The sequence below is a fragment of the Colwellia sp. MB3u-4 genome, assembly GCF_014077065.1.
Taxonomy (GTDB): Bacteria; Pseudomonadota; Gammaproteobacteria; order Enterobacterales; family Alteromonadaceae; genus Cognaticolwellia.
Genome location: NZ_JACGVE010000075.1, coordinates 288,358 through 346,028, shown reverse-complemented (window position 1 = coordinate 346,028; position 57,671 = coordinate 288,358). Strand labels below are relative to the sequence as shown.

Here is a 57,671-nt window from a genome sequence, read left to right as displayed (position 1 = left end):
TTTCTAATCCATTCAAGCATTTCTTCATGATCAGGACCTACAGTGTTATCTTGATTTCGTTTTTGATAACTGTAGTAATTACTGCTGGTTACCTCCAATAACGGGTACATTATCGCTACTGGCCAGGTCTTATTATATTGGGTGATAAACGAATATCTTACTTCGTTTCGTTTGCAAAGAACAACCGTCGCTTTTTTTAATATATCGCGCTCCATTTTAAGGCGCTTATTTTCTTCTCGTAATTGTCGAAGCTCTAACTGTTCAGGGGTTAACTTACCATGACCACGGAAAGCCTGACCGTCATCACTTTCTGATTCTGTGATCCAGCGACCAAGCATATTAGGATTAAGCCCTAAATTTTTTGCTGCTTCTGCTTGGTTGTAACCTTACTCTTTGATCAAAGCAACGGCATCTAATTAAAATTCTTTTGAATATTTTTTACGTTTGTCATTTTCAATCCTCAGTTACGTTCATTATCTCGTAACTGGGGTAGTCGAATCTATTAAAATACGTCATAACGTGTATTGAAAATGTGTTCTTTTGTCTTTCCATATTTATGTATTAAAAGAGAAAAACTATGGCTATTATGAAAAAATCTCTAAAAACCCCCTCTAAGTTAAATGAAGTTCATCGATATGATCAATGTAACTTTTTAGTATTGTGTTTCTTGCAAAAACTACTGGAAGAATGCGCCGTTATTAATACATCGATAAATGATTTAATTGACGATTCTGTGTTAAAGAAAACGCTATTACAGCTAGGAATGCCAAAACATTTACTAACATCTAAGGAATTATTAGGTAAACAACATTGTTTGTGGATAGAAAAACAAGTTTCACAGGTAAATGCAAAGCAATTGACCTGTCAAAATTACTATCAAAATTTGAATACTCTTGCTAAACAAACCAATAACCCAAAATTATATTTTAGGTTGTATTTATTTTCATATCTTAAATTAATGAGTGAACCATTTAACGATATTGCTGATGAATTAGCATCTGAGTATCAAGATGACGCAACGGCCACATTTATTTTACTTAGAGCAATTGGCGTAACCGATGCTGATATTCAAAGTATTGCTACAGGTAAACATAGAGATGATAATAGTATCAGTAGCTTGTTAACTAACAATGATGAAAGTATTCACTCTGCTCAATATAGCCATATTAATGTAAATATATTTCTATCAAGAATTGAGCTTCCTAACAAATATCTTGAAGCGATTAAAACGATAAAAGAATTAAGTTCCGTTGAGGCACTAATTAGACATTGCTATCAACTTAACTATGAAACAAAGCTGCAACCGAAAGATTTTTCTGTTGAACAATTTATGCCGCTGTATCAATACTTAGATGATGCGATATCATTTAAAAAGCAGGGGGTGAATATTTTATTACATGGTGAACCGGGAGTCGGTAAAACAGAACTTGTTAAAACGTTAGCTAAGGCATTAAATTGTGATTTATTTGATATAAGCCACAGCCATGATGAATATTCTCAAGACAATATATCGAAAACGATGGTAAATGAAATTGAAAGAACCCAAGCAATATGTGGGCAGCTAAAAAACATTATTATGTTTGTTGATGAGTGTGATGACTTTTTTCATGAAAATCCACTATCAGGACGTAACTTACGTAAGTATCAAGTTAATCAATTGCTTGAAAATACGCCAATACCTACTATTTGGGTAACCAATCGACCTTATTCTCTGGAAGATGCGTACATACGTCGTTTTGATATGGTGCTTGAAGTTACATCACCAGACGCTGAGAGTTATGAACGTAAAGTAAGGCAACTAAGTAGAGGATTACGCTTGTCTAGCGAATTTATTGCCCATATATGTCAACACAAAAGCCTGTCTATTGCTCATATTGAGAAAGCGATAAAGGTCACTAAAACATTTTACTTAACCGCTAGTGATGCCCAAGAACAAATTACCGTATTATTAAACGGTTATTTAAATGTGGGAGGCTATAAAAAACTACAAATTCAGCCTGTAAATAGGCTATTAGAATATGACCTCACGTTAACTAATAGTATAGGGCATGACTTAAAAACGGTGCAAAAGGGAATTCATCGCTTAGGTGAGTCTCGTATATTATTATATGGACCTCCAGGTACGGGTAAGTCAGCTTATGCGAAATATCTCTCTAAAGATTTAGGTTTGCCTTTAATAATGAAACGCGGTTCTGATTTACTAGGCGCATATGTTGGTGAAACAGAGAAAAATATTGCCGCAGCCTTTGAAGAGGCCAAAGACAAAAATGCTATTTTATTACTCGATGAAGTTGATAGCTTTTTAAATTCACGAGAAGGGCATAGCAAAAGCTGGGAGTCGACAATGGTTAATGAAATGCTCACCCAAATGGAAACCTTTGACGGTGTTTTTATCGCAACCACCAACTTTAATCAAAAATTAGACCACGCGGTAGCAAGACGCTTTGACTTCAAGATCAAGCTCGATTATTTATTACCAGCTCAATCATTAAAAATGTTTAAGCAGTTTGTTTATTCCAGTAGTAAAGGTACTAGAGAGCAGTTATTGAAACTCAACAACTTAACACCCGGAGATTTTGCTGTAGTCGCCAGAAAGTGCTCGCTGTTAGGAAAAATTGATGAAGATTCTGTTTTAGTATTATTACAACAAGAGTCTGTTTATAAACAACCTTTGGCGAAACCTATTGGTTTTGTTATCGCTTGAAATATACGAGCCATGTCAATAAAAACATCACTCTACCATTTTCAAACTTCTATCATGATGACCGAACATTACCACTAAAATTAGTTTAAGCATAAAGCATAAATGACAAATAAAAGGACCTATAAATGTTTTACTTTGATTAAGAACAATATGGTTGAAATTGTTTTTAATAAACTGGAATTGTGGCGTATTAATGGGTGAATTCACCTTATGGAAAGGGCATTAATAAGACGTATCTCCATAAAAAGATAATTTTACTACCTTCATGCAAATATAAAATTACCAAGAAATTCAAATAGAAAATAGATGCACTACGAAAAAAACATCTCGCTGAACTAGGATAATTATTTGCTATTAAAGCATTAGTTGATAATGAATTAGAAAAAATAAAAAATCTTAACAATGTAGTAAAATTAAACAATAGGATGAGAACATGATTGAGAATAAAGAGCTTTACCGGAAACTTGAGGATTTAATTACAGCTGACTGGTATCCTGGAACTAAACTTGATAAAAAACACTTTAAGCTACGAAGTACAGTATTAAGCAAGATTTACAGAAAGCAGCTTAACGATGATAAAGTCGAAGCTAAATTTTGGATTAACAGTGCAGATAAGCCTGATAGATTAGATTTTGAGCTAAGCGGTGGAGATGTCAAATATGCCACTGCTAAAAAGGATATTGTAGAATTTCTTTGCGGACATTTTGTGGATGGAGATAAACCTGATGCTTTAGAAGGTTTATTTCGCAATAAAAATTGTAAAACAAAAGTCGTTCATATTGATTTGCCCACTGATATAGAGCGTAGAGTGGAAATAATTAGAGCTTGTATCAAATATTTTGATCGAAAAATCAAAGAAATCAACAAAGACTATCATGGAGTAATTAATTATGCAGGAGATGATGATTTGTTGGAGAGAGCAAAAAAAACGGTAGAGATAAATCATACACCAAAAGCTATAGATTTGAATTCAGGGGAAGAGAAGCCTGGCACTTCTAAACAGGAAATATATCGTGTTTTGAGAGATTCAACCTTAGCAAGACAGATTAAACTCCTACATGGTAATTGTTGCCAGATTTGCTCAACAACTATGAAGTTGCAAGGTAATAAACTGTATTCTGAAGCGCATCATATTATCCCATTAGGCGAACCTCACAACGGTCCAGATAAAGCAGATAATTTAATTGTTCTTTGTCCTAATTGTCATGTCCTTTGCGACTATGGCGCAAATTCTTTAGATTTATCTAATATCAAGCAGGTTGATAATCATCAAATATCTCAAAAAAGTATTGATTATCATAATACTAAAATAGTCGGAAGTAACTTATAAGCTAATCAAGCGGGATTTACAGCTGGTTACGTTTAGCTACACAATTTTAGTTAACTATTACTTAGCATGTCATATAGGGTTATCGATACAAAACTTAATCCGAAGTATTGATTGTCTTTAAAAGCTAATGTCTTCTATGTGGCCAGCCTGTGTGAAAACTATTTCGAACTTGCGTAATTGGATAATATCAACGTAAAAAGGCTCCGTAGATTAAATTCTGTAGTACGTTTGAGGTAACAACACCTGTTAATTCAAGTAGCGTCGCATAAAAAATTTATTCACAGCCTGTGGCATAAGTGACGATTGAACCCAATCCCCAAGTGACTTCATTTTTGGGCACTAATCTTTGTTAGTGCTAATGTTACCTTAGTACGCATTCCTGACATTCCAGCTAAAAATCTTGCCATATATTTTCTAATGAATAACTATTATCGTAAAGGATGTAATACCCTTTTATATGGAAGTCAGTAGATTTTTTGAGGTGTATTACTAAAGCGTCTTAGTAACACACCCTAATATACATGTGAGTTAGCATTACTAGTTTTTAATGCTTTGAAAGTATGGGATATTAATGTAAATTAAATGTTTTTTATGGTGCGTGTGATACTGAGACGTATACATAATAAGCTATTATCTTTACACCATAAATAAAGCGTTTTGGCTATGAAATAAGAGGTATTATGAAAACTCCCCCGCTGAATATTGAACAAAAATTAGCTTTAGATAACAACTTACAGCAAATAGATATGACTCGAGGCAGTGTTTCTACAATAGTAAGAAGAGACTATATGCCAAACTATGCAAGTGACGCATCCGCACGTTCAATCATAAACAAGTGGGCAGATGGTAAAGGTAATTTACCAGCCAACTATGCCTCAAGTGTAGAGTCTATTACGGATAAAAGTATCGAAATGCTTATTGGTAAAACTAAGCTGAAAACAGCCGAGAAATATCTTGATAAAGTCACCTATTCGTTGATCCAAAGTCGACAAGGGCAGCCAAAATTCCGTGATACTTTACTGAATATTTATGAAGGGAAATGTGTTATAACCCAATGCGCAACTCCAAGTGCATTAGAAGCTGCCCATGTAGTTCCCTATGCAGAGACTAAGAGTATCTCCCCTGACCAAGGCCTATTACTAAGAGCCGACATTCACACTTTATTCGACCTATACCTCATTTCAATAAACCCATCCTCTAAACTTGTTGAAGTAGACGGAAGTTGTTGTGATTACTACCAGTCATACTCTGGTCGGAAAGTTAATCTAAATGTTTGTCACTCTTCGTTAAGTAAACATTATCAAAGGTTTCTCGACAAATAAAGCTAACAAGGCGTTTAAACGGAACTAAAACAGTTGGTTAGTTTTCGCTACACATTATAACCAACAGTTTTAGTTCGCTTAACGTGGCGTTAGGCATCCATTGTAGTGGCCAAATTAACTATGCCACTACAGTATTAAGTGTATTAATTATTTGCCTGTCTATGACTACTTTTCGAGGAAGGCTTGTTCGATGACATAATCACCTTGTTCTCGGGAGGTGGCCTTTTTAAAACCTTGTTTATTTAACATTGCCATCGTGTCATCAAGCATGGCCTGATTACCACAAAGCATGAATCTATCCGCACTTGGATCAATAGCCGGCAAGCCAATTTCTTGTGTTAAGGTATTATTCGCTAGCAAGTGAGTAATTCTTTGTTGATGAGCTTGAGAACGAAATTCCTCTCGAGTTACTGTGGGGTAATAAATCAGTTTTTCTTTGACCCAATCACCAAAAAATTCATTGTTCGGTAGTTCATCACAGATGGTGTGTTGATAAGCGAGCTCAGAAATATTACGCACACCATGAACCACTATAATTTTTTCATACTGTTCGTATAGGTGTGGATCTTTAATAATGCTCATAAAAGGCGCTAACCCGGTTCCGGTCGCCAGTAAGTATAGGTGCTTTCCTGGCTTAAGCCTGCCGGCTACCAAGGTTCCGGTAGGGCGGGTTGATAGAGTAAGTGGTTCACCAACTTGAATGTGTTGCAAACGAGAGGTGAGTGCCCCATTGGGAACTTTTATACTAAAAAATTCAAGTTCATCTTCATAATTGGCACTGGCAATGCTGTAAGCCCGTAGTAATGGTTTGCCATCGACCTCAAGGCCTATCATAACGAATTGGCCGTTTTCAAAGGTGAATGTGGGCTGACGAGTGGTTTTAAAGCTAAACAGCGTATCATTCCAGTGATGAACACTCGTGACTGTTTCTGTAATGGTCTGTCTCATTTAATACTCTTGTAAACTAGGGTGGGGAAGTTATCCGTAGCTATATGATGTTAATGTTAATTCCTGAACAGGGTTTGAACCAAGGTAGCTTGCAAATACAGCTAAGTTCTATCTGTTCACATCTTCGTTTTAGCAATGGCCTGAATTTTAGCGACGATAGCCTGCAGGCCGTTGCCACGAGTGGGGGTGATATGGCGCTCAAGGTCCAGTGCTTTGAAATAGCCATTAATGTCAAAATCCAGGATTTGTGTCATGGTTTTGTCATTAAAAACGGCTATCACTAAGGCCAATAGGCCATTAACAATTACCGCGTCACTGTCTGCTTGAAACTGTAATTTACCGTCTCGTTCAGTGCTCACTAGCCAGACATTGCTTTGGCAACCTCTGACCAGATTCTTGTTAGTTTTCAGACTTTCATCAATAGGTGGAATACTTTTGCCCAAATCGATGATGTACTGATAGCGCTGCTCCCAGTCATCAAAAAAGGCCATATCCTCAATAATTTCTTGGCTGCTTGGTAGGTTCATCAGGGACTCTCAGATTATATAGCTAGAAAAAAATGCCGGCTTCGAGCTGAGCTTCTTCGCTCATCATCTCGCGGGACCAGGGGGGATCAAATATCAGCTCTACCGCAACCTTTTTAACATTGGGTACCATGCTCACTCGGTATTCTACATCGCCTACCAACACAGGTCCCATACCACAGGCGGGGGCCGTCAGGGTCATATCGATATGCACGGTTTGTGTATCTTGATTGACAACAACTTTGTAGATCAGCCCCAGAGACAACAGGTCAATGGGAATTTCAGGATCATAGACAGTGGCCAGGGCTTGTAAAACATGATCCTTATGGATAAGACCATCGTTGAGAATAGGAAAATCCAGTTTTTGTGATTTGCGGCCTATGGCATCGGCATCAGTGCCATCAATACGCAGCATATTGCCGCGCCAGGTGACGGTGTAGTTGCCGCCAAGATCCTGGGTGATATTGACAAATTCGCCTTTTGGGATAACTTGTAAATCGCCATTAGGCACACCCCTTGCTTTGCATTCGCGCTCAGTAACGACTATTTTTTGTTGCATTTATTGAACCTCTTTATGACAAAGCACAGGTTTGTCATGACATCTAGCTGACACTAAAGCTTTCACCACAACCACATTCATTGACGGCATTGGGGTTATTAAACCTGACTACGCCGTTAACGCCTTCTTTTACATAGTCAATTTCAGTGTTTCTGACTAAATCCATCGTTTTGGCGGCGATGGTCAGGGTGAGCTTATCACTCGCCTCGATCCGCGTATCCCCGTCTTCTGGTTCCTTGGCAACGTCCAGCACATAGGAGTAACCAGTGCAGCCGCTGACTTTACTAGACAGGCGTAATAGATGGCCGGGGTGCTCTGCTAATTTGCCTTCAAAATACTTTATCGCCGCTTTTGTCAGGGTGATGGCTTTGCCTTGGCTTTTTTCCGGGGTAAACTTTTCTACATTCATCAAATAATCCTCAGGCCAGCATGTTCTGGACTTTTTTAAGGGCAATAAACAACGCGTCCACTTCTTCTAAAGTGTTATATACCGAGAATGAAGCTCTGGCTGTCCCCGGTAAATTCAAGCGGCGCATCAGTGGTTGGGCACAATGATCACCCGTACGGATGGCAATGCCCTGACGATCCAAAAGAAAGCCTATATCGGCGGGGTGGCAGCCTTGTAATATAAAACTCAACACGCCCATCTTATTGGCAGCATTGCCGATAATGGTTAAGCCCTCAAAAGCTTGGGCCTGTTCCAGGGCGCTGGCCATCAGTGCCTGCTCATGCGCTTGTACCGCGCTTAAGTTCAGACTAGTAAACCAGTCTATGGCGGCGGCTAAAGCTATGGCACCGGCAATATTGGGGGTGCCAGCCTCAAGACGGTTAGGTAATTCGCCCCAGGTGGCACTTTCGTAAGTGACGGTGGCAATCATTTCACCGCCGGTCTGCCATACAGGCCAGTCCTGAAGCACCGCTTCTTTACCCCAAAGCACACCTATGCCGGTAGGGCCAAACAGCTTGTGGCCGGAGAATACGTAAAAATCACAGCCGATATCGCTTACATTCACATTGCCATGGGCAATACTCTGTGCCCCGTCAATGAGCACTAACGCGCCTTGTTCTTTACTTAGGGCGGTGAGCTCTTTTACCGGATTCACTGTACCCAGGGCATTAGAGACATGGGGCAGGGCAACCATTTTCGTTTTCTGTGTCAACAAGGCAGCAAAGGCTTCGGTATCCAGTGTGCCATTATCATGGATGGGCGCAATTTTCAGTGTTGCACCGCTACGCAAACAGGCCTGCTGCCAGGTGACAAGGTTAGCGTGATGTTCCATTTCAGTTACCAGCACTTCATCGCCATTTTGCAGGCGCTGGGCCATGCCATTGGTAACAATATTGATACCTTCGGTGGTGCCACTGGTCCAAATCACTTCCTTGCGATCATGGGCATGAATAAAGTTGGCGACTGTATCCCGGGCTTTTTCGTAGCGTCGGGTGGCCTCATCGGAAAGATGATGAGCGCCGCGATGCACATTGGCATTACACTGAGTGTAAAAGTCGGTTATCGCCTGGATCACCGCCTGAGGTTTCTGGGTGGTGGCGGCATTATCCAAATATACCAAGGGGTGACCCTCAATTTTCTGATGCAAAATAGGGAACTGGCCTCGGATTTCATCCATATTCAGTGTACTGTTGCTGGTATTCATTTGACTTCCATTTCCACGAAGCGTGAATGCAATTGGGGCTTGAGCCACTGCGCCAGGTGCTGATTAGGCATCTGTTCCACCAATTCCTGAATAAAGCCGAAGTTGAGCATAACCAGCGCTTGGGATCGTGATATGCCGCGTGAAAGCAAGTAATACAAGGTTTCTTCCTCGGTCTCGGCAACGGTGGCACCGTGAGCACACAGCACGTCGTCGGCATAGATTTCCAACTCAGGCTTAGTATTTATCTGACCGCGACGGGACAATAACAGGTTGCGGTTATGCAGCTCTGCTAGCGTCTTCTGGGCATTGCGGTGAATATGAATACGGCCATTGAAAACGGCCTTGGCCTTGTCACCCACAATGCCTCGGGCATTTTCTTTTGTGGTGCCATTGGGCATCACATGTTCGATCGTGCTGTGCAGATCAAAATTCTCTGCTTCGCCGAGCAAGTAAATGGCGTTAAATTTGGCCTTGGCATGCTCACCGTTATGAATGATATCCACATCCATACGTGACAATTCACTGCCATAAGCGATAAGCGTGCTGTTAAGCTGTGCTTTTTGCTGCAGGCTGAAATGATCGCCGCCGATATGTATGGCTTGATGGGTATGCATGGCCAGTCGGTAATGCTCAAGATAAGCCTGTTCACCGATGTCATATTCGGCAAAACCTGTGCTAAGGCTGGCTTGTTCTCCTTGCCCGTGCTCAATGACTGTGGCACTGGCATGGCTGCCTAAGCGCACCAGCACACGATGATGAGATTCTTGTCCATCGCTACTGATATTAACAATCCGAATGGGCTGTTCAATTTTGCTGTTGGCATCAATATCGATAATCAGCCCATCTTCTGCTAAAGCATCGTTGACCAGCCCAAAAAGATGACGCTGAGGTTTGATCTTGGCAAACAAGGCGTTAGCCGTGTTTTGTTGCTTATCTGATGCATCTAGCAAGCTACTGATATGCAGCCCTTGTGGTAAAGACAGTAAGCTTATATCGCTTTGTAATTTGCCATTTACAAAAACCAAGTCTAGGCTGTTCAGACCCTCAATATCTTCAATGATGGCTTCGCTTGCTGTGCTACCAGGGCTTAATTCAAGCTGTTCCAGTGGTGCCAATGAGGTATATTTCCAGCTTTCTACCCGGCGATTGGGCCATTTAGCCTTGCCCAGCGCTTCCAGAGACTGAGCCCGAAGCGGGCTAAGCCAGTCATCAATGGCCTGACCACGGTCTATTACCTGCTTTAACCACTGGCTCATGCATTTGTCTCCTCGGCGTTATCCTGTCCTAGGAAAGCATAACCTTCTTTTTCCACGTCTGTGGCCAGTGAAGCATCGCCACTTTTGACGACTTTACCATTGGCCAAAATATGCACATAGTCAGGTTTAATATAATCGAGCAGGCGCTGATAATGGGTGATAATAATAAAGCTGCGTTTACCATCGCGTTGGCTGTTCACACCGTTCGCCACTACTTGTAGGGCATCGATATCCAAACCAGAGTCGGATTCATCCAGAATACATAGACTGGGTTCAAGCAGGATCATCTGCATAATTTCGTTGCGTTTCTTTTCGCCGCCGGAAAATCCTTCGTTAACACCGCGTTTAAGAAAATCCAACGATAGTTGTACTTGTTTGCAGGCTTCCTTGGCTTTTTTCAGAAACTCTGTGGCAGTTAATGGCGTTTCACCACGTTGTTCACGTATGGCGTTCACCGATTCTTTCATAAAGGCCATATTGCTGACACCGGGGATCTCTACCGGATACTGAAAAGCCAGAAACAGTCCTTTGCGGGCTCGTTCTTCTATCGCCATCTCGAGCAGGTCTTCGCCGTTAAATTCTACTTGGCCTTCACTTACCTCGTAGCCTTCGCGACCGGATAGAATGAAACCTAAGGTGCTTTTACCCGCGCCGTTAGGGCCCATAATGGCATGAACTTCACCAGGTTTAATGTCTAGGTTAAGACCTTTAAGTATTTCTTTTTGTTCTACACTGGCGTGTAGGTTGTTAATTTTAAGCATGTATTTTTATCCTATTGAGCCTTCAAGACTGATCTCGAGTAATTTGCCCGCCTCTACGGCGAACTCCATTGGCAGTTCTTTGAATACTTCCTTACAGAAGCCATTAACGATCATAGATACGGCCTTTTCAGGATCAAGACCACGTTGCTGGCATAAAAACATCTGATCATCGCTAACCTTGGAGGTGGTAGCCTCATGCTCCACTATGGCAGAGGGGTTGCGACTCTCGATATAAGGGAAAGTGTGAGCACCACAGCGATCACCAATGAGTAATGAATCACACTGGGTAAAATTACGGGCACCTTCCGCCTTAGCACCCATACTGACCAGGCCACGGTAGGTATTGTTGCTGTTACCGGCGCTGATACCTTTGGAAATAATAGTGGATTTGGTATTTTTGCCCAAATGGATCATCTTGGTGCCTGTATCGGCCTGCTGTCTGCCCCTTGTCAGGGCAACAGAATAGAATTCACCTACACTGTTATCGCCTTTGAGTATACAACTAGGGTATTTCCAGGTGATGGCAGAGCCGGTTTCTACCTGAGTCCAAGAAACCTTGGCATTGGTGTGACATATAGCGCGTTTGGTGACAAAGTTATAGATCCCCCCTTTACCGTTCTCATCACCGGGATACCAGTTTTGTACGGTAGAGTACTTGATTTGAGCATCATCCATAACAACCAGTTCAACCACGGCAGCATGCAGCTGGTTTTCATCCCGTTGAGGCGCAGTGCAGCCTTCCAGGTAGCTTACATGGCTACCCTCTTCGGCAACAATCAGCGTTCGTTCGAACTGGCCAGTATTTTCCTCATTGATACGAAAGTAGGTGGACAGCTCCATAGGGCAACGCACACCCTTGGGTATGTAGACAAATGAACCATCGGTGAATACTGCACTGTTAAGGGCGGCGAAGTAATTATCTGAACGGGGAACCACAGATCCAAGATATTTTTTTACCAGTTCAGGATACTTATGCACGGCTTCGGAAATAGGACAGAAAATAACGCCCGCTTCTTCCAGCTTTGCACGGTAGGTAGTCACCACAGACACAGAATCAAAAACGGCGTCTACAGCAACCCCAGCTAGCATTTCTTGCTCATAAAGCGGAATGCCCAGCTTTTCATAGGTGCGCAACAGTTCAGGGTCTACTTCATCCAGGGACTGGGGTTTGTCCGCCATACTCTTAGGTGCAGAGTAATATGAGATGGCATTAAAATCTATTTTCGGGTAATGCACATGAGCCCAATCCGGCTCTTCCATGTCAAGCCAGTTGTTGTAGGCGCGAAGACGCCACTCTAACATCCATTCTGGTTCTTCTTTCATGGCGGAGATGCGGCGTATAACATCTTCGTCCAAGCCAGGTGGAAAGGTTTCAGATTCGATGTCAGAAACAAAACCTGCATCGTATTTGCGGGATAACGCCTGATCGAGTTGCTCACTCATACTTTAGTTTCTCCATAGCTTTGTTGCCCTGATTTAAAAACTTAGATACCAGAGTGGCTGTCTAAGTTTTTGTAAACCACGAATGTTGACGGCAACAGCATAATACTTGACTAATTTACTCAAGTATTAATCATATAGTACTTGACTAAATCACTCAAGTATTATGAGCAAAAAAATAATCGCTTTCAATTGACTTATTAAGTCTAAAGTCATGCTGAACAGCACGATACTGAGCTGTTCACTGCTATTTTTTCTCTAAAATATTTCATCGGTGAAAAAGTTAACTCGGCTATGCTGCCAAATAAAATGTTTGAGAGGACAGCTAGCACAGGCATTAGCAAAGTTTTTTTGCTAATATTATCGTCGACCCTTGCTGTAAATTCCAGCGAGGCTGTATTAAACAACACAAAGGTAGAAGCGTTACCATGCCCAGCGAATCAACTTTACTATGACAGAAAAACGTAACGAGCGGAAAGTACCTTCCGGAAGAATTGCTCGCTTAGCTAAGCTGGGTGGTTTGGCCTCAGCGGTTGCTGGCAATATTGTTAAAGGCGCGACAAAACAAATGCTCAGTGGTCAGCGGCCATCATTAACTCAGTCTTTAATGAATATCGACAACGCGATATCGATCACCAAGCGTCTAGCACATATGCGTGGCGCGGCCATGAAATTGGGTCAACTACTCTCCATGGATGCAGGTGAATTACTGCCTGCTGAATGGGAGCCTATTCTTTCGCGACTGCGCCAAGAAGCTGACCCAATGCCTAAGGCGCAACTAATTAAAACCCTAGAAGCGTCTTGGTCAAAAGACTGGTATCAACAATTTAGTTATTTTTCATTTGCCCCCATCGCGTCGGCAAGCATTGGTCAGGTTCATAGAGCAACACTCAAAGATGGTCGTCAGCTGGCGATTAAAGTCCAATACCCGGGGGTAAGAGATAGCATTGACAGTGACATTGATAACGTCATGAGTGTACTAAAACTGAGCGGTGTATTACCTCAACATATCGATTTAACCAGCTTGCTCGCTGAAGCAAAAGCACAACTTAAAAACGAAGCTAATTATTTGCAGGAAGCCAAATTTCTTAAGGCTTATCGCGCCAATCTGCGCAACGATCCTCGCTTCATTGTACCCTTTGTCGTTGACGAGCTAACTGACCAAAACATACTGGCGATGGAATACATTGAAGGTTCTGCCATCACAGATATTAGTACCATGAGTGCTGACATTGTCGATCTAGTCTGTAGCCAGTTAATGCACTTAACCTACCAAGAACTGTTCAGCCATAAACTCATGCAAAGTGACCCCAACTTTGCCAATTTTTTGTATCAGAGTGATACGCAAAAAATAGTGTTACTCGATTTTGGAGCCTGCCGGCAGATTGCTCAGCATACCTCAACGCATTATCTCGCTATGGCTGATGCTATGCAGCGCCAAGATACTAACGACATGCGTTCAGCCCTGTATTCGCTTGGTTTAATTGACCATAACATGAGTGCTGCGGCCATAGATACTGTGCTAAAAGCGTGTTTTGAAGCGAGTGATTGTTTGCAAAGTGATACTGGCTACAACTTAAAAAAACAACAGCTAATTAAACGAATTCAAGAAGTTAGCATGCCACTGATTACTGATAAAACAGCCGCAGCATCTCCTATATTTGAGGTTGCATTAGTCAATCGTAAAATTACTGGCATGATATTGCTAGCCAATAAGTTAGGCGCAACACTGGATTTTAAAAGCGCACTTGCTCCTTACTTAATGAAAAGCGCAAAGCAACTGAACGATGAAACATGACACCATTGATAAATGACTTTTACAGGTTTTAAATGATGATGTGAGCCATTGGTATTAGTAACACCATGACGTCAGAAGAGCTATTTAACAATAAAAAATCGACCTGTTAAGGTCTATAGCACATTAACTATTCCGCCCTAAATATGTCGCCATATTTAGGGCTTAAAAGTGTCATGGCGCCATACTTAGTTTGGCAATCACAGTTTGGTAATAAACACACTTAATCGAGTGTATAAAAAAGGCCAGAAGCTTAAGCCACGCATTCATTAAAAACAGTCAATATATGCTCGTGCAGGGCACTTACTTGCCATGAAATCTATACCCGATATTTCGCAATATTACTCATGACGATAATGCTATCATCAGCTATTTAAATCTAAATCTATGCATTCAGATTTAAATAGCTGATTTGAATAAGCAGATTTCGATAAACATGACAATCCAATCTTTATAACTGGGCTAATGCTAGTTTTATGGCAGGGGATAATTGTGCACCATCACTATCGGCGTACTTTGTTATGTTTGCTTTCATTGAACGTGCCCAAAATTTCTTTACGTGATTAGCAACGATCATAGCCGTTTCTTCGTCAGTTTTTTTGTAATTATTATTAGTTTCAATTTGGTTGAGCATACTAATTAGATTATCAATTTGAGAACTACTCATCACTATTTTCCTATTTATTTATCGAATTTGGTATAGAAAGTATGTCTACCAGGACGAGCAAAGCCAATTAAATTAAGCTTAGCTTGATTTGCCAAGCTTATTGCTAAGCCCGTTGGCGCCGAAACCGCGACTAATGTGGCGATATTAACGCTGGTTACCTTTTGTACCATCTCATAACTTGCTCTGCTTGAAATGACAACAAAGCCGCTTTGTGTATTGATTTTACGCAGCGCTAAGCTGCCAATTAACTTGTCTAAAGCATTGTGTCGACCAACATCTTCACACAAGAGGATAATCTTGCCAGTATCGTCACACCAGGCTGCGCCATGAACAGCACCTGTTAATGCTTGTAATTTTTGATGCTCACTTAACTGTGACAGTGCATGTTGTATTACTGGCGAAGCGGGCAGCGCTTGTGGCGTAACACTCTTAATGGGCCGAATGGCGGTCTCCAGTGATTCACTACCACATAAACCACAGCCTGTACGGCCAGTAAGGTTACGTCGGTGTGATTTTAAAGACATCATACGCTCAGAGCTAATCTCAAGACGTACTTCTATGCCTTTTTCACTGGCGACCAGCTCAATATCATACATTTCAGCCGCGTGATCAATAATGCCTTCAGACAAACTAAAGCCTAAGGAAAACTCGTGTAAATTGGCCGGCGAGGCCATCATAACCGCGTGAGAAATGCCATTGTAAACCATGGCAATAGGCACTTCCTCTGCGATACAGTCAAGTTTTTCTTGCTCACTACCTTGCTGCCAATAGTGAACAGGTAGTGTTAAATGGCTTGGTTGCAATTTTGCTTCATCTTCCAGCGTCAAACTTAACTTCCTATAGTGGCTTTTTGTTTTTTAGGTGAACGTTTAAAATGCTCTTTTTGTTGTGCACTGAATTTTTTATAACGTGTCTGCCAAGCGGATGGTGAGGTGACTTTTTCCACCTGTACCGCGGTGACTTTATATTCAGGACAATTAGTTGCCCAATCCGAACTGTTAGTGGTAATAACGTTGGCGCCACTGATGGGGTGATGGAAGGTAGTGAATACCACGCCACTTTGCATACGTTCACTGACTTTTGCTTTCAGTACAGTATCACCCGCACGGCTGCTAATGCCTAACCAGTCACCATCATTAATACCTCTTTCTTCGGCATCGTTAGGATGTATTTCAAGTAAATCTTCTTGGTGCCAAGTATTGTTCGCGGTGCGTCGTGTTTGCGCCCCAACATTATATTGACTGAGTATTCGCCCAGTGGTTAATAATAACGGAAAGCGTTTGTTAGCGCGATCTTCACTAGCAAGGTAGGGCGTAATTGCAAAACGACCTTTACCAATGGGAAAGCTTTCCACGTGCATAATAGGTGAACCATCAGGAAACTCTTCGTTACAAGGCCACTGAATACTACCCTGTTCGTCCAATTTCTTATAACTGACCATACTAAAAGTAGGCACTAATGAGGCTATCTCATCCATTATTTCAGAAGGATGTTGATAATTCATCGGGTAACCTAAAGCATTAGACAGCTTTTGGGTGACTTCCCAGTCTGCGAATTCAGCTAATGGCTTCATCACTTTACGCACCCGATTTATGCGTCTTTCTGCATTGGTAAAGGTACCATCTTTTTCTAGAAATGAAGAGCCGGGTAGAAATACGTGTGCATATAGCGCGGTTTCATTGAGAAAAATGTCTTGCACAATCAAGCACTCTAATGATGACAATGCCGCCTGTACATGTTGGGTGTTAGGATCCGATTGTAAAATGTCTTCTCCTTGCACATACATGGCTTTGAACGTGCCTTCAATGGCGGCATCAAACATGTTTGGAATACGAAAGCCCGGTTCGTTATCTAAAGTTACGCCCCAACTTTTTTCAAATTTAGCGCGCAAGACATCATCACTGACATGCTGATAACCTGGCAGTTCTTGTGGGAATGAACCCATGTCACAAGAGCCTTGAACATTATTTTGTCCACGCAATGGATTAATACCTACGCCTTCACGGCCTATGTTACCTGTGGCTAATGCTAAGTTTGCTATGCCCATGACCATGGTTGAACCTTGGCTATGCTCGGTAACGCCTAAGCCATAATAAATAGCGCCATTTTTTGCCTTGGCAAAAGCACGAGCGGCAATGCGAACTTGTTCGGCATTAACCGTGGTAATACTTTCCATCGCTTCGGGTGAGTTGATCTCATCAAGAATAAATTCACGCCATGCGTTGTATTCATCAGTACGCTGCTCAATGAAATTTTTGTCCTCTAAGCCTTCACTCATAACGACGTGTGCTATGGCATTGATCATAGCAACGTTAGTACCAGGTTTTAGCGGCAGATGATGATTAGCACTTATGTGAGCGGTATTAAGTAAATCAATGGTTCGGGGATCAACGACAATTAACTCTGCGCCTTGGCGCAAGCGTTTACGCAACTGCGAGGCAAACACTGGGTGAGCGTCAGTAGGGTTTGCACCAATAACCATAACCACATCAGATTTCATCACTGAGTCGAAAGTTTGTGTACCCGCAGACTCACCAATGGTTGCTTTGAGTCCATAACCTGTGGGTGAATGACAAACACGAGCGCAGGTGTCGGTATTGTTATTACCAAAAGCAGCGCGGATCAATTTTTGTACTAAATAGGTTTCTTCATTGGTACAGCGAGATGAAGTAATACCGCCAACACTTTCACGGCCATATTTAGCCTGAATGTTTTTAATTTTATTGGCGGCAAATTCTAAGGCTTCATCCCAACCGACGACTCGCCATTCTTCATCAATGCTGTCGCGCACCATAGGCTCAGTAACGCGGTCTTTATGAGTTGCATAACCAAAGGCAAAGCGGCCTTTGACACAAGAATGACCTTGGTTGGCTTTACCGCCCTTGTAGGGCACCATGCGTATGACTTCTTCACCTTTCATTTCAGCTTTAAAAGAACAACCAACGCCACAATAGGCACAGGTTGTGATAATACTGTGTTCTGGTTGTCCTTTGTCAATTACTGATTTTTCCATCAGTGTTGCCGTTGGGCAAGCCTGTACGCAGGCGCCACAAGAGACACAATCAGAGGAGGCAAAATCGTTTTCACTGGTACCAGCGCTGACCTTTGAGGCAAAACCTCGACCTTCAATGGTTAAGGCAAAAGTACCTTGAACTTCTTCACAGGCTCTAACACAACGAGAGCAGGTGATACATTTACTAGGTTCGAAGGTAAAATAAGGGTTAGAGTCATCAATCTTGGCGTCAAGATGATTATCGCCATCAAAACCATAACGCACTTCACGTAAGCCAACGGCTCCGGCCATATCTTGTAATTCACAGTCGCCATTACTTGAACAGGTTAAACAGTCAAGTGGGTGATCAGATATATAGAGTTCCATGATATTGCGGCGTAATTTTGCAATGTCATTATTCTCAGTAGACACCACCATGCCTTCTTTAACCGATGTCGTACATGAGGTTGGATAGCCTCTCATACCTTCAATTTGTACCGCACATAAACGACATGAACCAAAGGCTTCGATGTTATCAGTTGCACAAAGTTTAGGAATATTAATATCAGCTATTGCGGCAGCGCGCATTACTGAAGTACCGGCAGCAACCGTTATTTTTACCCCGTCAATTTCAAGACACACTGTTTGTGTTGAGGTGCTGGCAGGAGTGCCATAATCTTTATTAAAATCGATTGGTTTATTCGACGTGGTATTAGTGGCTGGATCATAATAATTAATCATGATTGCTCTCCTGTGTGGTTAAAAAAAAGTCTTGAGGAAAATCAGTAAAAGCACTGCGCACGGGTATAGGTGTCATACTGCCCATTGCGCATAAAGAACCGTCAATCATGGTGTCGCAAAGGTCATTAAGTAAAATCATATTATCAGCACGGCTCTCATCATTTTTTATACGATCAATGACTTCTACACCACGTGTTGAACCAATTCTACAAGGCGTACATTTCCCGCAAGATTCAACCACACAAAATTCCATTGAAAAACGTGCTTGTTCTAGCATATCAACACTGTCATCAAACACGACAATGCCGCCATGACCTAGCACGGCAGAGGCTTTAGAAAATGCTTCATAATCAAGTGGAATATCGAGTTTATGGCTAGGTAAATAAGCGCCTAATGGGCCACCGACTTGAATGGCTTTTATTGGGCGGTTGCTGGCGGTGCCACCAGAAAAGTTATCAATAAGATCTTTTAAACTTGAGCCAAAAGGTAGTTCAATTAATCCACCTTGTTTAATATTACCGGCGAGTTGAAAAGGTAAGGTGCCTCGTGAACGATTTGTGCCATATTGTTGGTAGGCCTGACTGCCTTCACTCATAATAAACGGAATAGCCGCTAGAGACAGTACATTGTTAACAATGGTGGGTTTGCCAAATAATCCTTCTAAAGCCGGAAGTGGTGGCTTAAAGCGCACCATGCCTCTTTTACCTTCTAGTGATTCTAAAAGGGCAGTTTCTTCACCACAAATATAAGCTTCTGCGCCTAATCTCACTTCTAAATTAAAGGTTTTACCACTACCACAAATGTTATTACCTAAATAACCGGCGGCACTAGCAATCTCAATAGCTTGTTGTAATATTTCATCGGCAATAGGATATTCTGAACGTAAATAAATATAGCCTTGGTCGGCACCAACCGCTAATCCGGCAATAATCATGCCTTCAATCAGCATAAAGGGATCACATTCCATGACTAATTTATCGGCAAAGGTGCCAGAATCGCCTTCGTCAGCATTACAGACAATATATTTTTTATCCGCAGTGGCATCTCTTACCGTTTGCCACTTTATACCGGTAGGAAAAGCAGCGCCACCTCGGCCACGAAGACCAGAGTCTACAACAGCGGTGACAATTTCCTGAGTCGATAAAGCGAGTGACTTTTGTAGGCCTTTAAAGCCATCTAAGGCAAGGTATTCATCAAGAGAAACTGGGTCAGTAATACCTGCACGGGCAAAGGTAAGGCGAGTTTGTTTTTTTAGATAGGGAATGTTTTCAGTTAGGCCTAAGGCTAGCGCATGAGCTTGTGGTTTTTCATGGAGAATATTCTGGCTGATATCTTCCATAATGCTTGCAACATCAGCGGATGCTACAGGGCCATATGCCATACGGCCCTGTGCTGTTTCTATTTCAACCATAGGTTCTAACCAAAATAAACCACGTGAGCCATTTCTGATTATTTTTATATCAATATCATGATCGGATAAATAGTGCGTAAATGCTTGAGCAACTTCATGTGCCCCTAAAGAAATAGCGGTACTTTCTCGTGGAATAAAAATTTTTGTTGTCATGGTCACTCTCACTTTAATTCGCGGTCTACATTAGAAAGAATTTCTTCAAACCTCTGATTAGAAATACGGCCATAAAGATCATCATTAATTCTAATGTTAGGGCCAGTTGCACAATTACCGAGACAATAAACACTATCCAAGCTGAATTTTTTATCACTGGTCATTTGATGATAATCAATAGCTAAAAAATCTTTAGCGTGTGCTTCAAGTTCTCGACTTCCTCGAGATTGACATGCTTCTGCACGGCAAATTTGAATTTGATATTTACCAGGAGGAGAAGTGCGAAATTGATGATAAAAACTAATAACACCATGAATTTCTGCTGGTGTTTGTTTTAGTTTTGTCGCTATTCGCTCAATCGCTTGAGAAGATATATAGCCCATTTCTCTTTGAATGGCATGTAATATTGGTAACAGAGAGCCTTCTTTATTTTTCAAAGAATCAATGATGTTTTCCACATTTGATAAGGGGGAAGAAAATTCTATTTTCATACTAACTCCGAAGGCCTGTTATAAAATATACATATGAAGTGAATTGCATATTTGTTATTGTCTTATAGTTCTTTTTATAGCCTGACTATAGCACCATTGTTTTATTATAAGAATATGAATTTTTATTCATAAATGAGTGTTGTTTTAGGTGGCATTAACGCTGCGATTTGACCGCTAACTATAAAGTTTATTAGCTAATGGCATAAAGTATTATTGATAATTAGAACAGCCAAAAATAAAAATAAAACTCAAAAATAATATACAGGTGAAGAAAATGACCAATAAAACACTATTGTCAAAGAGAATTCAAATTAAGCCCGCATGGTCATTTTACGATGAGCAGGGTGAGTATGTAGACCCTCGACTTTTTGTTTTGCTTAATGCGGTACACACATATGGCAAGTTGACGGTAGCGGCAACAAAACTAGGTATGTCGTATCGTCATGTTTGGAATGTACTAAAAAAATGGACTGACTTTTTTGGCTCTGATTTAGTCGAACTTAAAAAAGGTAAAGGCGCACTTTTAACGCCGTTAGGTGAAAAATTACTGTGGGCTGAACAAAGGGCACAGGCTAGATTTGAACCTCAGTTAGTCAGCATTGCATCAGAATTAAATTTAGAAATACAAAAACACTTAATGGTTAAAGAGCCTTTGCTAAAAATTGCGGCAAGCTATGGTTATGCAGTGGCTTTACTGCCTAATTTTACTAATAAATTTAAGCTAGACTTACAATATAAAAGCTATGAAGAGTCATTTGATGCTTTAAGCAAAGGTGAGTGTAATATTGCCGCATTTCACTTACCCACCGACATTGTTAGCCAGCGATTAATTGATATTTATAATAAATATTTTAAAGCTAATACTTATAAAGTCATTCGGTTTGTGACCCGTAAACAAGGCTTAATTGTTAAAAAAGACAACCCTAAAAATATTACAAAAATTTCAGACTTAATGCAGGATGAGGTTAAATTTATTAATCGGCAAAAACATTCAGGTACACGCTTATTAATAGATGAATTACTGGCAAGATCATCAGTAGACTCTAAAAAGGTGATTGGTTTTGATAAATTTGAATTTACACATTCTGCTATCGCTGCTTATGTAGCTTCAGGCATGGCCGATGTTGGCATTGGTATTGAAACCGCCGCTCGTCAATTTGGTCTGGATTTTATCCCATTAACCACTGAACACTACGTGTTGGTTTGTCATCACAAGACCCTCAAAGAACTCTCTGTACAGCGCTTAATTACCGAGATAAAAAGTGATAGATTTCATGAGGAAGTATCAAAATTAGCGGGCTATGAGTCTATTGCTTGTGGTGATATTGCGGATTTAGAAGATATGTTACCTTGGCAAGTTTAAGGATAAAAGCACCAGTTATCTTGATTGCCATAATAAATATAAAACCGCTTTAAACGAATTTAAAGCGGTTTGAATTGTAGCTTTACAAGTTGAAAATATTAACCCTTAGGGTGTGTATTTTCAACGTGATGTTTAGCCTCTACAGGGCGAATAGTTAAGTTGGCAAAGAAAGCAACAACTAACAACGCAGCCATAGCATACATAGTAGTGTTATATAAGCTTGGTGTTGGGTCAATAGTACCGGCTGGCACTAATTCCATTAACTTACTTACCGTCACTGTTTTTGCTGCAACAAGTTCATTTAACTGACTAACGGCAGAGCCAAATTTAGCCTGGAATACCGCAGGATCTATTTTTGCTACTAAGTCAGTTATGGCGTCATTGACCGACATATTTCTAAGATACGTGATAGCAAATGGACCTAAAACACCAGCGGTTGCCCATGCGGTTAACAAGCGACCATGTATACCACCGACATGTAATGTACCAAATATATCGGCTAAATAAGCTGGAATAGTTGCAAAACCACCACCATACATAGTGAAGATAACCATGGTGGCACCGTAGAACATAACTAACCAAACCGTAGATGGATCTGCACTGACTTGAGATGCAGCATAAGGTATTGATAAGTATAGTAGCGTTCCTAACACAAAGAAAAAGTGGTAAGTGTTTTTTCTGCCAATGAAATCAGAAATTGATGCCCAGAAAAATCGACCACACATATTAAAGACCGAAATCATTAATACGTAAGTACCGGCAAAGGCCGCGGTAGCTACATCAGGTAAGGTCGAACCAAAAATATCAACCATCATAGTTTTAGCCACACCAATAACACCAATACCGGCTGTTACGTTAAAACAAAGTACAACCCATAACTTCCAGAATTGTGGTGTTTTTAGTGCTTGATCAATATGTACATCGTTATGTGAGATCATACTTTTTGCAGATTCATCTTTCTCTGGAGGAGTCCAACCTTCAGGTGTCCACCCTTCAGCCGGCACACGATACGAGAACGAGGCAATAATCATCACAATAAAATAAACAATACCTAGTGTCAGGAATGTTCCTGCAGCACCAGTATCACCCGTACCTACAATATAAACACCTGCATCACCAGGAAAAGCCATATTTGCCGCTTCACCAGCCGTTGCAACAATAACTTCCACTGTACCCGAAGCTGTTTCTGCAAAACGCTTGCCCGCTTCAGTTATTAGTTTTACAGCACCTTCTGTGCCTAAATAAGTAGGAGCAACAGCATGGAATTTTAACAAAGCAGCAATAAGTGGAGCACCGATCATTGCACCGCCACCAAATCCCATAATAGCCATACCCGTAGCCATACCGCGTTTATCAGGGAACCAACGCAGCAAAGTAGACACAGGTGAAACATAGCCTAAACCTAGACCACAGCCCCCAAGCGCACCATAACCCAGGTAAACAAGCCACAATTGATGGGTTGATATACCAACACTACCTATGATAAAACCGCCACCCCAAAGAAATGCAGCAGTAACACCAACACAGCGAGGACCGACTTTTTCTAGCCATTTTCCAGCGACTGCGGCAGATAAACCAAGAAAAACAATAGCAACAGAAAATATCCAAACCACGTTACTTAAAGACCAATCTCCAGATGAACTAGTCACTACGCCTAATTCTTTAATAAGCGCAGGGTTAAAAATACTCCATGCGTAAACAGAACCAATACATAAATGAATTGCAATAGATGCTGGTGGGACTAGCCAGCGATTAAACCCCGATTTAGCAATTATTTTATCTTTCATTAAGAAAGAAAAAAAGCCCCCACTTTTATTTGACATTATTTAATACCTTATAGCTACAGCTTGATATAAATATTTATACTCGTACAACTAGCAAACTGATGAAGGGTAATTACAGAAGCTATTTATTTTCAAAAAATAATATTTGAGCATAAAATATATAATGTTTTACCGTTATTCTTTGTTCTAAATTATTCACAGTTAAGCTGAATCAAGTATAAAAAAAGAGAATAATTAAGGTGAATGTATGTTTTTATAAAAGCCTGATAGTTAAAACTAACCACAGTTTTTATATCTTTTTTTGACAATCAATTTAACTACCTTGTTTTTATTAACACAAGTATATGAATTAAATTACATATATTGGTTTTTTATTACCCAAAAACTATACCATTGGAGTATTAGCATTAAAATATGAATGAATATTCATATTAAGTGATTATTTGTTACTGCCTAAGGTAGACACTTTTAGTGGTTCACTTGGTGTTATCAATAGTGAGTTAACCCCAAGTGCTGTAACGGTTACCTTCATCTGTAAAGGCTAATTAGAGTGTTGTTTATCGTTAAATCATTGTTTTATTTTTTGTGCGCTGCACTTCTTAGGGTAGCAATTTTTAGCATCAGGTTTTTAGAACTAGATTGTCGACTAATGAATGGTGTGTTGTTGCTTGTCCCACAGACTTCCTTGCCAATGAGAGATGGTTCCAGCCGCTTGGCAGCTATCGCAATGCCACTCAATTAGGCTAAGGTTAATACAGCTTGCTTCAATGTCTCCCTCGCAATGCAGTTGCTCAGCGCGAGTGTTGCATTTCAAATTTACAGCAACTAAGTCAATATCAACTATTGGCGGCTCTGTATGCGTAGAAACCGATGATGCAATACGCTGAGAAACCGATGATACAATTTTACTGAGAAATTTGAACACTGTTTTTGCTTGTTCAGTCAGTGCGAGTAATTTACCTTCTTCGTCCAGAAAATGTCTTAAATCTGTTTTTAATACCATAGGTTTTTTCAATCAAAGTCTGCTAATGCGCCTAAGATATAGTACTTAACGCTTTTGGTACATTATTTCTCAGTTAATACTGCTCAGTTAATCCAGCTGAGTTAATATTATTAGGCTGACAGTTGGGTTAGATAAATACAACCGTTCGACTAATTAATACGATTAACCTTGAACATAAATTCGTCAAGCTAAGCGCATAGATTTTAAGCACTGAATCACTGTTTTATTGACCAACAAATAGTCAATGCTCATTCGGTTAATTAGACGCTATGCTACATTATTTCACCGATTACTTTCACAGGTTATTGTGGTCTTAGGACTGAAATTATTGTCCGCCTCTATTCAACACATATATTGATCACATTACAGCCTATTATCAGCAAAAGTTAACTTTCTTGTTGCACGCCGAGGGAATTTACCTAGGTAGCCTTGCCTTAATCATAAGTTATATCGGCTCAGGTGATAAGATATAAAACACACCAAGTAGTAACGATAAATTAACAAACAAATAACCTTTGTCGAGCTGCTTATGTGCTAATCTGCTGACTTCTGTGAAAGTGAAGTTAAAAGGAAGTTAAAATCATTTACATTGCAATGACTTTAAAGCTCTTTTTTTCTCTTCCTAAATCTATTTAATCAATGACTTACAACTTATGTCTAGGGCTCTGTCTCTTCTCATTTAGGTAGGTTTGAGCATTTAGACTCGGCTTTTATTTATAGTTAAAAGTGAGTGATTAATGATGCTGAAATTTTTATTATGTTTCAGCGCAATTTTCTGAGTTAGAGACCAAGGTGGTCTAGCATTCACTTTTGTATTTAAAAATGAAAATCCTCCATTGAAAAATAGCGGGTTACATAAAAAATATGAAATATTCTCGGCTAATGATGGAAAACCACTCTTTCATAATGAGACAGCAAAATAGACTAACTCTGTGATCAAATTTCTGAAAAAATTCAGTAAATTAATTGTTGTGATGACATCAGCCATTGTCGGTGTCGGCTCTTATTTTTCTGGTTTTTATGCCTTTTCAAAGACAGAAGCGGTAATTAACAGCATGGTTATTAACTTTACCTATATTAGTCAAACTAAGGTGTTTGAGTCAGTGTTATATAAAATGGAACTTGCCAAATGAATTCGCCTGTAAAATCAGTCAAGCTGTTGGCTAAAGAGTTACGCCATCGTGCAGAAGTGAAGCTAACAAAACAAACGGTTCCTAGTGACTCTGCAGCGCAAAAAATGCTACACGAATTGCAAGTGCATCAAATTGAACTGGAAATGCAGAACGAAGAGTTACATCAAGCGCAGAGAACACAAAAATTACATTACCGTTACACTGAGTTATTTGAATTTGCCCCTATTGGCTACTTTTCTTTTGATGTAAATGCCATCATTAATCAGGTCAATTTTCGAGGGGCTAGTTTACTGGGTATTGAGCGAGCTAACTTGGTCAATAAACAGTTTTTAAACTACGTAAACGCTCAATATCGAGATAGCTTGAAATCTTGCCTATTCAAAGCATTTGCCGGCAGTGGTATCCAATCCTGTGAGATTTTAGCCGAAGTTGGTACAAAAACATTGTGGCTGAATATTGAGGCAAATCTTGGTATTACAGGTACTGACTGTCTTGTTGCGGTAACGGACATTAGTGAAAGAAAAAAAATTGAACATGAGCAAAAGCTCGCTAATGAAGAGAAAGAAAAACTAGTCGACGAATTAGCCCTTGCCGCCAAGGTTTTCACTCACGCCCGCGAAGGCATTTTAATTACTGATACTAAAGGTATTATTATTGAAGTTAACGACGCCTTCACTGAGATCACCGGCTATAGTCGCGAAGACTCTCTTGGTCAAAATCCAAGCCTTTTACAATCAGGACGCCAATCAGCAGAATTTTATATCGCCATGTGGAAAACAATTTTTACCACAGGAGAGTGGTACGGAGAAATCTGGAATAAACGCAAAAATGGTGAAGTATATCCAGAAATTATGACCATTTGTGCCGTGCATAACGATGCTGGCGAGTTACAAAATTATTTAGCTATGTTTGGTGACATCAGTGTGATGAAAAGCAAGATAAAAAAACTTGAGCATATCACTCACTACGACTTACTGACCAACCTGCCCAATCGTGTTTTACTTGCCGACCGATTAACTCAAGCTATGTTGCAGTGCAAGCGCCGTCAGCAGTCACTTGCGGTGGTATTTCTAGATTTAGATGGTTTTAAACAGATCAATGACAGCTATGGACATGATTTAGGTGATGAACTGCTCATTGCTCTCTCAATTCGCATGAAAGGTGCATTACGTGAAGGTGATACTTTAGCTCGCTTTGGCGGCGATGAATTTGTCGCGGTATTAACCGATTTAAGTAAAGTTGAAGACTGTAAGGCGACATTAGAGCGCTTATTACGGGCAGTGTCAGAGCCTGTTGCCTTAGGTGATGTGGTGTTAAATGTATCAGCCAGTATTGGCGCCACCCTTTATCCGCAAGACAATGCGGAGGCAGACTTGCTTATGCGTCATGCTGATCAAGCTATGCATGTGGCTAAAGAGTCGGGTAAAAATTGCTATCATTTATTTGATACTGCTGAAAATGTCGCCATTAAATTACAACTAGACAACCTAAAGACTATTCGTAGCGCATTAGACAACGAACAATTTGTCCTCCATTATCAGCCTAAAGTTAATATGAGGACAGGCTTGGTGACGGGTGTTGAGGCGCTGATTCGTTGGCAACATCCCGAGCGAGGCTTATTAAACCCCTTTGAGTTCTTGCCCTTGATTGAAAATCACCCTATGAGTATCGAAATGGGTGAATGGGTTATTGATACGGCATTGAGACAAATTAGCCAATGGCAAACCATAGGACTTATCTTACCCACAGGTATAAGTGTAAATATTGCTGCCATGCAATTACAGCAGCCTGATTTTACCAATAAACTCACTAGGCTACTAGCCGCCCATGCAGATGTTGAAGCACGCCATTTAGAACTAGAAGTGTTAGAAACAAGTGCCTTAGATGATGTGATTCGGGTCTCAACCACCATGAATGACTGTATGGCGTTAGGCGTAAATTTTTCTTTAGATGATTTTGGTACTGGCTATTCGTCTCTGACTTATCTTAGACGTTTACCTGCCAACCTGATTAAAATAGATCAAAGCTTTGTGCGAGATATGCTAGTGAATGTTGACGATTTGGCCATTGTTGAAGGCGTCATTGCTTTAGCTAAATCATTCAAGCGTGAAGTGATTGCAGAAGGCGTTGAAACGATTGAACACGGCACAGCGCTATTGCAACTGGGCTGTGAATTAGCACAAGGTTACGGCATTGCCAGACCTATGCCTGCGAGTGATATTCCCGCGTGGATTAGTTGTTGGAAGCCTGATATTAGTTGGCAAAGCTAAATAAAACGCCGTATGGCTTGAAACCCATCTAGGTTAGAATGAGGCCAGATTGACTCTGGCCTCATTCTAACCTAGTTCAGGCCTAGTTCAGGCCTAGTTCAGGCTTAGTTCAGATCTAACTCAGATCTAACTCAGATCTAACTATCGCCTGATGTTGGTATAACGCCTGATCAAACATAGTTTTTTGTCACACAACTGAGACATTTTAAAGCGCGAGTATGGGGTAATAAGGTATTATTATTCCCGATACGAGCTACCCTTTTTATCGAGCATAGCTTTTTGCTGCTCAAAATGAGCGTAAGACTGCCCTCGAAACTCATCCCAACTTTCTGCTGTTTGTCGCGCTAACTCATGAGAGAGAATATTCAGAGGCTGGCCGGTGGAATAAGCCAACACCATAGTCTTACAAGCTTTTTCCAGATAATACAGATCCTCAAAAGCTTCGGCGATCGTCGCGCCAGTAACCGTAATGCCGTGATTACCCATCATTAAAGCATTTTTACCGGCCAGGCTATCCACGATGCGTTTGCCTTCTGTATCACTGGTGGCAATACCGCCAAAACTTTCATCATAGGCGATGCGCTCAAAGAAGCGCGCGGTATTGTTATCAATGGGCAATATACGTGGATCTTTTAACGTTGAGAGTACAGTGGCATAGGTAGAATGTAGGTGCAGAATAACTCGGGCTGTTGGCAATAACGCATGCATATTGCCATGAATACTCCAAGCCGAAGCATCAGGCGCTTGGTCAGTCTGCATAATACTATCGTCTTCACTATCCAGTAACTGTAGATTACTTGCCGTAACATTTGAAAAATGCATCCAGCGACGGTTCATCAGGAATTTTTTACCATCTGCAGAGACCGCAGCGCTTAAATGATTGGCCACTGACTCATGCATATCCATTTCATAAATAAGCCTGAAAGCAGCGGCCAAATCGACGCGTAATTCTTGTTCTGTTTGCATTTTGCTTATCCTCAATTTTCTTATCCTCAATAGATTTCGACTGATTAGGTCTCTAGTGATGGCTAAAGTGGCGCCGTTACTTCTGCTTCTGCTTTTGGATAGCTAGCACGTAAAACACGGTAAACACTGCGCAGATCGCCTCGGTCAACATAACAACCCCGTAAGTGCCTTGCGCCACTGCCCTTGATAAAGGAAGCTCGGCCGTGAGCGATGCGGTGGTTGTCGAACACCATACATTCGCCAGCATTTAGGCGAAAGGTCATCAAATATTGAGCGTCTTGTAGCATCTGTCCAAACTTACGAAAAGCGGGATAAAAAGTATCCATTTCACGCTGAGAAAAATCAAATACATCAGCTAAGTGCTGACTAAAATTAATACCGCTAACCTCACCATTATTAGGGTCGAGTTCGATTATTCGCTGCTTAGTGCGAACATCTTGATAGTGGGTGGTATAGCGATAAGGTACTTGGTATTCTGTCAGTATTTTGAAATATTGTGGATAGCTTTGTTTTAAGGCGTTGGCCACGGTAGTTGCATCGACAAACAAGCTGTTGCCGCCTTCTGCATCATTAACCCTACAGTGCAAGAACTGGATACCTGGAGCCAGTTCTTCTGCAGGTAAATCAGTATGTAACTCAAGTGCTTTGCTGGTGTAAGCAAGGTTTTCAGGATTAGCTTTAGACTGGACATCAAAGGTGTAACCAGAAAAAGAGGGTCGCACAGTGCCAAACAGTTCGCATAGGGTTTTCAGCCCTTCGTTTGAATTTGGCATATCTTGAATCAGGGCAACACCTTCATCTAACATGGCCTCCGCCCAATCGGCTACACTGGCGGGGTTAGCCATCACATCGTCATAGCTAAAACGCGCCATGTTTGGGTAGTGATCGCCGTACCAAGTTTTACGGGCACGAACGGCCAAATCACCATGGTTTTCTCCCTTGTGCCAACGTTCAAGCCAGTCTAGGTTGTAACGACTTTGATAGCCATCGCTCCAAATAACTTCCAGTGAGGCTGCATTTATCCAGGCGCTTGTTGCGTGTAAATCATCAGCTTCATCAAGAATATCAAAGGTGCGTTCCTGAGTGCTGCTATCCCATGAGGTGGCGCAATTATCGCGTAACCAGAAGTAATTGAAATAAACCATTTCTGCGTTCATCGGGAGTTCTATACCGGTTTTCAGTAATACAATATCAGACATTCAGCAGCGCTTATTTTTGTTTATTTTAAAATTGAAATTGTAGCATTTGGGCCATCTAATGTCGAAAATACCAGGGGGGAATTGCCGTACTAAGTGCTTAATAAAGTATCATTGTTTTTTAAAAAAATGATTAAAGCTGCGCGCTATTCATTATCGTTAGCCATGCCAGTAGCGGGTGAAATAATAAAGTCAGCATAGGCCAAAATTAACCCGTAATGTTCACTGAAAATTTTTGATAAAACAGCATTATGATGATGAGTGTAAGCTTGCGTTGAGTGAGATAGTTACAGGGTAAACTTAAGTTACACTTAATGGTGCCGATACTTGTTATATCAATTTCATTAATTAGGTGGTCTACTTTATACGCAGGAAAATGGCCAAATATAAGACATTTATTTTAATAACGAGTTGTGCTAATTGTTAAATAAATAACGCAGTAGTGGGTTATTTTAACCAGTAAAAATGATCAGATAATGAGTGAGATTGGTATCCTATATGCTTTGATAAACCGAGGTGAATTTTATGAGCTCAACAATTAAACCTAATGATAGCTATAGCCAAGATGTTCGAACATTAGCAAACGCCTCAGATAAAACCTTGAACAAGCCAAAGGGGCAGCAAATATCTGAGTTGGCTAATGATAAAAATATTGTTAAATCACAAGACTCTATTTATGCCAACCATAAAAAGCAGCTTAATGCCGCTATTATAGAATCTTCACTGAAGTTCAATACCACCATGGGCGATCAGCCGCTGTCATTGTTGTTAAAAACTGCATTACAGGGCATAAACGAAGCGCTTAAGGAAACCTGGGCTGATAATCCTGTTGAAAGTAGCGTTGAGGACAGTTATCAGTCGGGGGTTGATTTCAGCCCTGAAGCAACAGCAGAGCGTATTGTTGCTTTTAGTACTCAGTTTCTAGGTGCTTATCAAGAGCAGCATCCTGAAATGGCTGCAGAAGAATCGTTAACGGCTTTTGTTGATATTATCAGTGGCGGTATAGAGCAAGGTTTTGCTGAAGCCAAGGATATTTTAGGTGATTTAAAAGTATTGGCGGGCGATATTAGCCATAATATTGATAAAACTTATCAGTTGGTGCAAGCAGGGCTACAGTCTTTTGTTGAAGCTTTAAGTGCTAAAGAAGTCGATCAGCTTGAACCGTAACAAGGATAATAGTCGGTTATTTAGCCAGCGGTAACGGTGAACATTTACCATGAAGTACGGCTATATCGAGCCACTTTAAACAATTCACTTGGCTGATATTTCTATTGTGTTCATTTAAATAAATAACTAAAACAAGGTGTTAATGTTGGTTTTTGCTTTTTTCTAGTTAGGTGTAAAATTAATTTCATAGCCATATTTTATAGTGATGAGCGCTAGGCAGTAATTTATTCAGCGACTGTTATTTTTACCTATATCAGTAATTTTTAATTTATTTGTACTGATTTAACTCACTTTAGTGCAGAATCAATTGTAATGGCTTTATAAGCTATGTAATTTTATAAATCATTTTTGAAAAGGAGTACGTCAGTTGTCTAGGAAGAAATTTATCGAGTCTCATGGTGGTACAGCGAATAATTGGAGAACTGATTTTTCATTTGTAAACCATGCAGCTAAGTTTGTTATTTTTGGTGCTTGGGATACTCACACTCAAGAAGGTCGGAGCTTAATCCTTGATAAGGCTTGGGTGCAAAATAAAAAAGGTAGAAAGCAACCGGGTTATATTCAAGCGCTAGAGCATATAAGGTTAGTTGAGGAGGAGGGTTATCAACTAAAAACCTTTCCAATAATTGAAGATTTGGATTATGTAGATGCCACTGATAGCGGCAAAACTAGTAGCAAAGAGTTTATAAAAACCTTAACGGATATGACCCTCAACTTTACTGATGATAAATGGTATGCAGAAGGTGCTCACAAGCCTGAATATAGCGCAAAACCTATCGCAAAAGAGGCTGTAGATCTGTTAGAGATACTCAATTTAGCTATCGAAAAAACAGAAAAAGAAAACTTAATCTTGTGCCGCATTGGGCAAGGGCAGTTTAGAAAAAACGTTATCGATATTTGGGGTAATGGCGAAACATGTGCACTGACAGGTATAAATATTGCTGAAATGTTAGTCGCTTCTCATATTATTCCGTGGGCAAAATGTGAAGACAATAAGCAAAAGTTAGATGGCGTAAATGGCATTTTATTATGCTCGCATGTTGATAAGTTATTCGCTAAGCATTTAATTACTTTTGAGAAACAAAGAATGCGCTATATTATCAAAATTGCCCATAGTCTTGATCTCGCTTTATTAAAAAGTATCAGTATTGAAAAGGGGTTAGAGCTGGCTATAGCTCGCATGCATCCTAGGTTACAATTGAGATTTGATGAATATATTCTTGAGCATAATAAAATTTTTGCCATGAATGACGTTAAATAACACCGCGATTTTTTTATCCTTGTCTAGCTATTGTAGATACCGCTTGATTAGCTAAGCAGAGCAAGCGGTTTTCTAAATATCGAGCGATTAAAAATGTCAGTTAAACTGATAGCTAGTAACTGACAGCTATAATCAATATCTCATTTAGTAGTTAAAAAAAACGGGCATCATCAGATGCCCGTTTTCAGTTAACACTTAATACCTAATAGTTAATACCTATTCGTTTGGTATTAACTATCTCTCATTAGCGATTAATCTTCTTCAACTAAAGTCATTAGTGACGTGTTGCCACCAGAGGCAGTTGTGTCAATGCTAATGGTTTTTTCTGTTAATAAACGCTGAATCAAGTGATCAAAATATTCAGAACTGATCACAGGTAATATGGCCCCTGAACGTTCAGCTAATTTTTCACTGATAAAGTGCTTACGATCACAATGACTGTCAACAACAATACCTGATAACGCAGGATGCGCCAGCATAGTTGTTAAGTGACATAACTTAGCCACTTGGAAAACATCTGCATCTTGGCCGGTAGCAATAAACTTATCTCTAAAGGCAATCGCTTCATCATAATACAAATCAGAGACCACAGTAATAACGGTATTACCCGTTGCCAATGCCGTTACAATAGAAAGTAACCAAAAATGAAAACTCACATTTTTATCGGCAAAACAAATGATATTGCCGCGGTTTTCCAAATAAAGCACATTAGACTCACCCGTTGGCCCAGGTAAAAACGTTGGCTTTTTCAAACGCTTTTCAATACTAATTAATTGTGAACGAGCTGATTTTAAGGTGCGGTTTAAATCGTCAGCTAAATCTTCAACAATTTCAACATGGGCAATTTTTGCTAACAATTGACGTACAGAAGAAAGGCGGGTATTTAACTCAGTTAAGCGCCAGCCTTTTTCTGCTGCATTAGCCTTGTCCATAAACAATAGGGCTTCTTTTTCCGATTGTTCACCACCGTCTAAAGCTTCTACCTGCCATGGTAGTAATTTAAATTGCTCAGCATCGGGTGTTGCTTTTTCTATTACTAAACGCGTGAGGTAATTTGGCCCACCTGCTTTTGGTCCAGTACCTGACAGGCCACGACCACCAAATGGTTGTACACCGACAATAGCGCCAATCATATTACGATTGATATAGACATTGCCAGCACGTGATAACTTGGCTAAATCAAAGGCACGGTGTTCAATACGGGTATGAATACCCATAGTTAAACCAAAACCTGTACCATTAATTTTATCTACAACCGCTTCTATGTCATTGCCTTTAAAGCGCACAACATGTACACAAGGACCAAATACTTCCTTCTCTAGCACGCTAATGTCTTTAATTTCATAAAGTCGTGGCGCAAAAAAGAAATGTTCGTTCTGCGCTACTCCATCTGTTACCTCACTGGCAATAGGGCATTGGTACAGCAGTTTGCCATGGGTTTTCATGTAGTCGCTGTGAGCATTGAGGGCATCTAATGCTTTTTGATCTATCACTGGACCTATGTCTGTGCTTAATTTTTCTGGGTTACCCACATGTAATTCTGCTAATGCGCCTTTAAGCATAGTAATAACGTCATCAGCAATATCTTCTTGTAAAAATAACACGCGCAGCGCCGAACAGCGTTGACCTGCAGACTGAAATCCTGAAGAAATAACATCATCAACCACTTGCTCAGGTAGGGCGGTAGAGTCAACTATCATGCAGTTTTGGCCACCGGTTTCTGCGATAAAGGGGACTTGATCGCCACCTCGGTCAGCCAAGGTTTGTGAAATAATAGTGCCGGTTTCAGTAGAGCCGGTAAACATAACGGTTTGAATACGAGCATCAGGCACAATAACGCTGCCCACTTGACTGCCACGAGCAATAACCGCTTGTACAACGCCTTCAGGTAAGCCAACCGACTTCATTAATTCAATGGTGCGTAAGGCAATTAAACTGGTTTGTTCGGCAGGTTTTGCTAATACCGTATTACCTGTGGCAATAGCGGCAGCTACTTGACCTAAAAATATCGCTAATGGGAAGTTCCAAGGGCTGATACATAAGACAACCCCACGCGCTTCTAAGCGTTCATCAGCGGCAACTTCAACCGCTTGTTGTGCGTAATAACGACAAAAATCAACGGCTTCACGTACTTCATCAATACCGTCTTGGGCTATTTTACCGGCTTCTTTAATGCACAAGGCAATAAGCTCGTCGGTATGGCGTTCAAGAATATCAGCCACGCGGCATAATAAATCAGCGCGTTCAGATACTGGCGTTTTTGACCATGTAGTAAATGCTGTTTCTGCCGTATCGATCATCTCAAGCATGGCGGCTTTGTCGTGCAGATGATGAAAGCCAATGATTTCACGATGGTTAGCTGGGTTCTTAACCGAAATTGCACCTTCGGGGATATCATTTTTATTAAGCAGGTGCTCAACAAACCAGTAATCTAACGAGGCTTTTAACGGCGTGATGACACTAATGTCGGTTAAATCTAAGCCTTTAGAATTATCACGGCCAAGACCTTTCGCGTCATGATATAAGGCAATAGGTCTAAGTATTTGGTTGTTATACTTATCTTTTAAGCGTTGAGTTCTTTCAACTGGGTCTTCAAGTAATGACTCGACCGGTTGCGACTCATCAACAATGGCATTGACAAAAGAAGAGTTAGCGCCATTTTCCAATAAGCGACGGACCAAATAAGCTAATAATTCTTCATGATGGCCAACCGGTGCGTAGATGCGACATTGAATGTTCTCAAGTGACACTATTTGGTCGTACAAAGAATCTCCCATGCCATGTAAGCATTGAAATTCAAAACCCTCTTTATCATCACCGGCAAGTTCAACAATCGTTGCTGCAGTGTAAGCATTATGTGTGGCAAACTGTGGGTAGATAGAATCTCTGTATTCTAATAACTTATTGGCACAGGCATGGTAAGAAACATCGGTAGAAGACTTACGTGTGAAGACTGGAAAGTGGCTAAGACCCTCTTTTTGAGTGTTCTTAATTTCTGTATCCCAATATGCACCTTTGACTAAGCGCACCATCATTTTTCGGTCAACACGTACGGTTAATTCTCGTAACCATTCAACAACAAAGATAGCGCGTTTTTGATAGGCTTGTAATGCCATACCAAAACCATCCCAACCGGCTAATTCACTGTCACTAAATACCGCTTCAATAACATCAAGCGATATATCTAAGCGTTCAGACTCTTCTGCATCAACGGTCAAGCCAATGTTATAACTTTTTGCTTGCAGGCAAAGCGCTTTTAGTTTTGGTACAATTTCAGCCATGACACGTGCTTGGTGGCTAAACTCATAACGGGGATGAATAGCCGAAAGTTTTACTGAAATACCTGGTACTCTGCGTGGGTCGTTTTTACCGGTAGTACGAGCCACTTTACCAATCGTTTCTATCGCATCTTGATAAGCTTTATAATAGCGGTTAGCGTCGTCCATTGTACGAGCGCCTTCACCTAGCATATCGTAAGAGTAAACATAACCTTGCTGTTCTTTTGTCGCAGCACGCTCAGTGGCCGCTTTGATCGTTTCGCCCATCACAAACTGCTTACCCATAATTTTCATGGCGTAGTTCATTGACTTACGAATAACAGGCTCACCTAAACGGCCAATAACTTTTTTCAATAAACCAAAGCTATCTTTTTTGCGTTTATCAGCATAATTAACCATAGTGCCGGTAATTAACAAGCCCCATGATGAAGCATTTACAAACAGTGACTCACTGCTGCCAAGATGACTGCTCCATTGTCCTTGAGAAATTTTGTCACGAATTAAGGCATCTTGAGTATGCTTATCTGGTACACGTAGTAAGGCTTCAGCCAAACACATTAATACCACACCTTCTTCGCTTGATAGAGAGTATTCCTTTAACAAAGCATCTATCGCGCCAGTACCCGCTTGGTCTTGGCGAATTTTTAACACCATTTTACGCGCTCTTTCCCAAGCACGACTTCGAGCACTAACATTAACTTCTGCTAGTGGCAAAATATGATCTACCGCTGTATTTTCATCAATACGATAAAATTCACGAATTTTCTGACGAATTGGGCAATCGGTGATAAATGAATCATTAAAAAGCATATATTTTTCCTCAAAATAACTAAGTAGTAGCGTGGTACTAGTTAGCGATAGTTACATTAATTTTAATCGTGCATTCTAATTAAAACTTAACCGTATGTGCTAGTTAAATTTTGGTTTAAAGCCATTTAAAGTAGCGCTAAAATAGCCTCTGACCATATAATATATTTCAGGTTAAAGGCTTAGAATGAAAAAGTGTGACACGGCTAGTGATAAAGTCACTGTTTTTACTGAATATTACCTTAATAATTCCATCAATATGGCTTAATATATCGGCTTAGCGCTAAATTCATTAATCTAGCGCTAAGTGAGCTAATTTATTACTGCAGTGGGTATAAGTAAATCGCATAAATATGCATGTTGTTATAATTTATTTGGGTAATTATTTGGGTATTTATTAGGGTCTTTGTTAGGTGAACCTTGGTGGTAAAATATCAACTGTGGTACAATCTTCGCATACTCTTTATAACTGTTAGTTTAGTTTGCTCGCTATTATATTTTATTCTCTAAAATAATTAATAAGTTAGGCTAAGCACAACACCACTTTATATACCATGAAAAATAATCAAACCATGCTGACATTATTGTGTAATGTTAATATTTACGCACCAACCCCCCTAGGCATTAAAAACGTTCTAATTGCAGGTAATAAAATTGCCGCTATTTACGAGCCTGGAAAAGGGCAAATCGATATTCCTAAGCAGTGGCACGTTAAGGTCATTAATTTTGACGGTGCGACTTTAACGCCCGGTTTTATTGATAGCCATGCCCATATTACCGGTGGCGGTGGCGAAGCAGGTTTTGCAACGCAAGTACCGCCTGTTGGCCTGACTGAATTCACCCATGCGGGTGTGACTACCGTGGTGGGTTTACTTGGCACTGATGATACTACCCGTAGTACAGAAAACTTATTAAGTCGAGTTTATGGCCTGCGTGAAGAAGGCTTGTCTGCCTACTGTTGGACCGGAGGATATCATTATCCTTTAACCACGATTACGGGCAGCGCTAAGTCAGATATCGTTTTTCTTGAGCCCGTGATCGGTATTGGTGAGTTTGCCATTAGTGATCACCGCTCTAGCCAACCCACATTTGAAGAAGTGATCCGCCTTGCCAGTGAAACCCATGTCGCGGGTTTAATCACAGGTAAAGCCGGCGTTATTCATTTTCATTTGGGTGATGGCGAAAAACGTTTAGCCTTGATTGAACAAGCGATTAGAGACACAGAGTTACCAGCGCGGGTATTTAATCCCACCCATGTTAATCGTAACAAAGCCTTGTTTGAAGATAGTTGTAAATTACTCACTCAAGGGTGTCATATTGATTTGACCGCATTTCCTGCCGGCACAGCGCAACCTGGTTGGGAAGCTTGTGACGCCATTGAAATGGCAGTGGAAAGACAATTACCCTTAGCACAAATTACCCTTAGCTCGGATGGCGGGGGTTGCTTGCCTTGTTTTGACACACAAGGTGAATTACAGCATATGGATTTTGGTCGAGCGAGTACGTTAGGAGAAACTTTGGTGGAAACATTAAATAAAGGTTTAGCACTTGAAACCGTACTCCCGATGTTAACGAGCAATGTCGCTACTATTTTACGCTTTAAAAGCAAAGGGCAAATTGCCGTTGGTTTTGACGCTGATTTATTGGTGATGAATGAAAAATATGAAATTACTGATGTAATGGCGCAAGGTGTATGGCACAAGCAAAATAATCAGACAATTATTAAAGGTACATTTGAATAGAGGTAGATATGTGTCCAGCTAAAACAACTGATGGTCAACAACGGGGATTTGTAATTCCTATCGGGGGGGCAGAAGAACGTGTAAAAGATCCGATAATTTTACAACGTTTTGTTGAGCTTTGTGGTGGCGAGAATGCTTATATTGTTATCATTCCAACCGCTTCACAACTCGAAGATACTGGGTCAAATTACGAAGAGGTTTTTCATGAATTAGGCGTGAAAAAAGCCGTTTCGTTACCGATTAATGATCGTGAACAGGCAAACAGCGATGAATACCTCGCTGAATTGGATAATGCCACCGGGATTTTTATCACCGGCGGTAATCAATTACGCTTGTCTACTATTTTAGGTGGTACGCCAGTAGCGCAAAGTATTCGTAAGCTTAATGCGGCGGGTGTGCATGTTGCAGGCACTTCTGCAGGCGCAGCGATTATGCCAGAGCATATGATAGCGGGCGGACGCACAGGCGCTTTACCTAATGAAGAAGGGGTGACTTTTGCACCAGGCATGGGCTTAATTAATAAAGTGATTATTGACCAGCATTTTAGCCAAAGAAACCGCTTGGGACGTTTGTTATCGGCTATTTCATACAACCCTTTTGCTTCAGGCCTGGGTATTTGTGAAAATACGGCTGCCTTTATTGATCCTTCTGGGGTTTTAGAAGTGGTAGGTCATGGCAGCATCACGGTAGTTGACCCGTCAGACCTGTCGCACAGCTCAATGGCCGATGCTAATAGAGGCGAAGCTATTACCTTAATCGGTCTTAAGTTGCATGTGCTGGGTCCAGGTGCGACTTACTGCATCAATGAAAGAATAGCGACACCGGCAGTTTAAGCTAACTTTTTAAAAAGCCCTCCTGATTTTAGGTGGGCTTTTTTGTTTTATTACAACCACTTAAAGTCTTCCTCGATATCCCCATTCTCAGCAGAATAATATTTTATCGCAAGTAGTATGCTCATTATTCAAAGCGTGTTATCTTTTCTAGATCGCATTTTGCGTAGTCGATATAAATAAAAAATAATAAAAAATTCTCGTTAGAGTAATAAAAGGAAATCACGATGAAAATGCTATCTTCCAACGTTTATGTTGGCCCTAATGTTTATGCTCATTTTCCAGTGATTCGCCACATAGTCGATATAGGGGTTTTGGAACAATACCCTTCAGTTAAGTTAGGTAATGAATTTATCGATGGCTTAATCAATAACTTGCCCAGTTTAGATCAACACGGTTGCTCCTATGGTGAGCCCGGCGGATTTCTTAGACGTTTAAAAGAAGATGAAGGTACTTGGATTGCTCATATTTGGGAGCATGTTACGCTCGAACTCCAATGTATAGCAGGTACTGAAGTCACTTTTGGTAAAACTCGAAGTACAGGTAAAACTGGCGAATACAATATGGTTTTCCAGTATAAGCAACGAAATGTAGGCCTTGAAGCGGCTTTGTTAGCGCGGAAATTATTAATTTCATTAATGCCCGAAAATATTAAAGCCGAATTGAAAACCTCCATTGAAGACGATTTTGATTTTCAACAAGAAATGGCTGACTTTATTCGCTTTGCACAACGCAAAGAATTTGGTCCTAGTACGCAATCACTGGTTGATGCCGCAGAAAAACGTAATATTCCTTGGTTAAGATTAAACGAATATAGTTTGGTGCAATTTGGTCATGGTAAATATCAACAGCGTATTCAAGCGACTATTACCAGTGAAACTAGACACATAGCGGTCGAAATTTCTTGTGATAAAGAAGACACACATAATTTATTAAACGATCTTGGCTTACCTGTTCCTCAACAGCGTATGGCGTATTCAGATACCCAAGCGGTAAAAATGGCAAAACATATTGGCTATCCGGTGGTACTAAAACCGTTAAATGCTAATCATGGCCGTGGCGTATCTATTGATTTAACGACGGAAGAACAAGTGATCACCGCTTTTGCCTTTGCTCGTGAACATGGTACCAGCCGAGCGGTTTTAGTTGAGTCGTTTTTAACCGGTTTAGATCACCGGATGTTGGTGGTTAATGGTGAATTAGTCGCGGTGGCCAAACGTGTACCCGGCCATGTCATGGGTGATGGCGTTAATAGTATTAGCCAATTAGTGGATATTATTAATGAAGACCCACGTCGAGGTGTTGGCCATGAAAAAGTATTAACGCAATTAGAGATAGATACTCAAGCCATACGTTTACTAGGCGAGGCGGGCTTTACTGAACAAACAGTACTACCCCAAGGTGAAATATTTTACCTACGTTCAACGGCAAATTTATCGACCGGTGGAACAGCAATTGACATGACCGATGTGGTACATCCCGATAATAAAACCATGGCTGAACGTGCGGTACAAGCGGTGGGCTTAGATGTGGGTGGCGTTGATTTTTTAACCGCAGATATCACTCAATCTTATAAAGATATTGGTGGCGGTATTGTCGAAGTTAATGCCGCACCTGGTTTTAGAATGCACGTAGCGCCAAGTGAAGGTAAGCCTAGAGATGTTGCGGGCAAAGTTATTGATATGCTGTTTCCGCCAGCACTACCTACACGTATTCCTATTGCCGGTATTACTGGCACCAACGGCAAAACCACCACCTCTAGAATGCTCTCGCATATATTAAAAAGTGCTGGCCATGTTGTTGGCATGACGTCTACCGATGGGGTTTATGTTGATGGCCAGTTATCGGTTAAAGGTGATATGACAGGTCCGGTCTCATCGCAAATTGTTTTACGTGATCCCTCGGTTGATATTGCGGTATTAGAAACGGCGCGAGGTGGTATTGTTCGCTCAGGTCTGGGTTACTTAGAATGTGACGTCGCTGCTTGTTTGAATGTGCAAGCCGATCATTTAGGGCTAAGAGGTATAGAAACGCTTGAGCAACTAGCTGAAATTAAACGTATTGTGGTTGAAGTTGCTACCGACAGTGTGGTGCTCAATGCGGATGATCCGCTGTGTTTAAAAATGGCTGATCATACCAAAGCTAAACATTTATGCTATGTCACCATGAATACCGGCCATAGTTTAGTCCGCGAGCATATTCGTGCTGGCGGTCGAGCCGTGGTATTAGAGAAAGGTATTAACGGTGACATGATCACCATTTTTGATAATGGTACCCATATCCCGCTGCTGTGGACGCATTTAATTCCAGCGACCTTAGAAGGCAAAGCACTGCACAATGTACAAAATGCTATGTTTGCTGCTGCCCTAGCTTATTGCTTAGACAAACCATTAGAGGCCATTCAACAAGGCTTAAGAACCTTCACAACGACATTTTATCAAGCCCCGGGTCGAATGAACGTGTTTGATGAGCATAATTTTAGAGTGATACTTGATTATGCTCACAATGCTGATGGTGTGCATTGTATGAGCGAGTTGGCCAGTAAATTAGAAGTTAAGGGTAAGCGTATTACTGTCTTGGCAGGACCCGGTGATCGTCGTGATGAAGATATCGTGAATATTGCTAAAGCGGCGGCTGGACATTTTGATCTTTATATTTGTAAAGCTGATGATAATCGCCGTGGTCGTGGTGAAGATGAAGTGCCTCAACTTTTAGCCGCCGCATTAAAAGCTCAAGGTATTGATGAAGCTAATATTTATTGTATTCCAGATGAAGTAAAAGCGATAAATAAAGGTCTAGAACTTGCCAGTAATGATGACTTATTAATGGTTTTTGGTGATGCGATAACACGCTGTTGGAAACAAATCATTCATTTCAATGGCGTTAATAAACCTGATCATGAAACAGAGCAAACGCCACGTCAAACCGTGGTGTCTATGTTAGAAACTAGCGAGCCTGATACTTTTGTCTTGGAAACCGGCATGAGAATTGTTTCTGATGAACGCGGTGTGCGTGTGGTATCTGAACACGATGAAGAAAGTGATTAAGCTTACTAAAAAAAATCAACATCAAAAAGCGTAGTAATATATGAATATAAAAAATATAACACTGAGCTTAGATGATAATCGTCGGCTGACAGGTAAAAATTTATTATCTGATCAGCCAGGCGCGATCATTGATGCTTTTGTCTCGGGTATTGATAAGCTTGTTGTGGTGAATGTTTGGTCTATTTACGTTAATCGGCTACTGAAGGCGGTTAATTGGTCAAATGAAAAAATATACTCGCGTATCTTCGAAGATGGCATCACGATTGCCATCAGTGCTCCCATCGATGCGCTGTATGCAGCCTGTGATTTAAATGAAATGGCCTGGCAGTTAACCTGCGAAGAGTTAGCCCATACTGAAAATGCAGAGCCAATGAGTGCCGCCATCGTGCGTTTAAAAGCCGCGATAGCAGAAGAAGTTAATCCAAAACTACTGGCATTAATTAAACAAGCAAAAGCTAAAGGTATTGTTTATTTGGTTGATGATGATGAATTTTCATTGGGTTATGGCAGCACAGCGCAATGTTGGCCGATATCGGCGCTGCCTGAACTCGCCAGCATAAATTGGTCACAATACCACTCGATACCGCTTGCCTATGTAACAGGCACCAATGGTAAATCGACCAGTGTGCGCATTATGTCGCAAATTATTGAGCAAGCGGGAAAATGTTGTGGTGTTACCTCGACAGATTTTATTCGGGTTGGTGATAATATTATTGATCATGGTGATTATTCAGGTCCGGGCGGGGCAAGAATGTTATTGCGCCATCCTAATACCCAAACCGCTATTTTAGAGGTAGCGCGTGGTGGTATTTTACGTCGGGGTTTACCCATAGATAAGGTTAATGCCGCCTTAATCACCAATATTGCCGAAGATCATTTAGGGCAATATGGCATTAATACCGTTGCCGCACTTGCCCAAGCTAAAGCTGTGGTTGCCAAAGGCTTACAGCATAACGGCGAAAGTAAAGGCACCTTAGTACTGAATGCCGATGACGAGTATTTAGTGGCGTTAGCGCCTGAATTGTTGGTGAATAAGTGTTGGTTTTCTTTAGATGAAAACAACCCGACACTACAACAACATAAACAACAAGGTGGCGCGGTTTGTTTTGTTAAAGACCAGCAATTGGTTTATGCAGAGGCTAATGAAGAAACAAGCATTATCGGTGTTAACGATATTCCTATGACGCTAAACGGCGCGGCGCTGCACAATATTCAAAATGCGCTGGGCGCGATTGGCTTAGCTAAGAGCTTAGATATTGACAATAAAGCGATTACCAAAGCTTTGTCGAAATTTGCTAGCAACAGTGAAGACAATCCCGGTAGAGGCAACCAGTTTAGCGTTAATAACGCGCAAGTGATCATGGACTTTGCCCACAATGTTCATAGTATGCAGGCGATGGCAGTTACGACGGCGAATATCAAAGCTGAGCGTAAATTTTTAATGCTGAGTCATGCGGGTGACAGAACTGATAGTGAAATCATCAACATGACGAAAACCGCATTAAAAATGCAGCCTGACTTTATTATTGCTGTTGAGGTAGAGCCGTATTTACGCGGTAGGGCGTTAGGAGAAGTCCCGCAATTAATTATCGATACCGCGCTGGCTCATGGTGTTAAAGAGCATAATATTTTTACTTTTAAGAGTCCCTTTGCTGGGGCGAAATATATTATAGAGCAGCTGCAAGCCGATGATTTAGCGTTACTGATGGTGTTATCTGAGCGAGAAGAGATCACCGAATTGTTACTGGATAAATCTTAAATAATTGAGCTTTGGCTTTCAGTTATCTAGATAACTGAAAGCCTGGCTTATTTGTTATTTCAGCAACTTTATTTCAGTAGTGTGAGTAAGCGCTTGACTGTACAGTAAGGCGTTAAGCGCTTTTACTCATGACTTTGATGTCCACCAATAAGCCATAATAAACCTATAGCTATGCTATACATGCAGTGTTTATTAAGCTTCAACTGTTTAACAGCTTTGTCTGTGCTCGATATGATAGGGGATTAAAACAGAATCTGTAGCTCGGTTAATGAAAAGTTCAGCGGCTTTGCTGCCTTTTTCTGCACTGTTTTGGTGTACAGTGGTTAACGGTGGATTCGACCGGCTTGTTTCGTCAATACCATCAAAACCCACCACGCTGATATCTTCTGGTATTTTAAGGCCCATGGCATTAATTTCTTTTAAAGCCGCTAAAGCGATTAAATCACTCATACAAAGCAGAACATTTGGCCGAGGAATAGAGGTTAGCGCTTCTCTAACGGCTATTAAGGCGATGTCATGACTGCTTTTTGGAATATTCCATATCCTATCATCTCTTAACGTAACACCGAGTTCATTGATAGCCTTCTTGTAACCATTTAAACGACGATGAGCAATTGAAGGCAGAAGATCAAAGTCAGGTAATTCATACACTCGACAGGTTAAGTTTGAATCGAGTAATCTTAAACCCAGAATGGCAATATTATCATCTGCTGACTTTATCGCCAGTTTTGCTATTTCATATGCTGCTTGTTCGTTATCAACGCCTACCGAGGCATTACGATCAATATCAAAATCTGCGGTAACCACTTTTTTAGTGGTGGCTCTTAACTGCTCAACCAACTTAGCGTTGCGCGGGCTGCCATAACAAATAAAGCCATCAACAAAGTCAGCAACCGCATTAATGTCGTCAGAAGCCCCAGAGAATAATAATAAATTAACCTGATTTTTTTCTAAAACGGATGAAACACCCTTAACAAAATTGCTGGCGACGGGATCAGAAATCATATACTCGACACTATCGGGTAATACCAAAGCGACAATATTAGAGTGACCTTTTCTTAACGATTGCGCCGCTTTATTAGGCCCTGAATAACCCAACTTTTTACATGATGCAAGGATGTCATCTCTGCGCTTTTTAGACAGTTGATCTGGACGACTAAAAGCATTAGAGACAGTGGCATTTGACACACCAAGTTCTTTGGCAATGCTTTTTAATGTCCATATTTTTTTTTCTGTCATGTTGACCCTATTTTATTATAGTGCATAAACATCGCGCAGATCTATTCAGTTTGTTGTCATTATTGTTGACATAGTATACTGGTATTTATCAATATATAACTTATTTTCACTCGCTATTTTGAAGCCTAATTCAAAAGGCTTTCTAAGAGAATAAAACGTTTTTTACCCTTGTCATTAAGCTCAATAGACGCTTTTCTGGCGGTTAAGTCGACTAATAAAGTCGCTTGGCTCTTATCATTAGTCCAAGCCATTTCTAATACAGATTGCTGACCTTCAATAGTAAATTCACCATTAAAAGCGTCACTGTTATTACGTAATTTTATCAATTCAATTATAGCTTGAGTGATAGGTTTTTCGAGTGATTTTTCAATGTGTTCACTATTAAGATAAGGGCGATTTATATCTCTACCTACATTGGTGGCAGATAACAAGGTCATATCATTTTTTTCAGCGAATAAACCGGCATAATAAACTTGCGGCGTGCCCGGTGCGAAAAACTGTATGGCTCTGGCTAATAAATAGTCATAATCATTGGCCGCTAACGCATCGTAGTAAGTACAATTAACTTGATATAAATCAACATTACTTGCCGCTGCACCTGTGGCTTTTTGGCTTTCGCCTGCGCTATTAAGATGAATTTTTTTAACTAAGTTATCTATCTCAGCGTTATCAAGCAGCCCTTTTTTGCCGTTCATCGGGCCAACATCAATAATGCCAATACCGTCGTGGGTGTCTAAAACCGTGATGCAATTTCTAGGCGAAATGTTCAGCCACTTAATTAATGCGCTAAAGTCTTGGCTAAAAATACTGTGTAAAATTAACGGCGGCAAGGCAAAATCGTAAACTTGATCAACACGTTTAGCTATTTCAATTTGGGTTTGATAATAAGAATGAATTTCTACTAAGGTATCAATACCTTGTGCGTTAGATTTTTTGGTTAGCTGATCAATAAACTCAAAGGTTTCTTCAAGCATAAAGCAGCTAGTACCTGCCTTTTTAATCGCATAACCAGCGGCATCAAGGCGAATAATATTAATATTATTTTCAGCAAAGGTTTTTAAAATCCGCGTTAAATAGGCTTGTCCAACATCTGAAGTGACATCGATATCAATTTGGTTATCAGTAAATGTGGTCCAAAAATCAGCTGATTGATTATTGGGTAATACATAATTGGTAAAACTGCTACCAGGTCTAGGACGATATATTTTCGCTTGTTGCTCTTCATTTAAGCCGGCGGGGAAAACTTTATCTTTCGTTAAGAAAAGCTCCCAAAACGGTGAATCACTGCCTTTATCTAGTACATCTAAAAATTCTTTAGATTGAGCAGACATATGATTTACGATAAGATCTGCCATTAATTCATGGCTTTCTCCTAATGTTTTCACGTTTTCCCAATCGCCAAGTCGGCTATCAACTTCAGTGTGGTCAATAGGGTCAAAACCCGCATCACTGCCATCTATTGGATAATAAAAGGGTAATAAGTGCACACCTGAAAATAAACCTGACAACTGATTATGCAGAATATTATCGAGTGCTTGGACACCAGAACCGGTTAGCCTATCAACATAGGTTATTAGCTGAACATTATTTTTCATAAATCTACCATTAAAGTACAAGTTGAATCTTAATCGATTAAGGTATATGTTTATATACAACACAGTTTTAATCAAGAATAATTTTGCTTTTTCTTTAAAATATTAAGTATCAGCAGATGTTTTAAGGTTAAATAATCAATAAATCACTTTAGTTATTAAGCAACTAAAGCCAATATATATAAATATAATAAGAGGGGAAAATAATGAATCCATCGAGTAGCTCAGCAGTAGATAAATCTTCAATCGAGGACGCATCGATAACCCGTATTAAGCTTTTAACCTATATGATGTTTTTTGTTTTTGCAATGACCTCAGATGCCGTTGGTGTCATCATTCCTCAGTTAATTGAAACCTACAATTTAAACTTAACACAAGCGAGTGCATTTCATTATATCCCCATGATTTTTATCGCATTTAGTGGTTTGTTTTTGGGTTATCTTGCTGATAAGTGGGGCAGAAAATTAACCATTGTTATTGGTTTAATGATTTTCTCTGTCGCCTGTTTTATGTTTTCTGTTGGCGAGTCTTTTTACTACTTCTTATTTTTGCTAGCGCTAATTGGTATTGCTATTGGTTTGTTTAAAACGGGCGCATTGGCACTGATTGGCGACATATCATCGTCAGGTAAAGAACATACGGCGACAATGAATAAAGTGGAAGGCTTTTTTGGCATAGGCGCTATTGTAGGCCCTGCGATTGTCAGCTACTTATTAATTTCAGGTGTTTCTTGGAAGTATTTATACATAGCTGCGGGTGTTATTTGTATTTTGCTATGTTTGGTTGCAATGAAAACAAAATACCCAGTGACTAAACAACATGCGGCAGAAAAAATTAATTTAAAAAGCTCGTTTAAATTAATGAAAGACCCTTATGCTTTAGGGTTTTCATTAGCCATTGCGCTTTATGTCGCTACTGAAGTGGCTATATACGTTTGGATGCCAACACTGCTTGCTGACTACACAGGTTCTCTTGTTTGGTTAGCGACTTATGCCTTAACTATTTTCTTTGTCTTACGGGCAAGTGGGCGATTTTTAGGGGTTTGGATGCTTAAGCACTTTAGCTGGCAAAAAGTGATGTTTTGGTTTTCATTAGCGGTATTTCTTTGCTATTTAGGTACTGCTTTAATGGGGGTTGACGTCGCCGTTGTATTATTACCCTTGTCAGGTTTATTTATGTCAGTGATTTACCCAACCTTAAACTCTAAAGGTATTAGTTGCTTTAAAAAGTCAAAGCATGGTGCAGTCGCGGGGGTGATCTTATTCTTCACGGCGGTATCAGCGGCTATATCTCCTTTACTTATGGGGATTGTGAGTGATCTGTTTGGCCATGTTTCTTATGGATTTTATTTGGCAACATGCTTCGCCGGCTTACTGTTTGTCGCGGCAATCTACAATCTAAAAGTGGATCCTACTCAACATATACAAAATTAATTAATTATATTTATCATGTAATTAATTCAATAAAACCTATTGTACAAAAAAAAGACTTGCTAATATTTATATTTTTAACAATAATCAACTTAATCGATTAAGTTGATTGTTTTAATAGTAAACAACTTCGATTAACTATAAAAATATTAATACAATAAATTAACAGAACACGGGGTGAGACAATGAAAAAAGCTATTCATAAGAAATTTATCGTAAGCGCATTAGCTATGGCTATATGCTCTAGCTTAAGCGCAGCAGAAACAAACGTGACAGAAGAAGTAAAAAAGAAAGGTATTGATTTTGAGCGAATCGTCGTTACTGGCTCTGTTGGTAAAGGCACAACGGTTATGGAATCAAGTGTCTCGGTCAGTAGCATCTCTGCAGATCAAATTGAAATAGCGTCACCACGAAGCAGTGCTGAAGCATTCAGAAACATCCCAGGTGTTCGTGCAGAAGCATCAGGCGGTGACGGTAACGCTAACCTTGCAGTACGTGGTCTTCCTGTAGCCGCGGGCGGTGCTAAATTCATGCAAATTCAAGAAGACGGTTTACCCATTCTACAATTTGGTGATATCGCTTTTGGTAACACAGATATTTTCTTACGCATAGATTCTACAATGGCAACTATTGATGCTATTCGTGGTGGCTCTGCATCAACATTGGCTACAAATGCTCCTGGCGGCATCATTAATATCGTTAGTAAAACGGGTGAAGCTGAAGGTGGTAGCGTAGCGACAACATTCGGTTTAGATCACGACTCTACTCGTACAGATTTTCAATTTGGCGGCGAGATTAACGACTCAACCTATTTCCATCTTGGTGGCTTCTACCGTCAAGGTGAAGGCGTACGTGATACTGGTTATACGGGTAACAAAGGTGGTCAAATTAAAGCGAACATCACTAAAGAATTTAGCGATGGTTACGTTAGACTTTATTTTAAACACTTAGATGATACAACTACAGCATATTTACCTATGCCTGTTCACGCTGACGGTTCTTCAGTTGAAGGTTTTGACGCCTCTACTGGCACTCCTCATACCCCTTACCATACTTCAATGATCACAACAGATGGTGCTGGTAATGGCCGTCTTGCTGACATGCGTAATGGCATGAGCCCTAAAGTGGATTCTTTTGGTTTTGAAGCCGCATTTGATTTAGGCAATGACTGGTCTGTTGAAAACAGAATGAGAATTTCTCGCACTAAAGGTAGCTTTACTGGCCCATTCCCTGAAAGTATTCAAGGAAGCCAAGGCTTAGCTGACAGTATAGCGGGTGCTGGTGCAACATTAACTTACGCAAATGGTCCACAAGCAGGTAATGCTTATACGGCTGATAACCTTATGCGTATTCACTCGTTTGATGTTGAAATGACTAATCTTGATTTTATGGTTAACGATTTCAAATTAACAAAAACGATTAACGACTCTACCTTTACTGTTGGTTTATATAACTCGTCTCAAACTATTCAACAATCATGGTTATGGAACTCTTACTTATATGAAGTAAAAGGCCAAGATGCCGCACTTGTTGATGTAACTGCCGCTGACGGTACAGAATTTTCTCAAAATGGTGTAATTGCTTATGGTGTACCTGCATGGGGCAACTGTTGTACACGTAATTACGATTTACAATATGAAGTTACAGCGCCTTATGCTGCGTTTAGCACAAGCTTTGATAACATAAATATTGACGGTAGTGTTCGTTTTGATAGTGGTTCTGCAACAGGTTCTTTCTCAGGTGCAGCTCAATCTGCAGTTGACATGAACGGTGACGGTACTATACATCAAATCGAAACCAGCGTTTCAAATGTTGATAACGCTTCAGCTAACAACGTAAATTACGATTGGAACTACGTGTCTTATTCACTAGGTGGTAACATCAAAATCAATGATGATGTAGCCGCATTTGCTCGTATCAGTAGAGGCGCTACAGCTAATGCTGACCGCTTAGCTTTTGGTAAAATAGATGCTGCTGGTGTTGCCAAAGATGAAGACATCTATGATGAAGTTGATCAGTTAGAACTTGGTGTTAAATTCCGTCAAGATGAAATATCTGTCTTTGCAACGGCTTTCTTTGCACAAACTCAAGAGCAAAACTTTGAAGCCACTAGCCAACAATTTTTTGACCGTGAATATGAGTCAAAAGGTATTGAAATAGAATCTACATACTACATTGGTGATTTTGATTTACGTGCTAACTTAACGTGGACTGATTCTGAAATAACTAAAGATGTCATTAATCCAGATGTAGTTGGCAACACACCAAGAAGACAAGCTGATGTTGTTTACTCAATAACAGGTCGTTACAACTTTAACCAAGGTTCTGCGGGTATTAACTTAATTGGTACTACTGATTCATTTGCTCAAGATAACTTTGACCAAACTGACCCTAACGCACTTATATTAGACGGCTATGTTCAAACTAACGCCTTTGCTCAATATAACCTTTCAGATTCATTAAGTGTTTCTTTAAACATTAACAACTTATTTGAAACTGTTGGTATTACTGAAGCAGAAGATGCAACAGCGGCAACGGCTAAAACTATTATACGCGCAAGATCTATTCAAGGTCGTTCAGCAACTCTGACGCTTAAATACGATTTTTAATCTATAACTTTTTAAACTAATAGTACAAATAATAACAAGCCCATTTTATATGGGCTTTTTTATTCAAAGGTGATTTTATGCTTTCTTTACTCAGTTATGGCGAAGTGTTGGTTGATTTTTTACCAAGCTCAGCTCATAACCCAAGTTACACTCCGTTAGCGGGCGGTGCACCGGCAAATGTCGCTGTAGCCTATGCTAAATTAGGCGGAAATAGTTATTTTGCCGGCGGTATCAGTAGCGATGATTTTGGTACTATGTTAATGCAGCAATTACAAGATCAAGGGGTGAATACAAGCTACGTAAATACCGTAGAAAATGCCAATACAGCCATAGTGTTGGTGACCTTAGATAAGTGTGGCGAACGTGCTTTTAATTTCTATCGTAACGATACGGCAGATATGTATTATGAAAAAAGCCAGGTTGATAAAATAAACTGGCAAGATATTGCTGTTTTTCATTATTGCTCAAATACCCTCACCAATGAACAAAACCATGATAATACGCTTTATGCCTTAAAGCGCGCTAAGTCGAACAAGGTATTAATTAGCTTTGATGTTAATTTACGTCAGCAACTTTGGGCTGATTTAAGTTTATTACCTGCTCGCGTAGAAGCCTGTCTCAATGAAAGTGACATTGTAAAATTAAGTAAAGATGAAGCCAGCTATTTAGCGGCCATTAAAAATGTTGATATATCAGGCTATGTTAGCTTCTTATTAACGCTAGGCGTTAAGCTGATCGTTATTACTGATGGCCCTAACGAGGTGCAAGTAACTTGTGCCAGCTACTCACTGATGATTGCTGTGCCTAAAATAACCGCGCTAGATACCACCGCTGCCGGTGACAGTTTTATTGCTAGCTTCTTATTTGCTCTCTCTCAAGATGCCGATATTAATCAAGCGTGTTTATTTAATTTATTAGAAAACCAAACGCTTGTGTCATCAGCGGTACTATTCGCCAGTAAATGTGGTGCCTTAACTTGTCAAAAAATGGGCGCATTTGCTGCCTTGCCGTCAATTAAAGCGCTAGCGCTTTAATTGTTTTTTTATCAAATATCCGAGAATAAATATGGAATCTAGAACTTCCCTTGCCAGTTGGAAAAAGCTAACGCTTCATGCACAACAAATGAAAAAGTCTCATATGAACGACTTTTTCAATGAAGACAAACAACGATTTGATAAATTTTCTCTGTTATTACCTTCTATGCTATTAGATTATTCTAAAAACTTGATCACAGAAGAAACTCGCTCACTGTTAATTTCACTCGCAAAAGCATGCGATGTAGAGGCTTGGCGAGACAAAATGTTCAAAGGCGAGCGTATTAATGGCACAGAAGATAGAGCTGTTTTGCATACCGCCCTGCGTGATCAGCAAAAAACGCCCATATTTCTTGATGGCGAAAACATCAATGAATGCGTTGCAAAATCATTAGATAAAATGCAAGCCTTTACCGAACAAGTGCGTCAAGGAAGATGGAAAGGATATTCTGGCAAGCGTATTACTGACGTGGTTAATATTGGTGTGGGTGGCTCTAACTTAGGCCCTCAAACTGTTACTGAGGCATTAAAAAAATATAGTGATGACAGTATCAATGTTCACTATGTCTCTAACGTAGATGGCACCCAAATTGCTGATGTATTGAAGCCATTAAATCCAGAGAAAGTTCTGTTTATTGTTTCTAGCAAAACCTTTACCACCACAGAAACCATGATCAATGCTAAAACGGCGCTGAACTGGTTAACCTCTGCTTCATTTGATAAAAGTGCTGTTGCTCAGCATTTTGTCGCTGTGACCACCAATAAAGAAAACGCGATGAAATTTGGTGTTGAAGCCGATAATATATTCGAGATGTGGGATTGGGTTGGCGGTCGATTTTCATTATGGTCAGCCATAGGCTTGCCAATAGCTTTAGACTTAGGTTTCGATAAGTTTATTGAATTATTAGAAGGTGCCCATGAAATGGATCAGCACTTTTGTCAGACTGAACTTGAGCATAACGCGCCAGTGATTTTAGCTTTACTCAGCGTCTGGAATTGTACTTTTCTAGGTTCACAATCACAGGCTATTTTACCTTATGATCAATCCTTACATATGTTATCTGCGTATTTGCAACAAGCAGAAATGGAAAGTAATGGAAAATCAGTTAACTGGCATGGCGAAACCATTAGCTATTCAACTGTGCCGTCAATTTGGGGCGAATTAGGCATTAATGGCCAACATGCCTTTTATCAATATTTGCATCAAAGCAATAATGTCGTGCCGGCTGATTTTATTGGTTCAATTGAAAGTAATACCCCTATTGAGGGACATCATGAAACACTGATGGCGAACTTTTTTGCTCAAACTCAAGCATTAATGCAAGGAGTAGATGAACAACAAGTTAGAGATGACTTAAAAGCCAAAGGCAGGACAGATGAGTATATTAATAAAGTTGCGCCACATAAGGTACATAAAGGCAATCGCCCCTCTAACACTATATTAATGAACCGTATTTCACCCCGTTCATTAGGCAGCTTAATCGCACTTTATGAACATAAAATATTTGTCCAAGGGATTCTCTTACAAATATGTTCGTTTGATCAGTGGGGAGTCGAATTAGGCAAAGGTTTAGCTAATAAAATTGAACAAGATCTACACCGTGACAAAAACAATCCCGATCACGACAGCTCTACTTGGAATCTGATCAAACATTATCATAAGGTAAAATCAGCCACCGCTGAAACACCTGATAAGTCATAAAGCTGTATCTTGAAGTCGGGTGAGTATTCCTGTTAACAACAGGAATACAGGCTTAATAACAATGCGGTTGTTGAAGGCTTGAGTTGGCTTTTGATCCGCTTGTTTGATAGTTAACTTACCGCCATTGCAGCGCTTAATTCAATGGCGGCAAGTTAAAGCCGGCGATAATCGAATTATTTTGATCTAAGCGCTAGCTTTATGCGTATAATTTTTTTTAACTAATTGAATTATATTCATGAAACGTACCTTATACTGGGTGAATAAAGATCTTCGTATCAATGACAACGCCGCGCTTAACTTAGCCAGTAAAAGTGATCGTCTGCTTTGTGTATATGTTGTTGATAAACAGTGCTTTGAAGTAAATAATTTTCAGTCAAAACCGTTAGGTGATATCAGGTGGCAATTTTTACAAGGCTGTTTAGATGATTTTAACGAGAGCTTATTAAAGCTTAGACAAGAGCTGTATATTGTTTATGGCGATACCTTATCGACCTTAACTCGGCTCTGTGAAAACTATCAAATTACTGATGTAATCACCACGAAATTACCCGGCACTTATGAAAATAGGCTTATTACTCAGCTTAATGAGCGCCTGCCTGAACTGACCATTAATCTGGTAGACCAATTTACTTTATTTACCGAAAACGCTTTGCCTTTTGAGCTAGAGCAATTGCCGGTCAGTTATTCTAAATTTCGCAAAAAAATGGCTGAAGTCATTATTTCCAAGCCAGTGCCAACTGTGCAATCACTGCCTAGCATGTTTGACACCCTACCAGCGCCAACTCGTTTTAAGCCTGAATGGCTCCCTAGTGTAAGTGCTATAAAGGCCAAGCAGGGCTTTAAGTTTGAAGGGGGTGAACAACAGGGCTTAAAGCATCTTAGGCAATATTTTTCATCAAATTCCCCCGCAGAGTATAAGCAAGTTAGAAATAATTTAGACGGTTGGGGAAATAGCAGCAAGCTATCGCCGTGGTTAAATGCTGGCTGTATTTCTGTGCGCCAAGTGATGAATTACCTGACTGATTTTGAACAGCAGCAGGGCAAAAACAGTTCCACCGAATGCCTGTATTTAGAATTACTGTGGCGAGAGTACTATCAATGGGTACATGGTAAGGTTGGCGCTAAAACCTACCAATTTAAAGGCCTAGCTAAAAATCCACCCCTAACAACATTCTATCCTGAACGCTTTAATAAATGGTGCTTAGGCAATACCCCTTATCCCTTGGTTAATGCCTTTATGCATGAGTTAAGACAAACCGGCTATTTAAGTAACCGAGGACGTCAAATTGTCGCCAGTTGCCTAGTGAATGAACTCAGTGTTGATTGGCGCTATGGTGCTGCCTGGTTTGAAGAGCAGTTAATTGATTACGACGCTGCGGTTAATTGGGGTAATTGGCAATACATCGCCGGCGTAGGTGTTGACCCTAGAGGCGGCAGACATTTCAATATTGAGAAACAAACCACACTTTATGACCCTAATGGTGATTACCAAGCTAAATGGATAGACGAAAGTCAGCAAAGTACTCAAGCCAATCAAGCATTAGACTCCGTAGATGCTTCAGATTGGCCGGTGCTACAGTAAACTAGAATGGCAACTGATCTCGTGGCAACTAATAACTTGGTAACTAATAGTCTGCCAGATAGCGCGGTCAATATTGTTTGGTTAAAGCGTGACCTGCGACTGAGCGATCATCAGCCGTTGAGCGAATCCATTCAGTCGGGTTTAACACTGCTGTATTACGTTTTTGAGCCTTTATTAATCGCAGACCCTCATTACGACGAACGACATTGGCGTTTTATTTGGCAATCAATTGAAGATATTAACGCCCAGCTCAGCGCTTTTAATGCCCAGGTTTATGTTTATTTTGGTGATGCGCTTGCCGGCCTTAATGAAATTCAGCAGCGTTTTAACATTACCGGTTTATTTAGCCATGAAGAAGTCGGCTTGTTGTCTACTTTTGAGCGCGATAAAGCGGTTAACAAATGGTGTAAAGCACACAACATTGTTTGGCATGAAAGTGCTTCAGGCGCGGTAAGTCGCGGTAAAAAAAATAGAAATAACTGGGACAAAGATTGGCGTAAGATCATGAAAGCTGAGTTATGTCAGCCAGCGCTATCTTGTAACACACTGGTCAATAAACAATGTTTAGAGCAGTTACCTGAGTTTATTTTACCTGTATCCTGGTCAACACCTGACGAGTTCATGTTAAAAGGTGGTGAGCTTTGGGCGCAAAAAATGCTGCAGTCATTTTTGAATAGCCGAGGTAAAAACTATCATTTTGACATATCCAAACCGCAGGCAAGTCGTAAAAGTTGTTCACGGTTATCGCCTTATTTAGCTTGGGGCAATATAAGCTTAAGGCAGTTCTATCAAACCATTTTAACGAAAAGACCTCAAAGCGGTTGGAAAAGACCGATAGATGCACTGGCATCTCGCCTGCATTGGCATTGCCATTTTATACAAAAATTTGAAAGCGAACATCAAATGCAGTGGCGTCCGGTAAATCGAGCTTACAGTGATTTTAGCTATCCTGAACTTCATTGTGGTTTGAGTATTGAAACGCGATTAAATAAATGGAAGACGGCGCAAACAGGCTATCCGTTAGTTGATGCTTGCATGCTTTGTTTAATAAAAACCGGTTATATCAACTTTCGCATGCGCGCCATGCTAGTCAGCTTTCTATGTCATCATTTACTGCTAGATTGGCGTTTAGGCGTGAGGTATTTAGCGAAACTATTTCTCGATTTTGAACCAGGCATTCACTATCCACAATTTCAAATGCAGTCAGGGGTAACCGGCACTAATATCATTCGGGTTTATAATCCAGTGAAACAGTCATTGGAAAAAGATAAAGATGGCCTATTTATTAGAACATGGTTGCCACAACTATCAGAGTTGCCGAATGAAATTATTCATACCCCTTGGCAATTATCGCCAATGGAGCAGCAGCTTTATCAATGTCAATTAGGCGAGACTTATCCTTTACCTATGGTCGATATCAATGAAACAGGGAAGATTGCCCGCGATTTACTCTGGGGTTTTAGAAAACGATTTGACAGTAAAAAAGAAAGTCAGCGCATTGTCGCTAAGCATGTTCGAGCGACTAAAAAACCGAAGAAAGCAAGCAAGCCTAAACCATTAGAAAAGTTAATATAATCAACGATGCATAAAAAATTATTCTTAGCCCATAAAAATTGTCTCACTTGTAAAAAAGATTTTCTATGGCGCAAAAAATGGCAAGCCAATTGGGCGCATGTGTTGTATTGCTCAGAGCGATGTCGGCGCAATAAAAACACGATTAATAGTGCACTTGATAGCGCTCAATCGAGAGTCAAAAAAAAGAGCTAAACTTAAATTAAGCAAAGTAAAGTAAAGCGCTAAAGCTTGGCTCTAGCCAGGGTTCAAATAAAGGTAAGGTAAATTCATGACGGCAAAACATCTCAGGCTTATATTGGGTGATCAACTCAACCCCATGCACACTTGGTTTGAACATATCGACGCTGATGTAGTTTATGTCATCGCTGAGCTTCACCAAGAGGCAAACTATACCAAACACCATGTGCAAAAAATAAGTGCATTTTTTGCTGCTATGGCTAATTTTGCTCAAGACCTTGAAAGTAAAGGCCATCGGGTTTGTTACCTGACCTTAGATGACAGTGCAGCATATCAAGATCTTCCACAGCTGATAAAAGCATTAGTTGCACGTTATGCT

General features: G+C 40.4%; 41 protein-coding genes and 1 pseudogene (2 of these 42 only partly in view). 21 read left to right on the top strand and 21 right to left on the bottom strand.

What is annotated here, in order from left to right; all coding sequences use genetic code 11:
* A pseudogene (locus H4J61_RS07650) lies at positions 1-401 on the bottom strand (IS3 family transposase); it reaches 718 nt to the left of the window's first position.
* Positions 402-577: 176 nt separating this feature from the next.
* On the opposite strand from H4J61_RS07650, the gene H4J61_RS07645 reads away from it, so the two are divergent.
* From H4J61_RS07645 to H4J61_RS07635, 3 genes are all read left to right on the top strand, one after another.
* Complete coding sequence (locus H4J61_RS07645; RefSeq protein ID WP_182184588.1) at positions 578-2,704, top strand: AAA family ATPase; 2,127 nt, start codon at positions 578-580, stop codon at positions 2,702-2,704.
* A 433-nt stretch (positions 2,705-3,137) separates the two neighbouring features.
* A complete protein-coding gene (locus tag H4J61_RS07640; protein ID WP_182184587.1) occupies positions 3,138-4,034 on the top strand; it encodes an HNH endonuclease in 897 nt (298 codons plus the stop codon).
* A 680-nt stretch (positions 4,035-4,714) separates the two neighbouring features.
* Positions 4,715-5,356, top strand: a complete 642-nt coding sequence (locus tag H4J61_RS07635) for an HNH endonuclease (protein ID WP_182184586.1) — start codon at positions 4,715-4,717, stop codon at positions 5,354-5,356.
* A 165-nt stretch (positions 5,357-5,521) separates the two neighbouring features.
* Here the strand turns inward: H4J61_RS07635 and H4J61_RS07630 are convergent, their stop codons facing one another.
* The 8 genes from H4J61_RS07630 to sufB all read right to left on the bottom strand — a co-directional run bounded on the left by H4J61_RS07630 (position 5,522) and on the right by sufB (position 12,499).
* The gene (locus H4J61_RS07630; protein ID WP_182184585.1) at positions 5,522-6,304 is read right to left on the bottom strand and encodes a ferredoxin--NADP reductase; all 783 of its coding nucleotides are present in this window, start codon (positions 6,302-6,304) and stop codon (positions 5,522-5,524) included.
* Between the two features lie 116 nt (positions 6,305-6,420).
* On the bottom strand, positions 6,421-6,831 hold the full coding sequence (locus tag H4J61_RS07625) for a SufE family protein (RefSeq protein WP_182184584.1): 411 nt from the start codon (positions 6,829-6,831) through the stop codon (positions 6,421-6,423).
* A 22-nt stretch (positions 6,832-6,853) separates the two neighbouring features.
* Entirely contained in the window at positions 6,854-7,387 is a 534-nt protein-coding gene (gene sufT, locus H4J61_RS07620; RefSeq protein WP_182138180.1) for a putative Fe-S cluster assembly protein SufT, read from the bottom strand.
* A 43-nt stretch (positions 7,388-7,430) separates the two neighbouring features.
* The gene (locus H4J61_RS07615) at positions 7,431-7,796 is read right to left on the bottom strand and encodes an iron-sulfur cluster assembly accessory protein (RefSeq protein ID WP_182184583.1); all 366 of its coding nucleotides are present in this window, start codon (positions 7,794-7,796) and stop codon (positions 7,431-7,433) included.
* 10 nt (positions 7,797-7,806) lie between these two features.
* Positions 7,807-9,039 carry an aminotransferase class V-fold PLP-dependent enzyme gene (locus tag H4J61_RS07610; RefSeq protein ID WP_182184582.1) on the bottom strand — a complete coding sequence of 411 codons (1,233 nt, stop codon included), beginning with the start codon at positions 9,037-9,039 and terminating at the stop codon, positions 7,807-7,809.
* Entirely contained in the window at positions 9,036-10,295 is a 1,260-nt protein-coding gene (gene sufD / locus H4J61_RS07605) for a Fe-S cluster assembly protein SufD (RefSeq protein WP_182184581.1), read from the bottom strand. Before sufD ends, H4J61_RS07610 begins: the two co-directional genes overlap by 4 nt.
* Positions 10,292-11,056 (bottom strand): Fe-S cluster assembly ATPase SufC, encoded by a 765-nt coding sequence (sufC, locus tag H4J61_RS07600; protein ID WP_182184580.1) that lies wholly within the window; start codon positions 11,054-11,056, stop codon positions 10,292-10,294. The genes sufD and sufC overlap by 4 nt, the downstream gene beginning before the upstream one ends.
* A 6-nt stretch (positions 11,057-11,062) precedes the next feature.
* Positions 11,063-12,499 carry a Fe-S cluster assembly protein SufB gene (gene sufB, locus H4J61_RS07595; RefSeq protein WP_182138185.1) on the bottom strand — a complete coding sequence of 479 codons (1,437 nt, stop codon included), beginning with the start codon at positions 12,497-12,499 and terminating at the stop codon, positions 11,063-11,065.
* A 448-nt stretch (positions 12,500-12,947) separates the two neighbouring features.
* Here sufB and H4J61_RS07590 point away from each other — a divergent pair, with 448 nt between their 5' ends.
* On the top strand, positions 12,948-14,294 hold the full coding sequence (locus tag H4J61_RS07590; protein WP_182184579.1) for an AarF/ABC1/UbiB kinase family protein: 1,347 nt from the start codon (positions 12,948-12,950) through the stop codon (positions 14,292-14,294).
* 448 nt (positions 14,295-14,742) lie between these two features.
* On the opposite strand, the gene H4J61_RS07585 is transcribed toward H4J61_RS07590, so the two are convergent.
* The 5 genes from H4J61_RS07585 to H4J61_RS07565 are packed head-to-tail and all read right to left on the bottom strand — an operon-like array spanning position 14,743 to position 20,746.
* Positions 14,743-14,958, bottom strand: a complete 216-nt coding sequence (locus tag H4J61_RS07585; protein WP_182184578.1) for a formate dehydrogenase subunit delta — start codon at positions 14,956-14,958, stop codon at positions 14,743-14,745.
* A 14-nt stretch (positions 14,959-14,972) separates the two neighbouring features.
* Positions 14,973-15,785 (bottom strand): formate dehydrogenase accessory sulfurtransferase FdhD, encoded by an 813-nt coding sequence (gene fdhD, locus H4J61_RS07580; RefSeq protein ID WP_182184577.1) that lies wholly within the window; start codon positions 15,783-15,785, stop codon positions 14,973-14,975.
* A 2-nt stretch (positions 15,786-15,787) separates the two neighbouring features.
* A complete protein-coding gene (gene fdhF, locus H4J61_RS07575; RefSeq protein ID WP_182138189.1) occupies positions 15,788-18,691 on the bottom strand; it encodes a formate dehydrogenase subunit alpha in 2,904 nt (967 codons plus the stop codon).
* Complete coding sequence (locus H4J61_RS07570; protein ID WP_182184576.1) at positions 18,684-20,255, bottom strand: NADH-quinone oxidoreductase subunit NuoF; 1,572 nt, start codon at positions 20,253-20,255, stop codon at positions 18,684-18,686. Before H4J61_RS07570 ends, fdhF begins: the two co-directional genes overlap by 8 nt.
* Positions 20,256-20,263: 8 nt before the next feature.
* Positions 20,264-20,746, bottom strand: a complete 483-nt coding sequence (locus H4J61_RS07565; protein WP_182138191.1) for a formate dehydrogenase subunit gamma — start codon at positions 20,744-20,746, stop codon at positions 20,264-20,266.
* A gap of 274 nt (positions 20,747-21,020) precedes the next feature.
* On the opposite strand from H4J61_RS07565, the gene H4J61_RS07560 reads away from it, so the two are divergent.
* A complete protein-coding gene (locus tag H4J61_RS07560; protein ID WP_182138192.1) occupies positions 21,021-22,109 on the top strand; it encodes a substrate-binding domain-containing protein in 1,089 nt (362 codons plus the stop codon).
* A gap of 98 nt (positions 22,110-22,207) precedes the next feature.
* Here the strand turns inward: H4J61_RS07560 and H4J61_RS07555 are convergent, their stop codons facing one another.
* Both H4J61_RS07555 and H4J61_RS07550 read right to left on the bottom strand, forming a co-directional pair.
* Positions 22,208-23,932, bottom strand: coding sequence for an OFA family MFS transporter (locus H4J61_RS07555; protein ID WP_182184575.1), 1,725 nt, complete (start codon positions 23,930-23,932; stop codon positions 22,208-22,210).
* Positions 23,933-24,539: 607 nt separating this feature from the next.
* Entirely contained in the window at positions 24,540-24,908 is a 369-nt protein-coding gene (locus H4J61_RS07550) for a hypothetical protein (RefSeq protein WP_259363178.1), read from the bottom strand.
* A 920-nt stretch (positions 24,909-25,828) separates the two neighbouring features.
* On the opposite strand from H4J61_RS07550, the gene H4J61_RS07545 reads away from it, so the two are divergent.
* Complete coding sequence (locus H4J61_RS07545) at positions 25,829-26,029, top strand: hypothetical protein (protein ID WP_182184574.1); 201 nt, start codon at positions 25,829-25,831, stop codon at positions 26,027-26,029.
* A complete protein-coding gene (locus tag H4J61_RS07540) occupies positions 26,026-28,299 on the top strand; it encodes an EAL domain-containing protein (protein ID WP_259363176.1) in 2,274 nt (757 codons plus the stop codon). Before H4J61_RS07545 ends, H4J61_RS07540 begins: the two co-directional genes overlap by 4 nt.
* A 237-nt stretch (positions 28,300-28,536) precedes the next feature.
* Here the strand turns inward: H4J61_RS07540 and H4J61_RS07535 are convergent, their stop codons facing one another.
* Together H4J61_RS07535 and H4J61_RS07530 are read right to left on the bottom strand one after the other, a co-directional pair.
* Positions 28,537-29,265, bottom strand: coding sequence for a class II aldolase/adducin family protein (locus H4J61_RS07535; RefSeq protein ID WP_182184573.1), 729 nt, complete (start codon positions 29,263-29,265; stop codon positions 28,537-28,539).
* A gap of 62 nt (positions 29,266-29,327) precedes the next feature.
* The gene (locus H4J61_RS07530) at positions 29,328-30,464 is read right to left on the bottom strand and encodes a TauD/TfdA family dioxygenase (protein WP_182184572.1); all 1,137 of its coding nucleotides are present in this window, start codon (positions 30,462-30,464) and stop codon (positions 29,328-29,330) included.
* 522 nt (positions 30,465-30,986) lie between these two features.
* Here H4J61_RS07530 and H4J61_RS07525 point away from each other — a divergent pair.
* A complete protein-coding gene (locus H4J61_RS07525; RefSeq protein WP_182184571.1) occupies positions 30,987-31,628 on the top strand; it encodes a DUF5610 domain-containing protein in 642 nt (213 codons plus the stop codon).
* A gap of 367 nt (positions 31,629-31,995) precedes the next feature.
* Positions 31,996-32,889 carry an HNH endonuclease gene (locus tag H4J61_RS07520; RefSeq protein ID WP_182184570.1) on the top strand — a complete coding sequence of 298 codons (894 nt, stop codon included), beginning with the start codon at positions 31,996-31,998 and terminating at the stop codon, positions 32,887-32,889.
* A gap of 251 nt (positions 32,890-33,140) precedes the next feature.
* On the opposite strand, the gene putA is transcribed toward H4J61_RS07520, so the two are convergent.
* A complete protein-coding gene (gene putA / locus H4J61_RS07515) occupies positions 33,141-36,977 on the bottom strand; it encodes a bifunctional proline dehydrogenase/L-glutamate gamma-semialdehyde dehydrogenase PutA (RefSeq protein WP_182184569.1) in 3,837 nt (1,278 codons plus the stop codon).
* Between the two features lie 551 nt (positions 36,978-37,528).
* Here putA and iadA point away from each other — a divergent pair.
* The 4 genes from iadA (at position 37,529) to H4J61_RS07495 (ending at position 44,352) form a co-directional block, all read left to right on the top strand.
* Positions 37,529-38,716, top strand: a complete 1,188-nt coding sequence (iadA, locus tag H4J61_RS07510) for a beta-aspartyl-peptidase (protein ID WP_182138201.1) — start codon at positions 37,529-37,531, stop codon at positions 38,714-38,716.
* Positions 38,717-38,724: 8 nt separating this feature from the next.
* The gene (locus H4J61_RS07505) at positions 38,725-39,549 is read left to right on the top strand and encodes a cyanophycinase (protein ID WP_182184568.1); all 825 of its coding nucleotides are present in this window, start codon (positions 38,725-38,727) and stop codon (positions 39,547-39,549) included.
* A 224-nt stretch (positions 39,550-39,773) separates the two neighbouring features.
* Positions 39,774-42,593 (top strand): cyanophycin synthetase, encoded by a 2,820-nt coding sequence (gene cphA / locus H4J61_RS07500; RefSeq protein ID WP_182184567.1) that lies wholly within the window; start codon positions 39,774-39,776, stop codon positions 42,591-42,593.
* A gap of 40 nt (positions 42,594-42,633) precedes the next feature.
* Positions 42,634-44,352, top strand: coding sequence for a Mur ligase family protein (locus H4J61_RS07495; protein WP_220461207.1), 1,719 nt, complete (start codon positions 42,634-42,636; stop codon positions 44,350-44,352).
* Between the two features lie 207 nt (positions 44,353-44,559).
* On the opposite strand, the gene H4J61_RS07490 is transcribed toward H4J61_RS07495, so the two are convergent.
* Positions 44,560-45,591 (bottom strand): LacI family DNA-binding transcriptional regulator, encoded by a 1,032-nt coding sequence (locus tag H4J61_RS07490; RefSeq protein ID WP_182184566.1) that lies wholly within the window; start codon positions 45,589-45,591, stop codon positions 44,560-44,562.
* Between the two features lie 125 nt (positions 45,592-45,716).
* Positions 45,717-47,186 (bottom strand): sucrose phosphorylase, encoded by a 1,470-nt coding sequence (gtfA, locus tag H4J61_RS07485; RefSeq protein ID WP_182184565.1) that lies wholly within the window; start codon positions 47,184-47,186, stop codon positions 45,717-45,719.
* 203 nt (positions 47,187-47,389) lie between these two features.
* On the opposite strand from gtfA, the gene H4J61_RS07480 reads away from it, so the two are divergent.
* The 8 genes from H4J61_RS07480 to H4J61_RS07445 all read left to right on the top strand — a co-directional run.
* A complete protein-coding gene (locus tag H4J61_RS07480; protein ID WP_182138206.1) occupies positions 47,390-48,616 on the top strand; it encodes a sugar MFS transporter in 1,227 nt (408 codons plus the stop codon).
* A gap of 182 nt (positions 48,617-48,798) precedes the next feature.
* Positions 48,799-51,222 carry a TonB-dependent receptor domain-containing protein gene (locus H4J61_RS07475; RefSeq protein WP_182184564.1) on the top strand — a complete coding sequence of 808 codons (2,424 nt, stop codon included), beginning with the start codon at positions 48,799-48,801 and terminating at the stop codon, positions 51,220-51,222.
* 77 nt (positions 51,223-51,299) lie between these two features.
* The gene (locus H4J61_RS07470) at positions 51,300-52,256 is read left to right on the top strand and encodes a carbohydrate kinase (protein ID WP_182184563.1); all 957 of its coding nucleotides are present in this window, start codon (positions 51,300-51,302) and stop codon (positions 52,254-52,256) included.
* A gap of 31 nt (positions 52,257-52,287) precedes the next feature.
* Complete coding sequence (gene pgi, locus H4J61_RS07465; RefSeq protein WP_182184562.1) at positions 52,288-53,958, top strand: glucose-6-phosphate isomerase; 1,671 nt, start codon at positions 52,288-52,290, stop codon at positions 53,956-53,958.
* Between the two features lie 235 nt (positions 53,959-54,193).
* Positions 54,194-55,540: a DASH family cryptochrome gene (locus H4J61_RS07460; RefSeq protein ID WP_182184561.1), complete on the top strand. Its 1,347-nt coding sequence runs from the start codon at positions 54,194-54,196 to the stop codon at positions 55,538-55,540.
* A 6-nt stretch (positions 55,541-55,546) separates the two neighbouring features.
* Positions 55,547-57,115: a cryptochrome/deoxyribodipyrimidine photo-lyase family protein gene (locus H4J61_RS07455; protein ID WP_182184560.1), complete on the top strand. Its 1,569-nt coding sequence runs from the start codon at positions 55,547-55,549 to the stop codon at positions 57,113-57,115.
* A 6-nt stretch (positions 57,116-57,121) separates the two neighbouring features.
* Positions 57,122-57,307 (top strand): DUF2256 domain-containing protein, encoded by a 186-nt coding sequence (locus H4J61_RS07450; RefSeq protein ID WP_182184559.1) that lies wholly within the window; start codon positions 57,122-57,124, stop codon positions 57,305-57,307.
* A gap of 76 nt (positions 57,308-57,383) precedes the next feature.
* Positions 57,384-57,671, top strand: partial view of a cryptochrome/photolyase family protein gene (locus tag H4J61_RS07445; RefSeq protein WP_182184558.1) — the 5' portion only. It continues 1,263 nt past the right edge of the window; only the first 288 of its 1,551 coding nucleotides appear in the window; the start codon lies at positions 57,384-57,386; the stop codon falls past the right edge of the window.

Bases quoted from the DNA above. Each gene is read 5' to 3' on its own strand.
- H4J61_RS07645 (WP_182184588.1), top strand. From the start codon at position 578: ATGGCTATTATGAAAAAATCTCTAAAAACCCCCTCTAAGTTAAATGAA.
- H4J61_RS07640 (WP_182184587.1), top strand. From the start codon at position 3,138: ATGATTGAGAATAAAGAGCTTTACCGGAAACTTGAGGATTTAATTACA.
- H4J61_RS07635 (WP_182184586.1), top strand. From the start codon at position 4,715: ATGAAAACTCCCCCGCTGAATATTGAACAAAAATTAGCTTTAGATAAC.
- H4J61_RS07630 (WP_182184585.1), bottom strand. From the start codon at position 6,304: ATGAGACAGACCATTACAGAAACAGTCACGAGTGTTCATCACTGGAAT.
- H4J61_RS07625 (WP_182184584.1), bottom strand. From the start codon at position 6,831: ATGAACCTACCAAGCAGCCAAGAAATTATTGAGGATATGGCCTTTTTT.
- sufT (WP_182138180.1), bottom strand. From the start codon at position 7,387: ATGCAACAAAAAATAGTCGTTACTGAGCGCGAATGCAAAGCAAGGGGT.
- H4J61_RS07615 (WP_182184583.1), bottom strand. From the start codon at position 7,796: ATGAATGTAGAAAAGTTTACCCCGGAAAAAAGCCAAGGCAAAGCCATC.
- H4J61_RS07610 (WP_182184582.1), bottom strand. From the start codon at position 9,039: ATGAATACCAGCAACAGTACACTGAATATGGATGAAATCCGAGGCCAG.
- sufD (WP_182184581.1), bottom strand. From the start codon at position 10,295: ATGAGCCAGTGGTTAAAGCAGGTAATAGACCGTGGTCAGGCCATTGAT.
- sufC (WP_182184580.1), bottom strand. From the start codon at position 11,056: ATGCTTAAAATTAACAACCTACACGCCAGTGTAGAACAAAAAGAAATA.
- sufB (WP_182138185.1), bottom strand. From the start codon at position 12,499: ATGAGTGAGCAACTCGATCAGGCGTTATCCCGCAAATACGATGCAGGT.
- H4J61_RS07590 (WP_182184579.1), top strand. From the start codon at position 12,948: ATGACAGAAAAACGTAACGAGCGGAAAGTACCTTCCGGAAGAATTGCT.
- H4J61_RS07585 (WP_182184578.1), bottom strand. From the start codon at position 14,958: ATGAGTAGTTCTCAAATTGATAATCTAATTAGTATGCTCAACCAAATT.
- fdhF (WP_182138189.1), bottom strand. From the start codon at position 18,691: ATGATTAATTATTATGATCCAGCCACTAATACCACGTCGAATAAACCA.
- H4J61_RS07570 (WP_182184576.1), bottom strand. From the start codon at position 20,255: ATGACAACAAAAATTTTTATTCCACGAGAAAGTACCGCTATTTCTTTA.
- H4J61_RS07565 (WP_182138191.1), bottom strand. From the start codon at position 20,746: ATGAAAATAGAATTTTCTTCCCCCTTATCAAATGTGGAAAACATCATT.
- H4J61_RS07560 (WP_182138192.1), top strand. From the start codon at position 21,021: ATGACCAATAAAACACTATTGTCAAAGAGAATTCAAATTAAGCCCGCA.
- H4J61_RS07555 (WP_182184575.1), bottom strand. From the start codon at position 23,932: ATGTCAAATAAAAGTGGGGGCTTTTTTTCTTTCTTAATGAAAGATAAA.
- H4J61_RS07540 (WP_259363176.1), top strand. From the start codon at position 26,026: ATGAATTCGCCTGTAAAATCAGTCAAGCTGTTGGCTAAAGAGTTACGC.
- H4J61_RS07535 (WP_182184573.1), bottom strand. From the start codon at position 29,265: ATGCAAACAGAACAAGAATTACGCGTCGATTTGGCCGCTGCTTTCAGG.
- H4J61_RS07530 (WP_182184572.1), bottom strand. From the start codon at position 30,464: ATGTCTGATATTGTATTACTGAAAACCGGTATAGAACTCCCGATGAAC.
- H4J61_RS07525 (WP_182184571.1), top strand. From the start codon at position 30,987: ATGAGCTCAACAATTAAACCTAATGATAGCTATAGCCAAGATGTTCGA.
- putA (WP_182184569.1), bottom strand. From the start codon at position 36,977: ATGCTTTTTAATGATTCATTTATCACCGATTGCCCAATTCGTCAGAAA.
- iadA (WP_182138201.1), top strand. From the start codon at position 37,529: ATGAAAAATAATCAAACCATGCTGACATTATTGTGTAATGTTAATATT.
- H4J61_RS07505 (WP_182184568.1), top strand. From the start codon at position 38,725: ATGTGTCCAGCTAAAACAACTGATGGTCAACAACGGGGATTTGTAATT.
- cphA (WP_182184567.1), top strand. From the start codon at position 39,774: ATGAAAATGCTATCTTCCAACGTTTATGTTGGCCCTAATGTTTATGCT.
- H4J61_RS07495 (WP_220461207.1), top strand. From the start codon at position 42,634: ATGAATATAAAAAATATAACACTGAGCTTAGATGATAATCGTCGGCTG.
- H4J61_RS07490 (WP_182184566.1), bottom strand. From the start codon at position 45,591: ATGACAGAAAAAAAAATATGGACATTAAAAAGCATTGCCAAAGAACTT.
- gtfA (WP_182184565.1), bottom strand. From the start codon at position 47,186: ATGAAAAATAATGTTCAGCTAATAACCTATGTTGATAGGCTAACCGGT.
- H4J61_RS07480 (WP_182138206.1), top strand. From the start codon at position 47,390: ATGAATCCATCGAGTAGCTCAGCAGTAGATAAATCTTCAATCGAGGAC.
- H4J61_RS07475 (WP_182184564.1), top strand. From the start codon at position 48,799: ATGAAAAAAGCTATTCATAAGAAATTTATCGTAAGCGCATTAGCTATG.
- H4J61_RS07470 (WP_182184563.1), top strand. From the start codon at position 51,300: ATGCTTTCTTTACTCAGTTATGGCGAAGTGTTGGTTGATTTTTTACCA.
- pgi (WP_182184562.1), top strand. From the start codon at position 52,288: ATGGAATCTAGAACTTCCCTTGCCAGTTGGAAAAAGCTAACGCTTCAT.
- H4J61_RS07460 (WP_182184561.1), top strand. From the start codon at position 54,194: ATGAAACGTACCTTATACTGGGTGAATAAAGATCTTCGTATCAATGAC.
- H4J61_RS07455 (WP_182184560.1), top strand. From the start codon at position 55,547: ATGGCAACTGATCTCGTGGCAACTAATAACTTGGTAACTAATAGTCTG.
- H4J61_RS07450 (WP_182184559.1), top strand. From the start codon at position 57,122: ATGCATAAAAAATTATTCTTAGCCCATAAAAATTGTCTCACTTGTAAA.